The 57,671-nt window shown below is 38.2% G+C and carries 59 protein-coding genes (1 of these 59 running past the window's edge); 24 read left to right on the forward strand and 35 right to left on the reverse strand.

All coding sequences use genetic code 11. The features are described 5' to 3' along the window. From KNQ18_RS17450 to KNQ18_RS15685, 27 genes are all read right to left on the reverse strand, one after another. On the reverse strand, positions 1-8,136 hold an 8,136-nt coding region (locus KNQ18_RS17450), incomplete at its 3' end, for a phage tail tape measure protein (protein WP_215085370.1). A 72-nt stretch (positions 8,137-8,208) separates the two neighbouring features. Continuing rightward, positions 8,209-8,922 (reverse strand): hypothetical protein, encoded by a 714-nt coding sequence (locus tag KNQ18_RS15560; RefSeq protein WP_215085372.1) that lies wholly within the window; start codon positions 8,920-8,922, stop codon positions 8,209-8,211. A gap of 146 nt (positions 8,923-9,068) precedes the next feature. Continuing rightward, positions 9,069-9,773, reverse strand: coding sequence for a hypothetical protein (locus KNQ18_RS15565; RefSeq protein ID WP_215085374.1), 705 nt, complete (start codon positions 9,771-9,773; stop codon positions 9,069-9,071). Between the two features lie 89 nt (positions 9,774-9,862). Further along, positions 9,863-10,300: a DUF1617 family protein gene (locus KNQ18_RS15570; protein WP_215085376.1), complete on the reverse strand. Its 438-nt coding sequence runs from the start codon at positions 10,298-10,300 to the stop codon at positions 9,863-9,865. A 12-nt stretch (positions 10,301-10,312) separates the two neighbouring features. Beyond that, entirely contained in the window at positions 10,313-11,278 is a 966-nt protein-coding gene (locus KNQ18_RS15575) for a tyrosine-type recombinase/integrase (RefSeq protein WP_215085378.1), read from the reverse strand. Between the two features lie 31 nt (positions 11,279-11,309). After that, entirely contained in the window at positions 11,310-11,792 is a 483-nt protein-coding gene (locus tag KNQ18_RS15580) for a hypothetical protein (protein ID WP_215085380.1), read from the reverse strand. 25 nt (positions 11,793-11,817) lie between these two features. Beyond that, a complete protein-coding gene (locus KNQ18_RS15585) occupies positions 11,818-12,345 on the reverse strand; it encodes a hypothetical protein (protein WP_215085382.1) in 528 nt (175 codons plus the stop codon). 76 nt (positions 12,346-12,421) lie between these two features. Continuing rightward, positions 12,422-13,243, reverse strand: a complete 822-nt coding sequence (locus tag KNQ18_RS15590) for a hypothetical protein (RefSeq protein ID WP_215085384.1) — start codon at positions 13,241-13,243, stop codon at positions 12,422-12,424. 3 nt (positions 13,244-13,246) lie between these two features. Beyond that, entirely contained in the window at positions 13,247-13,984 is a 738-nt protein-coding gene (locus KNQ18_RS15595) for a hypothetical protein (protein ID WP_215085386.1), read from the reverse strand. An 8-nt stretch (positions 13,985-13,992) separates the two neighbouring features. After that, positions 13,993-14,541 (reverse strand): hypothetical protein, encoded by a 549-nt coding sequence (locus KNQ18_RS15600; protein ID WP_215085387.1) that lies wholly within the window; start codon positions 14,539-14,541, stop codon positions 13,993-13,995. A gap of 325 nt (positions 14,542-14,866) precedes the next feature. After that, positions 14,867-15,571 carry a hypothetical protein gene (locus KNQ18_RS15605; RefSeq protein WP_215085389.1) on the reverse strand — a complete coding sequence of 235 codons (705 nt, stop codon included), beginning with the start codon at positions 15,569-15,571 and terminating at the stop codon, positions 14,867-14,869. Positions 15,572-15,573: 2 nt separating this feature from the next. After that, positions 15,574-15,960, reverse strand: a complete 387-nt coding sequence (locus tag KNQ18_RS15610) for a hypothetical protein (protein ID WP_215085391.1) — start codon at positions 15,958-15,960, stop codon at positions 15,574-15,576. A 17-nt stretch (positions 15,961-15,977) separates the two neighbouring features. Next, positions 15,978-16,448, reverse strand: a complete 471-nt coding sequence (locus tag KNQ18_RS15615; RefSeq protein WP_215085393.1) for a hypothetical protein — start codon at positions 16,446-16,448, stop codon at positions 15,978-15,980. 44 nt (positions 16,449-16,492) lie between these two features. Further along, positions 16,493-17,587, reverse strand: coding sequence for a hypothetical protein (locus KNQ18_RS15620; RefSeq protein ID WP_215085395.1), 1,095 nt, complete (start codon positions 17,585-17,587; stop codon positions 16,493-16,495). 20 nt (positions 17,588-17,607) lie between these two features. Continuing rightward, complete coding sequence (locus KNQ18_RS15625; protein WP_215085397.1) at positions 17,608-18,066, reverse strand: hypothetical protein; 459 nt, start codon at positions 18,064-18,066, stop codon at positions 17,608-17,610. A gap of 17 nt (positions 18,067-18,083) precedes the next feature. Further along, positions 18,084-19,244 (reverse strand): hypothetical protein, encoded by a 1,161-nt coding sequence (locus KNQ18_RS15630; protein WP_215085399.1) that lies wholly within the window; start codon positions 19,242-19,244, stop codon positions 18,084-18,086. 22 nt (positions 19,245-19,266) lie between these two features. Further along, positions 19,267-20,829 carry a hypothetical protein gene (locus tag KNQ18_RS15635; protein WP_215085401.1) on the reverse strand — a complete coding sequence of 521 codons (1,563 nt, stop codon included), beginning with the start codon at positions 20,827-20,829 and terminating at the stop codon, positions 19,267-19,269. A 14-nt stretch (positions 20,830-20,843) separates the two neighbouring features. Next, positions 20,844-22,631 carry a terminase large subunit domain-containing protein gene (locus KNQ18_RS15640; protein WP_215085403.1) on the reverse strand — a complete coding sequence of 596 codons (1,788 nt, stop codon included), beginning with the start codon at positions 22,629-22,631 and terminating at the stop codon, positions 20,844-20,846. Beyond that, entirely contained in the window at positions 22,631-23,494 is an 864-nt protein-coding gene (locus KNQ18_RS15645; RefSeq protein WP_215085405.1) for a hypothetical protein, read from the reverse strand. The genes KNQ18_RS15640 and KNQ18_RS15645 overlap by 1 nt, the downstream gene beginning before the upstream one ends. A gap of 15 nt (positions 23,495-23,509) precedes the next feature. After that, positions 23,510-24,694, reverse strand: a complete 1,185-nt coding sequence (locus KNQ18_RS15650) for a metallophosphoesterase (RefSeq protein WP_215085407.1) — start codon at positions 24,692-24,694, stop codon at positions 23,510-23,512. A 4-nt stretch (positions 24,695-24,698) separates the two neighbouring features. Beyond that, positions 24,699-24,893 (reverse strand): YonK family protein, encoded by a 195-nt coding sequence (locus tag KNQ18_RS15655; RefSeq protein ID WP_215085410.1) that lies wholly within the window; start codon positions 24,891-24,893, stop codon positions 24,699-24,701. Further along, positions 24,893-25,096, reverse strand: coding sequence for a hypothetical protein (locus tag KNQ18_RS15660; RefSeq protein ID WP_215085411.1), 204 nt, complete (start codon positions 25,094-25,096; stop codon positions 24,893-24,895). Before KNQ18_RS15660 ends, KNQ18_RS15655 begins: the two co-directional genes overlap by 1 nt. A gap of 325 nt (positions 25,097-25,421) precedes the next feature. Continuing rightward, positions 25,422-26,633 carry a PhoH family protein gene (locus KNQ18_RS15665; RefSeq protein ID WP_215085413.1) on the reverse strand — a complete coding sequence of 404 codons (1,212 nt, stop codon included), beginning with the start codon at positions 26,631-26,633 and terminating at the stop codon, positions 25,422-25,424. After that, entirely contained in the window at positions 26,630-26,935 is a 306-nt protein-coding gene (locus tag KNQ18_RS15670; RefSeq protein WP_215085415.1) for an HU family DNA-binding protein, read from the reverse strand. The genes KNQ18_RS15665 and KNQ18_RS15670 overlap by 4 nt, the downstream gene beginning before the upstream one ends. 132 nt (positions 26,936-27,067) lie before the next feature. Further along, the gene (locus tag KNQ18_RS15675; RefSeq protein WP_215085417.1) at positions 27,068-28,627 is read right to left on the reverse strand and encodes a hypothetical protein; all 1,560 of its coding nucleotides are present in this window, start codon (positions 28,625-28,627) and stop codon (positions 27,068-27,070) included. Then, positions 28,614-28,814, reverse strand: coding sequence for a hypothetical protein (locus KNQ18_RS15680; protein WP_215085419.1), 201 nt, complete (start codon positions 28,812-28,814; stop codon positions 28,614-28,616). The genes KNQ18_RS15675 and KNQ18_RS15680 overlap by 14 nt, the downstream gene beginning before the upstream one ends. Beyond that, positions 28,811-31,003, reverse strand: a complete 2,193-nt coding sequence (locus tag KNQ18_RS15685; RefSeq protein WP_215085421.1) for an ATP-dependent DNA helicase — start codon at positions 31,001-31,003, stop codon at positions 28,811-28,813. Before KNQ18_RS15685 ends, KNQ18_RS15680 begins: the two co-directional genes overlap by 4 nt. Before the next feature lie 137 nt (positions 31,004-31,140). Between KNQ18_RS15685 and KNQ18_RS15690 the strand changes: the two genes are divergently transcribed. Next, on the forward strand, positions 31,141-32,139 hold the full coding sequence (locus KNQ18_RS15690; RefSeq protein WP_215085423.1) for a tyrosine-type recombinase/integrase: 999 nt from the start codon (positions 31,141-31,143) through the stop codon (positions 32,137-32,139). On the opposite strand, the gene KNQ18_RS15695 is transcribed toward KNQ18_RS15690, so the two are convergent. Continuing rightward, positions 32,042-33,250, reverse strand: coding sequence for a hypothetical protein (locus tag KNQ18_RS15695; RefSeq protein WP_215085425.1), 1,209 nt, complete (start codon positions 33,248-33,250; stop codon positions 32,042-32,044). The two genes, KNQ18_RS15690 and KNQ18_RS15695, sit on opposite strands and share 98 nt — an antisense overlap. A 497-nt stretch (positions 33,251-33,747) precedes the next feature. Between KNQ18_RS15695 and KNQ18_RS15700 the strand changes: the two genes are divergently transcribed. The 6 genes from KNQ18_RS15700 to KNQ18_RS15725 all read left to right on the forward strand — a co-directional run bounded on the left by KNQ18_RS15700 (position 33,748) and on the right by KNQ18_RS15725 (position 37,628). After that, a complete protein-coding gene (locus tag KNQ18_RS15700; RefSeq protein WP_215085427.1) occupies positions 33,748-34,287 on the forward strand; it encodes an AAA family ATPase in 540 nt (179 codons plus the stop codon). A gap of 2 nt (positions 34,288-34,289) precedes the next feature. Next, positions 34,290-34,481: a hypothetical protein gene (locus KNQ18_RS15705; protein ID WP_215085429.1), complete on the forward strand. Its 192-nt coding sequence runs from the start codon at positions 34,290-34,292 to the stop codon at positions 34,479-34,481. Further along, a complete protein-coding gene (locus tag KNQ18_RS15710; protein WP_215085431.1) occupies positions 34,478-34,939 on the forward strand; it encodes a hypothetical protein in 462 nt (153 codons plus the stop codon). The genes KNQ18_RS15705 and KNQ18_RS15710 overlap by 4 nt, the downstream gene beginning before the upstream one ends. Before the next feature lie 434 nt (positions 34,940-35,373). Beyond that, positions 35,374-35,604, forward strand: a complete 231-nt coding sequence (locus KNQ18_RS15715; protein ID WP_215085433.1) for a hypothetical protein — start codon at positions 35,374-35,376, stop codon at positions 35,602-35,604. A gap of 107 nt (positions 35,605-35,711) precedes the next feature. Beyond that, positions 35,712-36,143 carry a hypothetical protein gene (locus KNQ18_RS15720; RefSeq protein WP_215085435.1) on the forward strand — a complete coding sequence of 144 codons (432 nt, stop codon included), beginning with the start codon at positions 35,712-35,714 and terminating at the stop codon, positions 36,141-36,143. Positions 36,144-37,433: 1,290 nt separating this feature from the next. Beyond that, complete coding sequence (locus KNQ18_RS15725) at positions 37,434-37,628, forward strand: hypothetical protein (RefSeq protein WP_215085437.1); 195 nt, start codon at positions 37,434-37,436, stop codon at positions 37,626-37,628. Between the two features lie 138 nt (positions 37,629-37,766). Here the strand turns inward: KNQ18_RS15725 and KNQ18_RS15730 are convergent, their stop codons facing one another. After that, positions 37,767-38,219, reverse strand: coding sequence for a hypothetical protein (locus KNQ18_RS15730; RefSeq protein WP_215085439.1), 453 nt, complete (start codon positions 38,217-38,219; stop codon positions 37,767-37,769). 498 nt (positions 38,220-38,717) lie between these two features. Between KNQ18_RS15730 and KNQ18_RS15735 the strand changes: the two genes are divergently transcribed. Together KNQ18_RS15735 and KNQ18_RS15740 are read left to right on the forward strand one after the other, a co-directional pair. Beyond that, on the forward strand, positions 38,718-38,894 hold the full coding sequence (locus tag KNQ18_RS15735; RefSeq protein WP_215085441.1) for a DUF6440 family protein: 177 nt from the start codon (positions 38,718-38,720) through the stop codon (positions 38,892-38,894). A 145-nt stretch (positions 38,895-39,039) separates the two neighbouring features. Continuing rightward, on the forward strand, positions 39,040-39,393 hold the full coding sequence (locus KNQ18_RS15740; protein ID WP_215085443.1) for a hypothetical protein: 354 nt from the start codon (positions 39,040-39,042) through the stop codon (positions 39,391-39,393). 212 nt (positions 39,394-39,605) lie between these two features. On the opposite strand, the gene KNQ18_RS15745 is transcribed toward KNQ18_RS15740, so the two are convergent. The 3 genes from KNQ18_RS15745 to KNQ18_RS15755 all read right to left on the reverse strand — a co-directional run bounded on the left by KNQ18_RS15745 (position 39,606) and on the right by KNQ18_RS15755 (position 40,683). Further along, positions 39,606-39,881: a hypothetical protein gene (locus KNQ18_RS15745; RefSeq protein ID WP_215085445.1), complete on the reverse strand. Its 276-nt coding sequence runs from the start codon at positions 39,879-39,881 to the stop codon at positions 39,606-39,608. A 145-nt stretch (positions 39,882-40,026) separates the two neighbouring features. Next, positions 40,027-40,461 carry a hypothetical protein gene (locus KNQ18_RS15750; RefSeq protein WP_215085447.1) on the reverse strand — a complete coding sequence of 145 codons (435 nt, stop codon included), beginning with the start codon at positions 40,459-40,461 and terminating at the stop codon, positions 40,027-40,029. Between the two features lie 18 nt (positions 40,462-40,479). Continuing rightward, positions 40,480-40,683 (reverse strand): hypothetical protein, encoded by a 204-nt coding sequence (locus KNQ18_RS15755; RefSeq protein ID WP_215085449.1) that lies wholly within the window; start codon positions 40,681-40,683, stop codon positions 40,480-40,482. Positions 40,684-41,290: 607 nt separating this feature from the next. Here KNQ18_RS15755 and KNQ18_RS15760 point away from each other — a divergent pair. The 15 genes from KNQ18_RS15760 to KNQ18_RS15830 all read left to right on the forward strand — a co-directional run bounded on the left by KNQ18_RS15760 (position 41,291) and on the right by KNQ18_RS15830 (position 54,108). Next, entirely contained in the window at positions 41,291-42,535 is a 1,245-nt protein-coding gene (locus KNQ18_RS15760) for a DNA sulfur modification protein DndB (protein ID WP_215085451.1), read from the forward strand. Beyond that, complete coding sequence (locus KNQ18_RS15765; RefSeq protein ID WP_215085453.1) at positions 42,504-43,577, forward strand: phage lytic cycle repressor MrpR family protein; 1,074 nt, start codon at positions 42,504-42,506, stop codon at positions 43,575-43,577. Before KNQ18_RS15760 ends, KNQ18_RS15765 begins: the two co-directional genes overlap by 32 nt. Positions 43,578-43,691: 114 nt before the next feature. Next, complete coding sequence (locus KNQ18_RS15770) at positions 43,692-44,327, forward strand: hypothetical protein (protein WP_215085455.1); 636 nt, start codon at positions 43,692-43,694, stop codon at positions 44,325-44,327. Between the two features lie 107 nt (positions 44,328-44,434). Beyond that, a complete protein-coding gene (locus KNQ18_RS15775; RefSeq protein WP_215085457.1) occupies positions 44,435-45,433 on the forward strand; it encodes a hypothetical protein in 999 nt (332 codons plus the stop codon). A gap of 64 nt (positions 45,434-45,497) precedes the next feature. Beyond that, a complete protein-coding gene (locus KNQ18_RS15780; RefSeq protein ID WP_215085459.1) occupies positions 45,498-46,562 on the forward strand; it encodes an ATP-binding protein in 1,065 nt (354 codons plus the stop codon). Between the two features lie 278 nt (positions 46,563-46,840). Then, positions 46,841-47,161, forward strand: a complete 321-nt coding sequence (locus KNQ18_RS15785) for a hypothetical protein (protein ID WP_215085461.1) — start codon at positions 46,841-46,843, stop codon at positions 47,159-47,161. 60 nt (positions 47,162-47,221) lie between these two features. Further along, positions 47,222-47,554, forward strand: coding sequence for a hypothetical protein (locus KNQ18_RS15790; protein WP_215085463.1), 333 nt, complete (start codon positions 47,222-47,224; stop codon positions 47,552-47,554). Continuing rightward, positions 47,551-47,976, forward strand: coding sequence for a 3D domain-containing protein (locus KNQ18_RS15795; RefSeq protein ID WP_251133448.1), 426 nt, complete (start codon positions 47,551-47,553; stop codon positions 47,974-47,976). The genes KNQ18_RS15790 and KNQ18_RS15795 overlap by 4 nt, the downstream gene beginning before the upstream one ends. Before the next feature lie 28 nt (positions 47,977-48,004). Then, on the forward strand, positions 48,005-48,181 hold the full coding sequence (locus KNQ18_RS15800; protein WP_215085465.1) for a hypothetical protein: 177 nt from the start codon (positions 48,005-48,007) through the stop codon (positions 48,179-48,181). 1 nt (position 48,182) lies between these two features. Beyond that, positions 48,183-48,782: a hypothetical protein gene (locus KNQ18_RS15805; protein ID WP_215085467.1), complete on the forward strand. Its 600-nt coding sequence runs from the start codon at positions 48,183-48,185 to the stop codon at positions 48,780-48,782. A 10-nt stretch (positions 48,783-48,792) separates the two neighbouring features. Continuing rightward, on the forward strand, positions 48,793-50,337 hold the full coding sequence (locus KNQ18_RS15810) for a hypothetical protein (protein ID WP_215085468.1): 1,545 nt from the start codon (positions 48,793-48,795) through the stop codon (positions 50,335-50,337). Positions 50,338-50,402: 65 nt separating this feature from the next. Beyond that, entirely contained in the window at positions 50,403-51,458 is a 1,056-nt protein-coding gene (locus KNQ18_RS15815) for a hypothetical protein (RefSeq protein ID WP_215085470.1), read from the forward strand. A 13-nt stretch (positions 51,459-51,471) separates the two neighbouring features. Beyond that, entirely contained in the window at positions 51,472-51,807 is a 336-nt protein-coding gene (locus KNQ18_RS15820) for a hypothetical protein (protein ID WP_215085472.1), read from the forward strand. Next, entirely contained in the window at positions 51,798-53,372 is a 1,575-nt protein-coding gene (locus tag KNQ18_RS15825) for a DHH family phosphoesterase (RefSeq protein WP_215085474.1), read from the forward strand. The genes KNQ18_RS15820 and KNQ18_RS15825 overlap by 10 nt, the downstream gene beginning before the upstream one ends. 7 nt (positions 53,373-53,379) lie before the next feature. Beyond that, on the forward strand, positions 53,380-54,108 hold the full coding sequence (locus tag KNQ18_RS15830; RefSeq protein WP_215085476.1) for a deaminase: 729 nt from the start codon (positions 53,380-53,382) through the stop codon (positions 54,106-54,108). Between the two features lie 14 nt (positions 54,109-54,122). On the opposite strand, the gene KNQ18_RS15835 is transcribed toward KNQ18_RS15830, so the two are convergent. The 3 genes from KNQ18_RS15835 to KNQ18_RS15845 all read right to left on the reverse strand — a co-directional run. Next, positions 54,123-54,791, reverse strand: a complete 669-nt coding sequence (locus KNQ18_RS15835) for a hypothetical protein (RefSeq protein ID WP_215085478.1) — start codon at positions 54,789-54,791, stop codon at positions 54,123-54,125. 69 nt (positions 54,792-54,860) lie between these two features. Then, the gene (locus KNQ18_RS15840; RefSeq protein WP_215085480.1) at positions 54,861-56,822 is read right to left on the reverse strand and encodes an AIPR family protein; all 1,962 of its coding nucleotides are present in this window, start codon (positions 56,820-56,822) and stop codon (positions 54,861-54,863) included. 45 nt (positions 56,823-56,867) lie between these two features. After that, a protein-coding gene (locus KNQ18_RS15845; RefSeq protein ID WP_215085482.1) for an FRG domain-containing protein crosses the window boundary here: on the reverse strand, positions 56,868-57,671 show its 3' portion. Its footprint extends 327 nt past the window's final position; only the last 804 of its 1,131 coding nucleotides appear in the window; its start codon lies off the right edge, out of view — the gene reads right to left on this strand; it ends in the stop codon at positions 56,868-56,870.

The following is a 57,671-nucleotide window of genomic DNA, read 5'->3' on the forward strand; positions in this document are numbered from 1 at the left end:
TTTTTTCTCGTCCATGTTCTTGTTATAAGCATCACGCTCATCTTCAAGAGCTTCACGTTGCTTATCACGATTGCGGTCATACAAATAGTCAGTACGTTCTTTCTCAAGGTCTTCGAGTTGTTTCAGGAGTTCTTTCCGCTTTGCTTTCGCTTCATAAGAATCATCAAGTGCTAGTCGGTTGATTTGCTTGCGAAGATCAGCTTCACTTTTAGCAAACTCGTCCATTTGTTTCTTGTTTGAATGAGAATCATCTTCCTTATCCATAGCTTTTAAGCGCTCATCTACGAACTTATTGTACTTGTCTTGCTCTTCTTCCATCTGTTTCATCTTCGCTTCATGGGCGTGTCGAGCTTTGTTTAAAGCGATATCATAAGAACGCATCCGCTTTTCTTCGACTTCTTCGATTGCTTTGATTTCAGCGTCCCGTCGTTGTTCAATTGCTTCCTTGAGCGTGTCGATGATGTGGTCAGCTTGCCCTTCGAGCATTTCGCGTTGGGCATTATTCAATTCAATAATCGATTGTTCTAATCCCATCAATTCTTCCGAGTACTTTCGAACGAGTTCGAACTGGTCTTTATACATTTGAGAAGTACGACCGTATTTCTTCCGTACTTCCTCAAGCTTCTTAACCTCGTAATCCATTGCCCGCTTCTTGATTGCAAACAGCTTACGTGTGTTCTTCTCCTGTTCTACCGTATAGCGGTATTCCTTGATCTGATCTGTATTCGACTCCCCGACGAGTGTCGATTTCTTACGGTCTAGGTAGGCATTGCGCTTCGTATACTTATTTCCTTGAACCGTTTCTAAACGAGCACGTAGGGCAGCTTTATCACGAAGTAATTCAGCAAGAGCATCCAGTTCTTCATACTTCTCTTGTTTGAGTGTATGTTTTAAGTCCTTCTTACGTTGTAATAACTCCTCACGGCGAGCAGCTGTAAGATATTTTGCACCCTTACCTGTTAAATCCTTAGTAATCTGAGAGATTTCTTGCTCAACCTTGATCCGTTGCTTCTTAGCGTTTGTAAGAATTTTTTCATCCATCTTCACGCCGCTTTCGGTTGAACCGCTCATCCGATCTCTTTTTGCTCTCAAATCTTCTTCTTCTTTATTGAATTCCTCATATGCTTTACGAACCATGTCAGCGCGGTTAGTGAACAGTTCTAAGTAGTACTGAGACCGTAGATCAACTTGCTCGGCAAGAGCGTTTTCCATCTCTTCTTCGGCTTTTTTCTGGTTGGCAAGAGCTTCTTTCTCTCTAGCTAACTGTTCCTTCTTCTTCGCTTGTTTTTTTGCTTCGCTTTCTGTCTTCGGTTTCTTCGATTTATTTGAGCTCGGCTTAGATTTTGTTCCAGCTGCAGCAAACATTTCGTTATAGAAATATGTGACGTTTTTAAGCCAATGATTATTCAGGCCGTTCGGATCATTCTTTGCACCACTAGGAGCATATTTTTTCTGAATCTGCTGAAGAGTCATGCCCTTATAGTTACGAGAGAGGTTTCGAATATGAGAATCGATACCTTGTTTTAAGTTGTCAAACTTAATATGCTTCGTCCAGTTTGTTTTTGGGTCTAGCATTCCACCAACGTTCTTATAAGTGCGGATACCATTACTTGTTCCTCGTCCAGTTTCAGCCATAGAAATAGCCATCGCAAGAACAGGATCAACACCGTACTTTTTACCAAGTTGCTCATATAGAGCTTCTTGACCTTTAAGTAACCCTCCGGGTGTTCCTCTTTTAATCTTGTTTGTAGAACGATTTAGGTAAGATAATGGCTTTTTCTTAGTCGAAACGGCCATTGCTGTAAATCCACCAGAACCACTGTAGGAAGCTTTACCACCAAGTTCAATACGTCCACCACTTCGTGAAGGAGTTGAGTTGAATGAAGAAGCTGAAGAAGCTTTTGCACCCGATTTCTTAGGAACATATTTGTAAGTAGTCTTTTTACCAGTCCGAGCAGATTTAGCAGAGTTAGTAGGATTAATATCTTCTCCCCAACGAGACCTGCGTCCATCTTTACGATTTGGGTTATACGGTCGAATTTCATAGTGAAGATGAGCTCCAGTAGAGTTCCCGGTGCTACCGATTTCACCAATCTTTTGACCGACACCGACTTTTTGTCCTGTTTTAACTGAAATTTGACTTAAGTGAGCATGGAAGTGAAGATATTTTCCTGAGAGAATAACAACACAATTTCCATACTGCCAAGGAACGCCCCATGCAGCATTGGCTCCACCAGCATGAACAACAGTACCATTGACACGCGAATCCAGACGATCACCAGTACGACCAGCCAAATCGATACCTTCATGAGTCCATGTTTTACCATTGATCGTCCGTTTAAGACCCCATGGTGAATTTGTCCCATTCCAACCAGCTAATTTCTTAGATCCAGTCTTAACGAATCCGCCTTTGCCGGAGGATTTCGTGTTCTTAGAACCGCCACCACTAGAACCTTTCCCTTTGCTGCTCTTAGGCGCTTTATAGGTATTGTCTTTAGGTTGGTATACTGCTTTAACTTTGCCGTCTTTATCGACGACATAAGTGACTTCGCCATTAGATACACCTGTAGTAGGGATAAGCTTTTTCTTCTTGTTCGCATCTTCAAGAGCTTTTTCGTATGCTTTCGTAGCAGCAATCTGCTTGTTAAGAAGAGCGATTTCTTTCTTGATCGCTTCTCCATAGGCACGAGAACCTTTTGCATATTTCTCTCGACGTTTCTGCTGTTTCTCCAAAGCGCGAGTCGCTTTATCGATCGCCTCGGTGTATTTGTTTGTTAAGTAGACTGAATTAGAGAGGGTTGTCTGCTTATCTTTCTCCGTCTTAGTAGTCGATTTATTCTGCTTCTCAGCAGCTTTATTCGCCTTGTTCAGATCTTTGATTGATGCGCCCATACCTTCTGTGATAATACCTGCGGCTGAATCAAGCGCCTTGATTTGCCCAAGAACCTGATTAATCTGATTTACGTATGTTGCATATGCGCCACCGTCAGTACGTGTGTACACATCGTAACCATGCATAATACCACGATTGTTTGGATCTGCTTTATCTAATTCTTGAAGCGCTTTGATTTGTTGACGTTTTACTTCAACCAAAAGTAATTCTGCATCGGCAACAGATTTAATGGATTTAATTTTACTCCCGGCAACCATTGCGAAGTTTTTCGACTCTGCTAAACCATTAAGAAGTTCGAGTTTTTGCTGTTGAACCTTATCTTTGAACTGGGCTAATTGAGCATTCCGAAGCGTCTCGACTGCATCGACATTCAGCTTAATTGCGCCATTTTGAACTTTAAATGCAGAAGCAAGTTCTGGCATCTTCATGACGAGGTTCATCATTTCTTCAGCGGTAATAGCATGACCATTTGCGGCTTGAAGTAAGATGTCATTATACCCTTGGATACGGTCAGTGATTGACCGGAATTCTTCATCAGAATATCCTAATTGTTCAGCTAGAGTGGCTGACCCAACAGTTGCTAGGTCGGCTGAATCAGAAACATTATCCATACCATCAGCAGCTTGATCCATCGCCGCCGCGACATTAAGAGCCGCTTTTTGGGATTCGCCCATAGAATTAGAAGTTTGAAGAAGCTTCATATCAGCAGCGCCTAAGCTATAACCCATAGAGTTGATAGTAGGGATGTATTTATTTGTTGTTTCTTGAAGCTGTTTAATCTGGTTGTCAGCAGTGTTGAATTGAGTCAATTCAGCGGTATTAAGAAAATCTTTGTTTGAAAGTTCTTCCTTAACAGCAATTAATCGCTTAATTTCATTAATAGAAGAAGTTGCGCTTTCACGAATCATCGTTAACTGTGTTGAACGATCTCCAGCCTTGAACAACTGCTCATCAAATGGCTTGATGTTCTTCATTGCATCCGCAGTATCTTGGATAAGACCTTTGATTTCTGAGATTGTCTCTAGCGACTCTTTGTTTTTCTTCCCGTAAAGCTCAGCACCATCGATTTGATCGAGAATCAGATCAATCATTGCTCGCTGTTCTTTATTCATTGAGTAATAGCCAGCTTCTTGCTTACGCTCTAGATTAAAGATTTCCTGTTTCGACTTCTTGATTTCAGCGCTCTTAAGAGCAAGTTGACTTTCTGTTTGAACTCTAGCGTTGTCAGCCTTAAGACGGTCTGCCGAACTGTCATCTTGTGATTTCTTAGGCATCGCATTTTGGTACGCTTCTCCGGTGTTGCTAAATTTATTGCCATTCTTATTTTGCTCAGCAATAAGTTCTTTAGCTGCTTTAGCCGCTTTTTTGTTCTGCTCTTCAAGTTTCTTTAATTTCTCGACTTCTTTTTCCGTTTCATCAAGACCAGTTTTCTTCTTGTTGATTTTCTCTTGAGCTTTTAATTCTTCAAGCTTCTTAAGTTCTTCAACATGTTTCTTGATTGAAATAGAAGTGGCCAAGTGAGTACGACCTTGCTCGTCAACTTTTGCAACAAGTTCTGGCATGTAGTTACCGAGTTGTTTTTGAGTTTGATAAAACAGATCAGTCTCTTCAAGTGTTCGATTTGTCTTATTTTTAAGATTTTCATATCGATCAACTAGCTCATCAATTGAATCTTTGTTGTCTTGATAAGTCTTAACTTGAGCATTGAATTTCTTTTCCGCTTCAGCGGCAACGTTTTTTGAATCCATGAATTTTTTTGCTACGAATCCAATAGCTGCTGAAATTCCTGCCAATGCAATTCCGACAACACCAGTAGTTAAAAGCATAGCCCCGAGAGATCGTGTAAACCCTCCGACTGCTACACGTAGAGCTGAGAATCCGGTCTTAGCCGTTCCTGTCCCAGCCTTTAGTCGATCCATCATCGAGATAGATTGAGTTGTTTGAGTGGTCGAAGCGACACTAGCTTCCTTGTTTCGCATGATTTCATGCGTTTGAGACTTATACTCCGCTGTTACTACAGATAGTTTTTCTTTTAAGAAATCTAATGCGCCACCTTGAGTAGCGAAGCCACGAAGAGTAGGATTCATCAGTGTCGCTAGGCCACCCATTGCAGCAGTCAGCATACCTATTCCTAAGAAAAGATTTCCTTTCGATGGATCCATACTAATCAATGCGTTCAAAGCATTTGTCATATCTTTGAGTGCGTTTACACCGAAAACGATTCCGTCCATCATAATCGATTTAGATGCTGTAAGAGCGAATTCTTGCCATGCTACTTCAAGTGAGTTGACTTTTGCTTGAGCAGATTCAAGATAACGTGCATTCTCTTGTAATGCTGATCCTTGTGAGTTTTCTGAAGCGGTTGTAGCTTTTAATGCTGTGTCATAGTTTTGCATCAAACCAACGAAACGGGTGAGTTGATGCACACCAGCTAATTGCTTACCGATGGTTTGTTGTTGAGCATTTGAAAGAGTATCCCATTTTTTAGAGAGGTCACTCATAATGTCACCGAACTTACGAGTTGATCCATCTGCTTCGTAAACAGCAACATTAATTTCTTTGAGGGCTTCTACAGAGCCACCCATTGTAATTCTGGAAAAAATTGTCTTTAATGAGTTACCTACAGTTGCGCCGCTGTCACGTGTAACTTCTTGAATTGCAGTCATATAACCGATTAACTCATCGATACTAACTCCATATAGATTTGCTGCGGCTGCAGCTTTACCCATACCTGTTGCAAGATCCTTAACTGTGGTCGGGAACTGATTGTCAACTTCGTTGAGGCGATCTACGATCTCTATTGATTTTTCAGCTTCGATGTTAAAGACACTCATACCAGTGATCATAGTAGATGACATTTCTTCAGGTGACAAATCAGATACGTTTGAAGCAATCGTAGCTGTCTTCGTTAATGCTTGTAGCTGTTGAACAGTATAGTCGCCAGATTTAGCGAGGTTTTCCATCGCATAGTTGATATCTGTAACTGTCTTACCTAGCTCTTTCGCAAGATCGATATTCCCTTGAAGAATCTCATCGAAGTTCGTGTCTGCGTTCATGACACGTTTCAAGTTTGTCATCTGCGTATCGACTTCCATGATGACTTGATACATTGATTGCAACGCTTGGATAGGCGCATAGAATGCCGTCGATGCAGCCATCCAGACAGGGAACTTCTCGAACGCTGTACGCATTGCATATCCAACAGTATCTGTTGCACCGCGAAGATCTTTGATTTCATTCTTTAAGCTAATTGCACGAGATCGGATGTCTGCTAGATGATCAGCGTAAGAGCGCAACTCTTCGTTGCCGTTCTTATCGATAACCTTAAAGACTAAAGGTTTACCATTATTAATTGCATCCTGCATTTGTCTCTTCGCTTCAGCTAGTTCTCCTTGGAGGTCATCGTATAGCTTCTTCCGACTTCCTTTGAGTCCTCGACTGAACGATTGCCGAATTTCTGCAAGAACAGACTCTTGGCTCGCGATTAAACTTTTGATCTTGTTTTTGTCTCCGACTTGTCCAGTCCCGCCAGAGTGAATCGACTCGATATCATTCTTTGTCTTTTTAACGTCACGTCGAATTTCATCTAATTCAGATAAAGTTTCAGCGTTGTTAATGCGGATTTCCAAATTATCTAAGTCGTTTAATTCCTTCTCGGTAAGATTTATCTTGTCCCGAATATCATTAAGACCGTTGACCATCTGCTGCTTTTTACTACTGAACTCTTTTTCTGTACCAGTCATTCCGCGAAGCAGTTCGCCAAACTCTTGCTTAAACTCGTTGATCCCTGTTCCTTTAGGGTCAAGAGTCAACTGTGCAAGCTGTTGTTTCATCTGTTGAATCTTAGCTGGATCGATACCAGCGTAAGCACCTTGCAGTTCTAAGTCATTGATACGACGCATATAACGCTCGACATCTTTTAGGATGCGGATATCAGCTGCCGCTGCATTGATATCAAAGAAAATAGCTGAGTTATTCTCAGGCGTGACAGACTTACGAATGCGCTCACGAAGCTTCTTGATTTCTTTGTCAGGAAGTAATCCTTGTGCTTCTAACCAATCGACACGAGCAAGCGCTGCAGGAATCTGTTGGAATGCAGCTTTCATCGCACGAATCTTCTGCTCGACTGCTTTCTTTTCGTCTACAGAAGAAGCATCACTCATCTGCTTCTCAAGGTCTTTCATCAACTTCTCTCGGTTCTTACCTAGTTTGACACCAGAGCGCTCAAGGTTAGCCATGAGACTATTAAGTTCGTCCGCTTCTTTACGGACAGTTTTCATCATTTGTTTCTGATCGAACACGTCTGCTAACTTGCGTCCTTTTTCTTCTACGCGAGTCAATGCTTCTTCGATTTTTGTGAAATCATCGGCATTATTGAAGTTGAGAGAGTCCATAAGCTTCTGTATTGTCTTCATTTCTGACTCTAATTCAGTTCGATCACCTTTGTTGTTAAAGCGAGCTTTCTTGTACTTTTCAATCTGTTCATTGATTACTTGCTGATGCTTCACCAGTTTTTCTTGCTCTTTGTTTACCTTGTCGTAGTCTTTACGAATAACTTCGTTCGACTTCTGAAGGACTTGAACAATTTCCTGACTTGATTCATCAAGCATATCCTCGAACTTATAAAATTCTTTCTTTACGTTTCCGAATACATCGGCAAACTCAACTTCAAACCCGTTCAAGAGACCGTTTCCTAGATTCTTAGATAGGGTCTTCTTAATTCGTCCTCCGGCCGCTTTGATATTTCGCTCAACTTCAGCAATGTCTCGATAGATCTTTTCTGTTTGACCAGAGATATCAATCTGTTCTTTGTTTTGAGGCTGAGCAGTCGGTTTTCGAGTAGGTGTACCGGGAGAGACAGGTTGTGTGCTCCTCAGGGTAGTATTAATTTTTACGGGTTCTTTGAAGATATTTTCGATGGTCTTACGAGATTGTTTTGCTGCTGATTCCATTTCTCGCAACATCTGTGTGACAGCTTGCCGATGTTCTCGATGAGCACCCTTAAGTGCTGACGTGTATACTGTGACGATTTTCTTTGTTTGCTTGGCAATTGCGTCCTCAATGTCCTCTGTCATCGACTTCATAATCGCCTCAAAGTTCTTCGTATCAGCGGTGAAAACGAGATTCACCTTAGCGACTTGTTTTTGAATGTCTTTGATTGCTTCAGCCACATTTTGTTTGGCTGCGGCTTTATCAACGTCGAAATTCATGACAAGTGAGTAATTGTATGGACTTTGTGCCATGTAAAAACCGCCTTTTATTCGTAAATTTTTTGATAAATAAAAAAGCGCCAACCCTAAGGTCAGCGCTCTAAATTATGATTCTGAGTAGATATAAGTTTTCTTTTTGTAGTCATATCGGAAGAAGAGAAGGTAGTCTGTCTTACCGCTGTAGCTTTTTGCTCGGTAGTAAATCCATCCTGTTTTATTAGGGAACATATTATTTTTCTTCTTATCGACATGACCGAATTTTGTTAGGTCTTCATAATATAAATGATCAAAGACACCGAAACCTTTCCCGGAGACCATCTTATCAATCTGATTGATAGTCATGCCAAACTTAGGTTTCTTACCTTTATAGAATTTTTTAGCAGATGGCTCAGAAGGAGCATAGCTTTTCCATCCTACATACAAAGACTTTGTGCCTTTCTTATTAAAAAGACCTAAGCCAAGTTTATGAGAATACATACTTTTGCTCTTCTTATCATGCACATAAAAACCGTATTCATAGTTAGTAATTGTGCTAGATACGTCTCGATAAAGCGGTGTTTTATTAAAGACTGTAGCACCATACTCTTTTTTAAGGTGCTTCTTATAGGTCTTACCGTAAATCAATTTAGCAGCTTCGGTCACTGTCATACCAGGCTTTATCTTCTTGTAGACCTCATATTCCTTTGATGCCGCACTTGCTGAATTGGGTAACATTAATGTTACTGATAATAATAATGTTAACGTTAATATTAATGCTAATGTTTTTGTTAACATTTTTGATAATGTTAATGAGTGTCTTTTGTTAGCATTGGAATTCATAAGAATATCCCCTTATCTGCAATTTATACAAATATTTTACCCTATAAATAACAACTAAAATCCGTTTTTTAGCATATAAGGGGAATATTGATTTTCTGCTCTTAAGTTATTAAGGAACAAAAAAACACTAACCCGCAGGTAAGTGTTTAGAAAATCATTGTTACGTAGTATTCTTTCTTCTTGTAGTTATATTCCAAATATACATGATAGTTTGTTTTCTTGTCGTAGCTCTTTAACAGATAACTTACTCTGGTTTTCTTATCAGGGTGAATATTTTTACCTTTATTATCTAAAAACTTTAGGAAAGTCATATTTTCATAAGTGTGATCATAATACGTGCCTAACTTCTTCCCATAAGCAATATTATCTAGTTGCTTTATACTCATTCCTAAAGTCGGCTTTTTGCCCTTATAAAGTCTAGTTTCAGAAGTGTTTTCTGGTTGATAATTTTTATAACCTACATAAAGCGTATTACCGTTTTTCTTTGAAAACAGACCGATGGAGATATTAAAAATAGAAGAGTCATCAATTTTGCGTTCGGACTCGAAAAAACCAAATTCATACACATGTCTACCGTCTCTAACATCCGCGTATGTAGGCTCGCTATTAAAAGTTGTAACTCCAAGAAACTTTTCTAGATGTTTTTTATAGCTTTTTCCATAGATAAGTTTTGAAACTTCTGTAGCCGTCATGCCTGTCTTTATCTTTTTATAAATCTCATACTCTTTTGAAGCTGCACTTGTCGGACTTGGTAACATTAACGTTATTGTTAACATTAATGTTAACGTTAACGTTACTAATAACATCTTTGTTAGTGTTAATGATTGTTTTTTGCTAATAAAATCTTTCATATCATTTCCCCTTATCTGTAAGTCATAATTCCATTTTAACCTGAAATTGGGAGTTAAAATCGGTATTTTAATAGATTAGGGTAATAATGTTAGGCTAGGGCATCGCTAATTTTTTCATAAACTAGATCGTGAATGATAGCTTCTTGACCACTAAGAACTTCTTCATTCTCGTCGATAGCTGTCAGAATGACAAATAGCTCTTCCTTATACTTTTCTGTATCAATAATGAACAATTCACTGTTGAGAGTAGCATACTCTTTCTTGAATCCTTGTTCGTCGTCAAAGTCATGGAACTCTTGCATCTCACCGTTGTATTCTTTTTTGATAAGTACAAAGTCGCCTTTGTCATCCTTAAGAGCATATTCATCAATGAGACGATGATGATCTTTTTTAAATTCGTCCATTGTTTCTTGAACTAAACGAACAATTCGCATCCGAAGACGACTAGGTTTCCCTTTTAATTTGAATGAGAGCAATAATTTATTTAATGCTTCCAGTTCGACTTTCTTAAACGTTAATTCCTTCATCGTGAGTCCTCCTTAGAATAATCCTGATACATCGTCCTTAGATTCATCTACGATGTAGATTTGTGTTGTAGAAATGTCATTGTGTCCAAGTAAAGCAGCAATCTGATTGATGTCTTTTCCTTCGTGAACCGCTGCATTCGTTGCACGACTAGAACGAAATAAGTGAGGGTGAACCCGACGACCAACGATAGGAGCAAATACATCTCGACACCAATCATTGAAAGCTGCAGGTTGAAGTGGAGCGACTTTTTGACCACGACGACTAACGAATAACTCTTCGACGTCATCTTCTCCGCGTACCTCAAGCCATTTCTTCATGTATCCCATAGCCCGTTCATCGAATGTAAACTCTCGAACCTTACCTTCTAATCCGCGACCTTTTGCACGAATCGGATGCGTCCGGTAAAAGTTTGCACCTTCTTTAGCTGGTTCGTAAGTAACGACTTCTTTCTTAACTTGAGAAGATTCAGAGCGACGGCAACCTGTAGAGTAGGTAAACCAGAGATAGGCAAGCTTTTGCCAGTCTTCTCGGCGTTCTAGCTCATTACTAAGATTTTGAAGTTCTTCAACTGTCAGGGGCTTCTTCTCATTGATCTTTGTATTCGGAACAGAAGGGATTGCGCGAGAAAAGATGTTTCGGAATGATGGATAGTCGTCTTCGTAATACAATTCGACAAATCCACACATACTTGAAACGACTGAGCGTTTAAATTTAATAGCTGCAGATCCTAGACCTTGTTTAATTAAAAAGTTCTGATATCCAAGAGCATCACGTGCTTTTAATTTATATAACGGTTTGTTCATTGCATATTTCTTAACCCACCAAAAGAACTGACGGACACCGCTTCGATACTGCTTTAATGTGTGGGGAGAAAGATGTAATTGATCTAAAAATTGTTTAGCTACTTCTTGATTAAATTCATTAACCTGTTCCCACATGTCTTCGGTAACGATAGTAAGCTTGTTTTCTTGTTTCATGACTTTGCCTTTCCGTCAAAAAAAGGAGTACCTAAGATGGGTTCTCCTGCGTGACTTTATTATCTGTGTTGTTGAAACCTCGTTGCTGAATCAGCATAGGGAAGTATTTCGTAACTTCCTTGAGGACTTCATTCATAAATGGTCGTGAGAGTTTGTTCTTATAAATCCAACTCTTCTCCCAGGTGTAGCCTTGCCCGGTCTCAATGATCGGTGTCAGGTACGTATTGTTGTTCGTGTACATATTATGAATCGCATCATAGTTACGACCCATTGCCATGTTGGTTGTCGTGATCGTTTTCTTCTGTGGATCAAAAACGACTTTGATGCTTTGTTCTGAAGCAAGTCCACCGCGACCGCCAATTACCTTTGAGTAACGACGTTCGTACTGAGTAGGAGAATAGCGTTCATAAACGTGTTCCTCGACCACTTGAGTGACGATGCGTTTGAGTACTTTGGAATACTTCTCGTGGCGAACAATTGCTTTAAATGGAGCGTTTTTTAATGCGATCAACATATCCTTTTCGTTTCGGATTTGAATATCAGTCATTGTCTAGTTGTAAGCGAGCTACCTCTTCGTTAAGAATCGGGAACTGCTGTTGAATCTCGTTGATCATTTTCTGTGCGTGACTCATTTCAGCAATCTGTTTAAATCTTCCAGTCATCCGCTCGTAGACTTTTTGGATTTCGTCTTGAGGGAAAGAAAGTGAGATTTTCTCGTAGTATTCATTACCTGTCAGGTGTTGCATGAAGTAAATCAACTTATCGACTGTGAACGCTTCGAAATCCTCTGGATAATCGAGAGTCGTAAATTCGCGGATAACGTGTGTCATGATGACATGATCCATGAACTCAGGCTCTAACATGTCCTCGATTTCTAGTTTCTGAATTTGGTCAACTACACCAAAGATTTCACTCAAAATCTTATCGATTCGTGTCGGTGCAAAAGTAGGGTAGATGTCGATAAAAATCTCATTTTCTTTCAACCAAACACGTTCCGTCTGATTGTATAGTTGATTCAGCTTATCGAAGTCTGTCATAACGACCTTAAGTGGTGCTTGCGCTGTCATATCAACCTCTCCTTTATCTCATAAGAAAGTAACGGACACCCATGATTGAGTGTCCGTCCCATATTAATTGTTTTAATTATTGATACATTGTGATTTTGATGAGTTCTTTTGAGCCAGGGCGTTTAAGCGCGCGAAGTTTGAACTCAAAGTTTACTGGATCGCCATCTGGAGCAAACGCTAAGTTAAAAGCAGAATCGAATTTCGCACGTGGGATTTCAACTTGAGCTGGAGCTTCAATTTCTTGAGAACCTGAAACGATACGAGAGAAGAAGTCACCAGTAACACGGTACGTTTTGTTAGCGAACTTGTCATCAGAGACAACGATTTGCTCTCCAACAGCGACTTCCATTTCGAAGTGTACTGTAACTTTAGCGTCAGCAGGTAGCTCAGAGTTTGGAACTTTGATTGAGCTAGTAGCGGAATCATAAGAGAATTTACCAGCGTCAGTAGATGTTACAGCAGTAGCTGTATAAGCAAGAGCTTTACGTGTGCCATTGATTGTGATGTAGGCAAGCATGTCAGCGGGAGTTTTAGGAGTTCCATTGATGGCAATAGAGAAGACACCAGATCCAGATTGCTTAGGAGCACCAAGGTTGTTTGTTTTACGAATAACACCCTTATCGCTTGCAGAGAATTGTTTTAAAGAAGTACCCATACGAGCAGCGAACAATTCAGGAAGTAAGAGAGCGTCAGTACAAGTGATGTTGACGTCACGTTGTGATTCGAAGATTGTATAGAGACCGTTACCGCGTCCACCTCGAAGGTCAGTTGCTTCAGCAGATCCTTCGATTGATGCAGATTTAAGTGAGTCGATTACGAAAGCAGGGAATTCTTTACCTTGAGCGTCTGTTTCCCAGAACGTTAAATCGACGATATCGCGTAATGCATGTTGGTTCATTGGTTATTTTCCTCCATTTGTATCGGATTTAGATTCCGACCAGTGTTTATTGTCTTTGATTTCCGCACCATGAGCAGCAAACATCATATTGAGGTCATATGCTTCGATCTCGATGAGCTTCCCAAGGTGGTCTTTCAGTTGAAATACATTCAGCGCTCCTACATTCAAGTAAGTGACACTATGGGATTTTGAACAGACTGACGAAATGATGTCACAGAGTAAATTCTCAAATGACTCGCCACCCTTGTTCTTGACTTTGTTTCGCATTTCTTCCGCTTTCTTCTGTTTCAGCCAAATCTCTTTGGCTTTCTCGTTAGTAAAAACGGGATCAACTTCACTCTCGGTATTCAGATCATTCGCTTCTAAAATCAGAAAACGTATGCTGTCCCATAACTCGTTCGTGAGAGGTTGTCCTTGGATTGATAGTCCGGCTTCACCAATAAACAGTCTATCCGTAACTTCTTGCTTGAAATACGTCTGTACGACGCGAATCGCAATCTCTTGAAACTCTCCTTCTTGTCGAAGTGCGACATCCAGGAAGTTCAACTCCTCGAGGAGTTCTTCAGGAATGCCCGACCCTTGATAGAGATCTATCATATTGGTCATAAAAACAACCATCATGGAGTTGTACGCCTCATACGTCATGGCAACAATCTCATCGATGGTTGGGAAGTGGATTTTTATATGTCCTCTTTGAAGCGGATTACCACTTAATAAACAGAGCCGATCATGAGGATTCATATGGTTACTCATCGTACAAATCGCTCTCTCGATGTTCCACGAAGGACTGAGATGAATACGAGTCGATAACCGACATACCCTTCACGAATGGATCCGATTGGTTCTCCACCGCTGAAGCTAAACCTTCCAATACCTGTCTTTTGGTCAGAAGCGCGGTCAAATCGACCTAACTGACGACCATTGAATGTTTTAATCAGATGATCTACCGCCATCTCTAACTGATAGTTAGCGGCATATTTTTCATGCATCACAACATCAAACACAACATCTTGTGTGTCGAACTGAGGATTACTCTCCATACCTGCACGTCTACCCATGAAGAAGAGCACTCGACCGATAGGCATTTCCGTTAAGTCGTCTGTCTTAGGTGTAGATTTGATGTGATTATTAATGAGCTCCCACTTAGCGTCCTGATCATCATTGTCGAGTAATGATGGCTTTTCTTCGCTTAATGGGTCGTCTCCGTCGTATTCAGGAACATAATGAAGGATGCGAATCAATTCTTCGTCTCCAGTCAATGCCTGTCCGATAGCAATTGCTAAATCTCGTGTCTCCATTAGTTGTAACTCTCCGTTCGTTTGATTAGTCTTTTGATAATCGAAAGGCATTTGAATACCTCTGACTTCATATCCTCGACTAACACATCTTCGAAAAGCGAGATATCATAGACGGACTCAAGAATAGCAATGATACTGACGACTTCTTGCTTGTCTGACGAACTCTCAACATAATAAAGGACTCCTTCGATCTCTAGGATCAAAGAAGCCACATAGTTAGGAAGTCCATCGTTTTTCTCTTCGTAAAGAGGGAGAATCTTATATGTCTTTGGAATTAAAGTCTTTATGTAGATTTCATAAACCTTACTGTGCATCGTCAATCACCTCACGCTTTTCGTTTGGCTTCTACAGTAACGATTCCACGTTGTCCAAATTCCGTATTCGTATGATCGAGATATGTGACGACATATGTGACGCTCATAAACTTAAATTCACTGAGATTCTTTGTAATGCCAGCGCCCTGCATGAACTGAATCATGAAGCGTAGCTGACTCTCAGGACTATTGATTGGGGCGTACATTGACGTGTCTTCACCGGATTCTTTGTCATATGCGTGAAAAGCAATCGGGATAGATTTCATGACCCTCTCTTCAATATAGATAGGTGCTCCCATCGATGTTTTCTTACCTGTATCTACCTTTGTGATCGTTTCGACCTCAATCGTTGCAGTTACTAGTCTTGCGAAATGCGCTTCATAGAAAATGTTTTCTCTCGCGGGAGAGGTTACAAGATATTGCTTGCCATTGCATGATAGTAAGTCGCCGATATAAATCTGACCCAAAACAGATAAGATATTTTTGTCATACATAGTTTTTTGTGACTGAATGATGACCTGTGTCGTAAAGTTAGTCGGAATCCCATTCTCGTAACGCTGAACGGAGACCGACTTGGTTTCAGGCGACATGGCGATCACTTCGGCCATTGTTTGCTGTGTATGACTCATAATCACATCGTGCTCGAATCCTGATAGCTGATCATAACTGTCATTGTTTTGGTTGCTGAACCAAGACTTTTCGTTTACTTCGAACATGATTAATAATCCTCAAAAGAGGTAGGAAGTAATCTAACCATTAGCTCTTCAACGTCAGCTTTGACAGATTCATACTGTTGTTGGACAACTCGTTTTGTATCGCCCATAGATGTGAGTGAGATGTCTTTACCGATGACGTTACTGATTTTGTTAATTCGATCTCGTTCCTTACCTAAATACTCCAGGTACATTAAGCGACCAAGTATATAAATCTCTTGTTTACTAATCTCGTCAAGAAACTCACCTGTATCCGAAATGCTTAATGAATACAGATTTGTCTCAAATCGAGCAAGCGCATTGTTGAAATACTGTTCGCGTAATGCCAGATCAATAGGGGAGCGAGTATCGAATTGAGAGTGAAATACTTCGACAACGTTTTGGTAGTTCACATTCACTCACTCCTTTATCATTTGATTTTTAATTCATAGCTCTTTTCAGTGAACTCTTCGAGGAATTGAATCTTCTCATAATCATTAAGCTTCGTCTTCTGGGCGACTTGCATAAGCTTCACCTTTTCAGCTTCTGTCTTAATGTTCTCTTTGATTTTTTCCTCAAACTTATCTTGTGTTTTAAGAACTAAGATTGCCTTAATTTCTTTTTCGGTCATGACTTTTTGCTGCTCATCCTTTGTTTCGAAATCCAAGAATTGCCGTACTTCAGCATCCTGAACATATAGGCGAGCATTTGTCCCAGAACCATCAATACCAGTAAACAATGTGTTCCCGCCAAATACTTGCGCTTGGATCTCTTCGACAGTCAGAAGGGCGACGCCGTTATTAGGAATCTTGACGTCACCGCTTCCGATTTGTCGTGCGAAATAGACAGGCCATGCACACAGGTTTTCTACTTTGACTTTCTTATCCATAGCGATTTCCATATAAAACTCTCCTTTTGCTCAAAAGATATTATTTATTAGTTAACTTATTTGATTCCTTCAAGGTTTGTATCAGCAATGACACCAACAGTTTGGATAGCATAGGGGTCAACAAGGGCACCGATTTCGAGATCGAAACGAGCAAATTCTTGACCAGTAGCAACATCGTTTCCAGACATCGAAGTTACTTCGCCACGACGGACGACGTGGAAAGGAACTGATTGGCCTTGTGGGATGGCGAACAACAAGTTCTCTGGTAGATACAAGTCGAAGTTTGATCCATCAGGAAGCAATTTAGTGAGGTTGTAAGCGTTCGGGATTTCAACGACTCCAGCACCTTTGTAAGTAGAAACAAGACCAGTACGGTTGATTTCGTCAAGCGTAGCATCAGAGATACGAGCAGAAGTAGCAGTACCGACAGCTTGGACGATACCGACGTAATCAGCAACTTGAGAAACCATTGCGTAGTCACCAAGAAGGTTAACTTTACCGAAACGTTTTACGTCTTTGATTGTTTCATCAAGAGCAGCTTTAGTAAGACCAGCTGTTTCTTTGAAATATTTAACTCCGCCAAGTGCTTTGAACTGTTTGTACCATTCGCGCATAACATAACCAGTAGCAGCGTTCATGAGGTCAGTGACAACTTGATCAACGTGCTCATTGATTTTGTCGAGGTTTCCGTTCTGCATTTCGCGATAGTTGATAGCGAAACCAGTTGAGAGGGTGACCGTACCAACGAGGCTGTCTTTTTTCTCAAGCGTACCGAACGCTACATCACCTTGTGAAGCTTGTTTACGAGCTTCAGCGATTGAGTGTTTGTAAGTTTGAACGACTGGGATATCTTCATAACCGATTTTCTTGTATTGACCTAAGAAGTTGAACAACTCAAGGCGCTCAAGCAAACGAGGTTGGACGACCCAACGAAGCAATTCGCTAAATTCAGCGCGAGCTTGGATGTCTCCAGAAGCAGCAGATGCGCAAAGTTCTTTGATTTGTGTTTCAGCCAATTCAGCTTTAGCGCCATAAGCGTCAAGCGAACCACCTTTAAGCATAGAGTTGAATACTTCAACGATTACTGCTTTGTCTTTTTTCTTAAATTTGTCAGCAGCAATACGGCTGTTGATTTCATGAGTGAGTTTCATCTAAAAAATTCCTCCTATTATTACGCGACGCGAACGATTGCGACTACGCCTTTTCCTGCTAATGTATTAATTGCTGTAACTTCGAGATAGAGAGCATAACCAGTGACGTCAGCAGCTTTTTTCCAAACGCCAGTAATATCAGCAACAAGTTTGTCGCCTTTTGCGCGAGCTTCATCGGCAAGTGCTTTTCCACCGAGTTCGACTTCAAGACCTTGGAGATCAGCTAAACGGAATGCACGAACGTGAGAATCCTTAGCAACAGCTACGTCTTCTTTAGCGAAGAGTGAAGGTTGATCATCGATGTTTGCGACAACGTGAAGTTCTTTTCCTTTTGCTTCAGCGAGAACTGGAAGTTTCGATTTACCTGCTTGTTTGTCGAGAATGACTGGTTGACCTTGGATAAGTGCTACGTCCGCAACAGTAGTTGGGTCGTTTTTGACTGCTTTGAAGCCGCCAATTGTGTGTAGCTTGAACGCCATAGTGTGTTTCCTCCTGATTAATAAAGTGATTCGACTGTAACTTCGCCTGTGTGGACGATTGTTTCATCGATACCTTGTGATTTAGATTTTTTTGAGTTCAATTCAGTTGTACGAGCAGCCAAGATAGCTTGAGCAACAGTAGAATCTAGTTTATGAATAGCTGCAGACATCAACTCAACAGATGGAGCTTCTACAAAAGCGTTAATTTCAGCTTCAGCAGTTGCTTTCTCTTCTTCCGAGTAGATAGCTGTTTTAGAGTTGAATTCAGCTTTGAGTTCTTCGAGTTGTTGAGCAGCTTCCGCTTCTTTGTAAGTGTTGAGCTCAGCTTCGACAACTTCCTTAGCAGTGTTCAACTCAGTAGCAGTTCCTTCTAACTCTTTGACTTTGAGAACGAGGGCATTCATTTCTTCCTCTTTCTCCTTGTCCTTAGCTTCCGCTTGCGCGTCTTTTTCTTTGAGCTCGTCGTCCTTAGCGGCGACTTTCTCATCTGCTTCTTTGACCTTTGCTTGAAGTTCGTTAATCTCTAGGAGACGTTCGTCAGCAAGTTTCTGAAGCGCTTCGATTTGTTCTTTCATCAACAAATCTCCTTTCTTTTGAGAGTTCAATTCTAGTAAAACGGCATTGTCATCGGCAGGTGTAATACCTAAGATAGCGTGGCCGATATACTCATAATCAACAGGGATTCGTCCAGTTTCCTTATAGCCATCACGATAGGTGACATAAGTGTTTCCAGGACTCTTTGCAATCTCGACTGACGATTCAATCAGGCGTCCCTGAGCTTGCTGTTGTTCGATCCATGAGACGAAGTGTGGGTAGCGGTTCGCATAAAGAACACCTTCAGCGACAGCAGCTAGAATGGATTTGCCATTCACATCGACTCGTTCGACATAAGCGTCGTTAATAAGACCGACAACGGTTGAATTCTCGAATAGCAAATTGCCATCAACGATTAATTGCTTTCCATGTCCTACGGGCATGTCTTGCTCTGAATCAAAAAACTCCGCTACAAACGGAGTTCCGATAGCTGTTTTAATTTGCTGTTCGACGTAAGGATTGAGCCATGTAATCCCGTTCTTGTTCCAAAGGGATTCAGACTCGTAAATCTCGTGCAACACGATCTTAATCTTGCGTTGCCCTGTTCTAATGTCTTCAGCTGACAATTCGAGGATTTGTTTCAAGTATTTTCACCTCCCTTCAGAATCACTCTTGGCCAGAGCCATTCGTCTTATTCTTGAGGGTAGAAGGATTCGTTGTGTCTTCCTCTTCAGGACGACCACCTTTATCTTCTCCATCTGTTGATTCAGATGTAACGGTGAAAGCTGTCTGGTGTACCGGATACTTATTCTCGAAATCGTTCTCTAACTCGTAATCCATCAGTGCCATGTAGACATCTGGATTCATACCAGTAGCAGCGACCCAAGCAATCAAGGATCCGCGACCTAGCGTATACAATTCTTTAGCGTTCTGAACTTGGTCTTTTCGGTTCAAGTGAGTCGTAGGTAAGTAGTTGACCTTAACTGCCATACGTTCGTCAGTGACGACATTCGCGTTGATCAACTTGTTTAGCTCATACTCAGCTTGTTCAATAGTTTGGAAAACCTGTGCAGCGACTAACGAACTGTTGCCTTGTTGTGACGAATAGTTTCCGTCTTTACCATTCAGTAAAGAAGAAGCAAAACCTAAGTCTGCTGAAACCATTCCGGTGTGATCCTCATTGATTTTTAAGATGTCCGTATTCGCAGCCATCCGTTCAATCTTTGTTCCTGCAGCAACCGAGATAACTCGCGTACCAGTAGTCGTTCGTTTAGATCCGACTGCATCTCGCACAAAAGCATGCTGTTTCTGTTGCTGTGCTTGAGAGAGAGAAGATTGACCTTTTTTCTCACCTTCCGGGAATGTCTGAATCAAGAGTTCACCGTTTACTTCGTCTAGGGTGCGTTGTTTCGTTTCGAGTACCGTATCTTGGTACGTCATATTCTTGAACGCTGCTAGACCAATAGGACGACCATGTGGTTCAGAAATCTTTGCCCGGAGTTTAATCGTGAATGTCTTATTGATATCAAGTACCATCCACTTGCCGTCTGACTTACGAGCGCGACGATATTCGTTATAACCGGCCATAAACTCTTTCGGATAAGTCTTTAAAACCTGTGTTTTATTCTCCATTAACCCATCAAAGTAGGCTAAATCGAATGCGACGACATACGAACTATTTCTTCGTCCAACGATTCGGCAATAGTCAGTAGGAAGTGGCATAAGAGAAGCGCTGAAGTCTAAGTCCGCGTCGTTGATCTCTGAAATACGGTTGACGTCCATATCGGACATCGTTTTCCCGATGATCTGATTGTTTTCCATGCGGAGGTAAGCGAAGTATTCACCTTCGATGTTTCCGCCATGTATGACATCGCGCATAAATGCTTTGTCTCGAATCTGATCCAAGAACTGCTCTGTTCGTTGTTTGTTTAACTTCTTTTTTGATTTAGGAGCTTTCTTAGCGCCGATATCTTTTGGATAAACCACACGATCAAGAGTAGCAAGAGCTGTCATGTAATCGACGACGTTCGTATAGACACCGTTTGAAGAGTAAAGTTTGCGCGAGATGCGTCGAAGCTCTTTGTAATGTGTCATAGGGTCTTTGATGTATCGTTTGACCGTATCAGGATTTTCGTCGTAACTAAAAAAACCTTGGTTCGAAAATGAATAATCGAACAAAGAGCTTACTTCGTGACTATTCAATTTTTCTGATGCATTTTCTTCTGACATATATTCACCTCATTTCAGTTGAAGAATAATCCGAAGTCATAGTCGGATTCAGTGTCTTTTAGTTCTTCTTCTAGCTTGGAAGCAAGTAAGTTTCCGTAGGCAAGAGAAGAGTACCTATCCTTACGCATCTTCCCACGCTCTTTGAGTCGGATCTTCCCATTGAGAAGGTCGTACTCAAGGTTAACCATCTCATTGATGAGAGCTGAAGTTTGTAAGAATGGCGCTAACATACGAGCTTGCATATCAGTTGATGAGCTCTTGCTGTCAAAATCAAATTTGTCTTCCATGTAATCCCGACCTTCAATGTCGTTGATCAGAAGCTCGATTTTTCCGTTTTCAATAGCAGTTCGCATTTTGATAGCAATCTCATGGTTGAGTTCTAAGTTACCTTTGATTGCAAAGATGATAGGCAATGCATTTGAAGGAGCACGATCAGCCAAAGCGTCGTCGTTATAGACTTTCCAAGGCTCATACTCAATATCTCGCTCATCGTCACGAGTAACCTTGATCAGTTCATCGTGGACAGCGATACCAACACCGAGACAGTCAAGTGCGACATAATCTGCTTCAAAGTCATAGAATAAGCGCTTGATAGTTAATGCTTGGCTAGCACCCGTACCACCATTCATAGAGATGATATTAACGACTTGTCGCTTATATTCTTCTCCGTCAGGTATGAGACGAGTCATAGTGAAGATTGAGTTATCGTTTGCGTCTCCGCCACTAACAGCAATATCAGCGCTCAAGATACGTCTTTCACCAGTCATCTTAGGGATTTTAAATTTATTCAGTTTTGTCTTATTACCGCTGCTTAATGTACCTTCGTCAAAAATAACAAACGGTTTCTTTGTGACACGGCATTTTTGTAAATCTTCAAGTTTAAAATATGCTTTTTCAGATGATCCATAAAACATAGCTTCATATTCCATAGAGAAGCCAATGGGGTCAAAATCATCTTCAGCCATAACTTGCTTAATGAATTTCTCAGGGAGAAGACCTTCTTCCATTGAGAGCTCATAACCAAGGTTTACAGCGAAGTAATCTTCATTTCCTTTGAACATCTGATTAGCTGATGACTTCCACTTCTCATACACCCAGTTACTTTTGTAGTGGGCAGACGTAAGAATAACCTCAACGTTCGGTTCGACTGGGTAGTCCTTGTATTCTGGTTTGTTTTTGAATCCAGGCATACGCGAAACGTTAAGGAAGGGGCGGAAGATTTTCTCGTAGTTTTCTGCTTTCAAAAGAATCGCTTCATCGGCAATCAGTAGATTTGCACGAATACCACGAGCATTATCATTGTTAGGGACGACTGTAATAGTTGAGCCATTATGGAAGAATACGTCCGTATTTCCGCCACTGGTCTTGATGTCTCTTATCTCCCTGGCAACGTTAGGATAAAGCATCAATTCTTTTTGTATCTTTTCGGTGACGATCATCTTTGCCTGGTTCCTGGTGGCACTGATAATCGCCGTCTTTGTTCTTGGATAAAGAACAGATCGAGTAATACAATAAACTGCAGTTAGATAGGATTTTCCGAGCCCCCTGGATGCGATAAAGTAAACAATGTTGCTATGAAACATCATGTAGATCAAGATGACCTGGAACAATTTGAGCTCCAAACCGAAATAATCTCGAATAAAGCGATGTGGATTAGCTCTATAGAAAGAAGTCCAAGCTAATACTCCTTCGTTCAGTCTTTCGGACTTACTCTTAGGAGCATCTTTTCGTTGCTTCTTTTCTCTGGTGTAAATGTTTCCGCCGCTTTTGTTCTTATTTCGGTTTACCTGAAACGCACCCATTAGGCATCACCATCTTTAATCTTGTCATCGAGGTCATCATTTTTAGATCGAATATCAAGTGCTCGCTGCATTTGTTTCGTGAACCATTTATCGATGTATTTCTTGATCCCATCAACGTCTTTAAACCGTCCTGTTGCTTCAGGGATAGGGCGTTCGCTCTCAACCTTTTCAATGAACTGTCCGAATGTGGCGGTAGACCCCTCATCAAAGCCTGTCTCTTGGACGGGTTTGATTTTCGCATCGTTCATTAGACTACTAATGATTTTCCGGTATCGTTCGAAGTCAGTTGCGTTGTTTTGAGAAATTGCAACGTTTGACTTAAGTCGAGCTACACAGATGTTCTTGTAGATATCCCGTTGAATCGGAGTGTTCGCTTCATATGTACTCAGCATCTCCTGATACATATCTTCGAGCATTACCTTGTCTGTATAGCTAAACCCTGACCATCGACGATTCAATTCAGTAACGTTCTCTGAATCTTCGTCGTCTGGGAACATACTGTCTTCCCAAGTGAGAACCAATTGAGTAGCGCTAGAGATGGTTTTCAAGTAAAGACCAAACAGAGAGTCTGATTCAGAATTCTTGTTCTTGGTTTCTTCCCATTTCTCAATCAAAAAAGGACGATCCATTCGTCGAAGCATGTCATAGACAGACAAAGAAGAGTCAGTATCGACTAACTTCTTAATGCATGTCTTGCATGTCGGGAATAAATCATCTTTAAAGAGAGGGGAGTAAACCTTGTAATATTCATTTTGTTTTTTGTCTTCCTCACAACAAGTACACCTTTTTAGTGTAGACAAGGTAGGAGACTTAGCGCCTAACGACTGTTTCAAGTCGGTGAAGCGATTTGCTTTTCGAGCCATATGTATTCACCTATTTCAATTTAGAACAATGTTGTATGTACTGAGACGACCAATACCTTTTTCGAAAACGATGAACTTCTGATGTGCCTTGCTGGTAGTACGAATATCTTTCGCAAATTCTTCGACGCCACCTAAGCAACCATTCTGAATGATGTCTACTCCATGAACTTCTTTCTCGAAGTGATGGTGACGGTGTGCCATTAGAATTGCTGAAGGTTTTACGCCAGTCATTAACGTTAAGTTTTCGACTACGCTTTGAGGACGATCTTTATGTCCATGTACTCCATAGATGAGTTGATCGTGGATACGAAGCGTACAAATCTCTTCGTCGATTTCATTCTCGTGAAATATGACCTTTTTATTTACTGCTAAGCGATGTTGAACGAACCAATGAATGATATCCATGAAACTCTCAGACGCCAAAGAAAGATTTTTCTTAGGAGTGATACGATCATGGTTTCCTCGAACGTTGTAGTATTCGATTTCAAAGTACTCGCTTAAAGCATGTACAAACTCGGATAGAACTTCAGCTACGCGCATGGTTTGAACAGCTGTATTTTCAGCGTTCTCGATACGAATAGTCTCATGAATGAATCCTGATACCATATCACCCAATACTGCGATGTGAAGCGTCTTGATGTTATTCTCTAATCCATATTGGATAGTCTTTTCTTTTAAGTAGGAGACACGCTCATAGAATACTTCTGGATTGAATTTGTTCCAGTAGTTATCAGCGGTCATACCAAAATGCCAGTCAGATAGGACAACCAGACCTTCACGGTCATTCTGCTTGCTTGGGGTCCAGTCTCGTAACATTGGCTTAGATTCTGCTAGAACTAGAATCTCTGCACGTAGGTCTTCTTTAATCTTCTCTACGCGAGCTACATCACAAATGCTTTTTTTATATTCGCGGCGTTGATCTCGTAGACGAACTGTTGCTTTTTCTGCTTCTACTCGTTTCTGCTCTAATTCAAATAGAGCTTCGTCTGTGCTTGTTGCTTGATTCTGAACATAATCCATACCGGCCTTAAATGCGGAATGCTCTTTGCGATACTTAGATTCACCAAAGTTTTGATCGAACTCTTTATTAAGTACCTCTGCAACTTCTACCCAGTTCAAACCATACTTCTCGCGGTTATCACAAATACGAAGTTGATACTGTTGTACTGATTCTTCGTTTAGTCGTTTTAAGTCGAACATGTACTCACTCCTCTTCTTCATCGATAGGGTCAAGAGCAGCCTTTTCTACGATAGATAGAGTCGCGTTTTGACCATCGAATCGTTGTAAAACTTCTAACAAGTTATATGTCTTTTCTTCATCTTTTACGATCTCAGTGATGGTCATTTCTTCGACATCAATGACACCCTTAAGTGAAATACTATGTTTGATCTCTGCCATTAAATTTCTTCCTCATACTCTTCTTCGTCGAATTCAGGGTTTTCATCGTGGAAATCAGCAATCTCTACTTCTACTTCTTTTAGAGTTGTTTTGACTGCTTCAATGAGTTCTTTAATTTCTGTATTGCATTTATGCCCTGATTGATTGACCTTTGCAAGTACCTCAAGTACAGCTAATTGTTGGTGGAGTAATTCTTGTTTCATGATATTCGTTCGTCCTTTTCACAAGTGAATTTGTTTGTATTTTTTCATAAAAAAAGACCGAATTGAACGGTCTGAAATTTAAAGATATATAAATAAAAACCTTATTTAAATGGATTTATTTAATGTTAACGTTAATGTTAACATTATTGTTAATGATAATATTAACGTTATTATTAACGTGAATATTAATGGTAATATCAACATCTTTATGAGTCTGCTGGAGCAGCCCCTCTTTTTTTCTCTACAGTGTTTACAATCTTATACTGAGCGCAAGGTATAGTGACGCAGTTTCACGGCTTGCACTGCTTAGAATAAAAGAACTGTTTTACAAACTATTAGCAAATACACGACAAGTAGGGGAGCGATGATCTTCTGTTAATACGATGACAGCGACACCTTCCTTGCCTTTAAGACGATCAACTGAATCAAGCAACCCAGACGACTTAACGAATGAGTCGTTTGTTTGAGCGTAGTCGCCAGTAAAGACAACTTTCGATTTTTCGCCGACGCGAGTTCCACAGTTTTTAATCTCTTTGACTGTTAAGTCAGAGCACTCATCTACCAATAAAAGAGTGTGGTTCATACTAAGACCCTTCGTAAACCCAACCTCGTGTTTTGTAAGCTGTCCGTTAGCAACCATGTGTTCCATGTCTTTCTGAGGATTATTAAGATGTTGAGCGAATGGTTCAAAGAACACATCCATCTTTTCATCATGACCACCAGGCAAGAAACCAACGTTAGAAAAGTCTGCCTTACGAATAAATGCTGCTTTCGCATATGTACCTTTATCAAAAATTTTATGTTGTGCCATCTTAACTGACATCATTGTCTTACCTGAGCCAGCAAGACCAAGTACGAATACAGCTGTTAAGCTATCATCGTTTAATGCGTCTAACACACACGCTTGTTCTGCATTGAGCGGACTCATAATTGAGCGATGGGGGAGAGCGATTGGATTTAAGATTTCGCCATCAAATCGGAAGACCGTTTTCTCAAACGATTTCTTTTGATCATCTACAATGACGTATTCGTTGAGTACCACTCCTAAGTCTGCAGCTACCGACTCGTCACCTTCGTAGATACGAGCGATAACATCAGCATCTTCGTTAGGATCTAACTTACGGTATCCTTTGTAGTTGTAAATATCAGTCTTAACTGATTTCATACTTTTCACCATTGCACCGAATGCTTCGGCTTGTTGTGCTAAGTTGAGGTCTTCAGAGATTAGGCCGTATTCTTTGTTTTGTAATAGACACTCTAAAAAGTGATTGTCGATATAACGCGGATCATAGCCTTTGTTTTTCTTGAGAAGTTTTTTCATGTTGCTATACGGTTGGAAGTCGAACGTGAGATTCTTTTTATTCGATTGAATCCAACGCTGTGCAACGCGAGCACGATATGCTAAATCAGGGTTGTTGCTCGACTTATGCTTATCGATTTCTTGCATCAACATGATCGTGATGACTACTTCATTTGGGTTAAGTGCTGAGATGTTGTTCAACAATACATTGGTATCTACGACAAAAAGTTTTTTCATGCGTTTACACCTTTTGCCTTGTTGATACGTTCATTGACGCGTTTCTTAACAGTGCGAGACGTCTTAAACGCAATGTTGTAGCGTTCTGGTACAACAACTGGTTCTCCAGTGTTAGGGTTTTTCCGAACGGTCGGCTTACGCGTCTTCAACTCGAATGAGCCAAAGTTGGAGAGAGTAACTTTTCCTTCGGTCAATACTTCTTTAATCAGTCGTTCGAAAACAATATCAATCAATGAGATTGCTTCCTGCTTATCTAGTCCAAGATCTTTTGCAAGTTCCCCGGCAAATTCTGAGCGGTTCATCTTCTTCATCTCCTCTGGAATCAAAATAGGGTGTAGACACAATATCTGTTGGCCGACAGATATCGTATTTACACCCCTACACTATATATAGTGATAAAAGAGAACTTTTACGCACTTTTTGTTTTAAAGGAATCAAGATTTAGATTTTGAGCGACATTTACGACAAGAAGCGTTCTTTCCGTCAGGAGATTGTTTGTTTGTTCCAAAGTGACGATCATTTGAAATCAGCTTTACCTCTTCGCAAGATGAACATGTCTTAAATTGTCCTTTAATCTTCTCTGTGTAAATCCATTCCTCAATCAAATCAAGATATGTCTCACATAACTTCTTAGGGATACTGCTTGTGAGCAACCGTGAAACATACTGCTGTTTCAAGTTGAGATGTTCCGCAACATTCTGCTGCGTATGCTTCATCGTTGTGATTAACTTGATGATTTGTGTTTCTTCTTCCGTGAAGTCCGTCTTCTCAATCAGACGATCTACTTCGTACAAGAGCCAGTACCAGTCTGATGTGTACTTGCCCTCATATTTATCCTTGAAGTCAGCATAGAGAGGGAGGATCGCTTTGTAGAGATTTACGTCAGCCATTCGAAGCTGATTCTTAGAAAGCTCTACAATCTCACCGTCAGACGTTTCGTACCAAGTGTCAGAATTGATATCGATTACTGCTCGTCCGGTCTCTGGAGAGAGTGTGACAGGCTTACAGAGCAATCGCTTCATGACTTCAAAACTCCCTTTGTACTCACTGTATGTCTTGCGTAAGAGGGTGTACTGGCGATTTACATCGAATGACTTCGGGAGATTCTTTCCTTCACCATTCTTACGAAGGATTTCTTTGATCTCGATCTCGCGCTTCTGAATATCTTCTTTCGTTCCACCTAATCCTAAATAGTTCTTCATATACTCGACACCGCTTTTAAATGACTCGTATGTATCGCGGTTGATGTTCATTGGAGACTCATTGTAGTGAGGGATAGGATTACCCTTTACCGTCCGATCCCAGTAGTCAGTGTCAAAACGTTTGTCATCAAATTTGTAGTTGAAGTTCGAACGTTTAAGTAGCGCTTTCTTTTCTTCTGAAGCGAAAGCTCCTTGAGACTCTAGATTTGTCATCGAATCGGTTAAGATTTGACGAGTATCTTTACTGAAGTCTTTCAGGAACTTGTATTCCTTGTCATATGTATGCTTCCCGTATACCGAGCTCTCAAGCGATTTGTTCTCCTCGTCAAGTTCATGCTTCTGATCATCGTATTTCGTAAAGAGGATGTAGTCAGCAATGGAGTCGAGTGTCTTGTCTAGTGCGCTGTTTTCAGCGAGTGGGGAAGTAGACTTCTTTTGTTCCTTTTGAATGATCCGTGTCGTTGACATCAGATCAGGAAGGAAGTCTACTTGAGCCAGAAGTTCTTTAACAAGCGCTGTACGCTCAGCTCCATACTTTAAATCATAGTCAAAGTTCTTATTGACCTGCTTGCGAATCTCTTGGATATCGATTTCGCATTCGTATGGATTATCGATGGACTGGATGCCGTCGAACCGAGCCACCTCGTATGTATACTCATCATGTTTAATGGCTGGCGTTTCATCTTTAAGCATGAACCGTTCACCAGGATAAATCTCTTCGAAAGTGACAAGTGTAGTCCGATTGTTCTCTGTGTAAGCTAAGACTGTTTCCTCTCGATTAAGCTGCGGCATTTACGACACCTCCTGTCTTGTATTGTGCTGACCATGCCGTAAGAGCGGATTCAAACCGCTCACTACGAATAAATAGGCTAATTGGCATTTTGGTATGTAAGTCTCGTGCGACGAGTTCAGGTGCGAAGCCTTGTGTTTTTAGGAAGTCGAATAAGCGTTTTGAGCGGCATGTGTATGTAGATTTCATTTTAATTTCTCCTTTTTATGTACTAATTTTTTTAAATAAGTAGCTAACATGGTATTTCGTTTGGCTGATCCATCTTTTCGAACTGCTGTGTTGATTGTATAAGGATCCCCCAGAAGAATAAGTCGTTTTTGTGGTCGAGTAAGCCCAGTATAGATAAGCTGACGATTTAACATATATGTACTCGACTTATCAGCGATCATAATGATCACTTTATTTGAAGACCCTTGCATCTTATGAATACTAATAGCATAGCCTAAGTTAAGGTCTTTGAATTTCGATTGCTCCCAGTCTACGGTGTGTTCGCCAAAATCAATTGTAAGGCAAAGTGCCTCTCTAGGTTCTTCTTTGCCCATAAGCATTTTTGTTCCAATATCTTTAATAATCCCAAGTTCGCCATTGTTTACTTGACGACCACCTACGCTTGAGTTTTTAGTGCAAAGAACAGTATCTCCGACGCGGAATATATTGTTCTTATGTTCGACTTCTTTTTTAGAAGGTGATTTTGGGTTGAATCTAGATTGAATAAGCTGATTTAGTTTTTCAGTACCACTTACACCTACATTTTTAGGTGTAATGATTGTAATATCTTCTAAAGACACTTTTTTTAGAAGTGAATTCATGTAATGAATCAAAGCTTGTTCTAGGTTATCCTTATCAACCTCATGGAAAATTGCATCTTTCCCCATCTTAACCGCCTTGTTCTTGATCGAAGGAACAATATTCTTTCCTTGTCGGGCTTTCGTTGCCATGTCGAGAATGCCACCCTCTGATTGCCGGAATACATCAGTGAGCTCAACGTGAGGGACGCCGCCATCAATAATATCTTGCAGGAAGCGCCCTGCGCCAACGGAGGGTAGTTGTTCTGGGTCTCCTACAATAACCAGGCGTTTAACTATCTCAGCACCCTTAGTTAAGTATTCTCCTGTAACAATATCAATCATAGATCCTTCATCGACTAGTAGCACATCTGCATGAACCCTGTACATTCCAGGGTCACAATCTTTACTATTGATATTGAACTGTTTATGTAAAGTGGATGATCTGATTCCTGTATATTCTTTCATGACTTGCGCAGCGCGACCTGTAGGAGCTGATTGATTAATGCTCCAACCAGCTAGCTTACAAAGTTCAGATGTTGCTTTTTGCATCGCTGATTTACCTGTACCTGCATATCCCAATAGGCAAACAACGCTATTATTAGTAAACAGATGTAAAAAATCCTTTTGTTTATCAGTAAAAATAAAATTATTTTTGACTTGATATTCTTCTAGAAATTCATTAATTTGAGATTTATTTAATGGGAATGGAATCTCATTTTTTAGTTTTTTATAAACGTCATGAGCGATTCTTCCCTCTAGTTCTACTGATGTTCGTTTTGCAATGATAGAGTCATCGACATAGAACTCTTGATTTCCCTTCAGATGATCGATGGGCACATTCTCTACTTTCATCTTCTCAGAAATTGTTTTTTGAATTCCTTTGACGTTAACGAATGTTGATCCATTATTCGCAGCATCTTCGATTATCTTAAGAGCGGCGGCAGTTACTCGCTTTTCGATGGGCATATCTTGATCTGAATGAACAGCAATCTTGTCAGCAATAGAGAATCCGATATTACTAATTTCTTGCAATTTGTAAGGATCATTTTTGATGATATCGATACAATTTTCTAAGCTAGGAAAATGAGACAAAATTTTAGATGCCATGTTTTCCGTCACCCCATATTCACTAGTAAGAGAATATAGAATAATGACGTCCAGTTTATCGATAACTTTTTTCTGGATTCTCTTTGCAGTTGTATCTCCGACTCCGTTAAGAGAAGTTAGGTCGTATTCGTTATTGATGATTTTATAATATGTATCAAGATTCCGAGGCTCTTTACTAAATAAGTCTCTAGTTGAGATTTTCCCTAAAAGATTTGTCAACACTGTTTCCATTTCGTGCTCGTCTACGTGATAATCAATTACTGTGTTGAGTGAGTATTGATCACCATATGTTTCGTCTGCAACTAACGTAAAGTATCCCGTAATGTCTTCTGATGTATTTAACTCATTAATAAAAGCTTTGATTTTCCATTCACGATTTTCTTCTTTTTCTGTTCCTACAAATATCTTAAAGTTACTATTTTTTTTAGGAGTGGAAAAAATCATTTTCATATTTTTAAACGTTATTCTTTTTCGAATTGTCATACATTCCATCCTTTCAAATTGTTTCTTTCGATAAATCAATTATAACTTTTTTAAATCAAAAAGTATAACAATGTGCTTGTATTTGGATTTAAATTTGCTATAATAAAATTATAGAAAATAACGAGAGGGTGTTTCACGTGAAACAATCAGCAGTTGTCCTACTTAACCAATCATCAGTTATGAGTCATATTCAAATGTTCCTTGATCGAAAAGGAAGTAAGTCTGCATCAACTAGAATGGCATACGAAAAAGACGCTGCTGATTTCTTCATGGCGACACGGAATAAGCATATGAATGAATTGACGGTAGAGGATCTTGTATATACGGTTGCTGAAGTAGACCGCTATAACCTCATGTTGAATGATCAATTCAAGGGCGGGACAGTGAACCGTAAGATGTCTGCTATCCGTTCTTTGATGAAATATTTGAATCGCGCTGGATCTTATCAGTTAGACCTCATTGTATTCGATGCTGAGTCGTCGTATGTGACGTCTGAGTCTTATGGGGTACTTACGTATCCTGAATCACAAGAGATGGCTAGATTGGCTAAATATCACCGTAATGGGGATAAGAAAAGTGCGCTGATTCAATTAGCAGTCGTGACATCGTTCCGTGTGGATACTTTGACTAGGCTGACAAAGAACAGCTTCAAGCAAGTAGATGGGATTTGGACTGTCGTAACAGTAGGAAAGGGAGGAAAGTTTGATCGTAAAGCCATCTCTCACGAAGTCTATGAAGTGGTAAAGAACGTCATGCCATTCGATCCGAATACTCCAATCTTTGATATAACTCCTCAGACTTGCCGAAACATGATGGCTAAGCTGTGTGAGGAAATGAATATCCCGGAGAATCGTAATATCAAGTTTCATAGCTTAAAAAAGTGTGGAGTCAATGAAGTCTATATGCTTACTGGTCATGATACTCTCAAAGCGCAAAAGCAAGGAGCTCACCAGAATATCGCAACGACTGAGCGTTACCTGGAGAAGAATGAAGACTTAAAAAATGCCCCCTCCCTTATGATCGGGAAGGAGCTAGACTTTACTGTGCTAGAGGATATGACGAAGGATGATCTTGTTGCTGTGCTAAAGGGGATGGATCGTGCTTTTCAAATTCAATTGATGAATCGACTGAAGTGAAAGTGTCTGTATCAGTCCACTCATCTTTTTCTTTGAATAAAACACTCATCATCTCATTTATTCGATTTTCCGCGACTCCTGAAATCACCAAATCGTAGTATTGATCAAGGATGTCATTAGAAATACTTCTAAAACCATACATCTCTTCTCCATCTTCGTTGACAGGATTCCTGTGTTCTCCTTTTATCTTTGCTAGCTTTTTATTGATTTTCGCCAATAGATACTGTTTTCGAGAAGATTCGAAATCGGACTGTAGCTCATTAAAACTTCGATTTTCCACAGGTAGATTGAGTGCTCTTGAATAATAATTAAGTTTATCAGAGAGACGATTTTTTTTAATCTCTACGACGTAGTGCTTATATATGTAAGAGGCATAGAATCCTTTTTTAGCGAGCTCGGAAATCTTATTTCGAACTAAATCTGTATGTAGATAATGATATGATGACGACTTCTCATTTGATGGTAGATTGTTTGCGAACCACAGTGATATGTTCTCTTGCTCCAAGATTTCTTTTTGTTTTCTAATGTAAAATTTAGCCAATTCATCATCTAGGTCTACAAATTCAGAGGTAGCACTTACAGCCCGATAGGTGACAGTTAGATCGATTAAGCCCAGTTTGTTTAGGCGGACTAAAGACCTGAGTGTTTCTTGTTCTAATGATTTAATATTTTCAGAAACAAGATCGACGATGTATGGATTGATATTCTCAAACAATTCAATACTACTTTTTGTCTTAAAGGTTCTAGTTACAAGATATTGATCAATGGTTGAGTACAGAGATAGTTTCTCGCAAAACGAACCAAGAGATCCTTCGACAGGTGTGTTATCGACTAAAGATAATATCACCTTATCTAGATCATGAGTATACGGAATACTCCAGCTACCATTGCGAGAGTTTTTAGATGGGCGAGGAGATAACTCTTTCTTCTTGTTTAATACCTCGTATTCAAATCCTCTACCTTTCTGAATACGAGTGACAGTCTCGAAATTCTGTTGCAGCGTTTTAAAAAGAGATTCTTCGAGATTCTTATTTACGAATCGGTTGTATTTCTGAAAGTGAGCAAGTTGCTTGGAACTCCCATATAGATGAACTGCATCTGATTTTGACAAAATAATTTTGACCGTCTCCTTTTAAGTTAAATAATATAAGGTAAATTTATCACGAGAACTACGCTGAGTAAACAAACTTGCTTAAAGGGGAGAAAATAAGAGACAACTGTCTATGTAAACAAAGTTGCTCGTAATATATTATATATATAATAAATACTTATACACCGACTATGTTTACATAGCGTAGCTTGTACAAAATCAAAGACTGAAAAAATATAAATCAGCCGTTGAGCGTTAGCTCATAAGGCAGGGGATATTCACGTAGTGAATAGACCAATTCTTTTTAGAATAAATAAGATGAATTGAATTTACCTGATCATTCAATATGATTAGTATGGGTATACGTCAACGTACTGCGTCCGTTTCCGCTAGTCCACATCAGCAAGCTGACGTGTCCTTGATTATTCTTTTCTTGAATTATTAATTAAGATGAATAATTGACAATCATTAAATTAAAAAGTAAACTATTTTTGATAAATGATGAAAGGTTGATGTGAATGGAAGAAGAACTGAAGGTAGCATTTATCGGTAAGATGAGAAGTGGTAAGAGTACATTAGCTAGTTTGTTTGAAAAGTACCTGGATCTACATAAGATGTCGTTTGGTCATCGCCTGAAAGAATATGCTCATGAAGTATTTCAACCAGAAGGTGATGTAAAGGCTAGAGAGCTATATCAAGGGTTTGGTCAGAAAATGCGAGAGATTGATCCAGAGGTATGGGTCAAGCAAGTCGAGAAGGATATCCGAGAAGGTGGATACTCGAAGGTAGTCATTGATGATCTTCGTCAGCTGAATGAGTATAAGTGGGCTAAAGAAAATGGATTCGTTCTCATCAAAGTAGTCACAAGTGATGAAGTTCGAAAAGAACGAATGGAGTCTAAAGGTGAGTTAGTCACTGATGAGATTTTGAATCATGAGACGGAACAGCATATTGATGAATATCAGTGTGACTATACGGTTAGTGGTGAAGCGGATCCACTGCAGGTTTATCTCACGATCAGTAAGCATCTAAAATTTAAAGCAAAAGGAGTTGTATAAGAATGCCGAATACAATCGGGTTAGCTGCAGAAGAAGATAAGTTATTGTTCTGGTTAGGGAATGACGAAGTAAAGCAATTACATACCCTATTGAACACACGTCCATTAGGATTTCTAGAAGAGTTTCGAAAAGAAATCGAGAAAGCCTATGACGACATCAATTCTAAGGCGTCACAGAAGGGACAAGAAGCATGACTCTAGAGCTTGTACTGTTTACCCTAGTCTGGGTATTATTTTTACTACTAACGTCTGTAGTGCTTATCGTAGTTTGGAAAAGTCGAGATAAAAACGATGTTGAAGAACAGATGGATCAGCGGGACGAAGAATGGTCGGAAATCGTTAAGACAATGACAGATGCATTGAATATGGCCAATGAGAAGACTGATGAACTAGAAGAGGAATTGAATGCGGCCGGGAACGAGATTGAGCATCTGACAAACGAGAACATTGAGTTCCGCGAAGGCAAAGAGGTAGATATGGCTAAGCATTACAAAGCAGTCATCTTCCTAGATAAGAAAGGTGAGCATGTTGTCTACAACAACGGTGAGTTGGTAATCGATGAGCAAGTAACGTTCTTCCAGCACATCAAAGGAAATGAAGCCCAGTTCTTCGTGACTCATGTGGACGCGGTAAATACTCAGATGGGAATGTGAGAGCAAGATTATTGATTTTTTTAAACTAAATAGTATATATTTTAGTTATAGTCGAAAGACCAAATACATAATCGAAATGCGAGTCGTCTGGTCAACGATCGTTCGTTTCGAGTAGTCTGCAAGACAGATAGGTTTCGCCGCCTGTCTGTCTTATTTTTATAGTTAGCTGTAAGGCAGATAGATATAAGGGATTCTGAGACATGTAATGTTTAAGGTAGGCTGGGTATTCGGAAAGATAGATAGGTGTTTTACATAAAATACGGAGTCATGAAATTGAGCATAAAATTGATTTAAATTAACTAATACATAGATAATCACTTAAATATTGTTTTAAGCGCCTATAGTGCTCCTGGGACTCTTAGTATTAATCAGGACGCCAGAAAGCCACAGAAGGGCATTTAAACGCATTCTAGAGCGTAGGAGGAATATTGAGAGTGTTAAAGGTGTATTTTGGAGACTTTGATCGTTTTGCGGACTTAGACAATAACGAATGGATTAGTGATCAGTGTCAGGATCCTAGATGTGAGTTATGTGATGAAATGGGTGACGGGTTGCCTGCTTTCTATGTGGAGGCAGGATTTGATTTTGATGTTCATTTTGACAGCGAGATTGAGAGGCGTGAAAAGCAGTTGCTTGCAGATAATACGAGTATAGTGAAAGAATAATAACAATTTTAAGTCATAGCTAACGCTAGGGCTTTTCTTTTCGTTTTAGAGGGAAAGCAAGCAGGAAATGGTATAATAGATCATATTTGTAAAATGGAGGCGGTATGATGATCGCTATTATTGGAGTTGCGTTATTTATAGGTCTAATTATATTGGTATTTATTAATTCCATTGTTGATGCTAAGAGAATTGTAGACCAGGAAAATACTTCTTCACAGATAGTGACTCGATCTTCTACATGGAGAGATGGAGCTCGGGCCATTGGAATGGATGTGTACAAATATGAGAAGTATGCCGGTGCTTTGATTAATAGATACCCTGTGGCCATGGATAACCTGATTAAGTTAGAGTGGTTAGCTACAGAGATGACTAGTGAAGAGAAATTCCAGGTGAGACATGAATATGAAATGAAGTTTGATGAAGTGATCAGAGAAGAAGAACGGAGACAGAGAGAAAGAATAAAAGAGGAAATTGAGAATGTGATGGATGGGTTTAAAGAAAGTGGATATTTGAATGAAACAGATAAAGAAAAGGTTTAACACAGTTTTGAATCAAAATCGTTTTATTGGGTAAGAAGGTAAAAAATAAGTGTTTTGACGATAGGAACGTTAAAAGTACTATTTTTGAAGGTATAGATCGGTGTAAAAAGGGCTGTGTAAATAATTTAGTGGTTTTACCGATAGGATCGTACAAAATAGGTGAAATTGGGTGGGTGGCGTATGCTGTCCACCTTTATTGTTTTTCTGAATTGACCAAAAAAGACCGATAGGGATGTGAAAAAGGGTTAATTTACAGTGAGTGAAAAATGCTAAAAAAGACCGATAGTATCGCCAAAGTGGATTTTGGGAGAAGTGAAATCATTTTAGTGGATTGATAGTGGTGGGTAGAACTAAAAAGGGTGATTATTTTAAAGGTGGATGAAAAATGTGGGTAGATTTTAAGTGTGAAAATGAGGGGCGAAATTTTAAAGATGGGTGTTAAAGGTGGAGATCGTGGTGTGGAAATGGAGTAGCTTAGGCCGATAGGACGACTCTTTGGTTCTTTCTTGATTTTAACCTACCCCGTCTGCTTTTTTGCATAATGTATATTATAGCAAAGTTTATTTTTGTCTTTTTTACTGAGTAAAAGCAGGTAAAATATTTGATAGGGTATTTTTCTATTTCATATAAATTTACTAGTACAGATTATTTTTTTGATTGATACAGATTTATTTTTTCTACCTTCCGCTTTGATACAGTGTTCAGCCTATAGGGTTTTGTATGGCGTTTCTCTAAGGGCTATAACATGCCGTCTGACGCCGAACGATTCCCATTTCATGCCAATGTACCACGTTCCCATTCCAAGCTCTCAACAGCTCGAAAAATAAATCGTCATTTTTAAATCAATTAGTAGATAACACTATGCAATGATTAATATGCATGGTATAATCATATTATAGAAAGGAGGTGAAAGGGCTTGAAAGTTATAATGGAGTACACAGGCTTCCTGAATAACATCTGCGGAATACTTGCTTTAATCCTTACCGTTCAACAGATGCAGAAAGCAAAAAAGAAACGTCCCAAGCGCAAGCCGACCAAAGCACAGCGCAAGAGACGTAGTAAAAGATAAGGTTCGGGGCGAAAGCCCCTCCTTATTAATACTCTAATTATAACATAAAAGCTCAAAATGTATGATCAAACTATTAAATATCACCATTATGATCACGTTCCTAGGTGCAATCCTTCAAATTGTAAATAACAGCGAGAACATTCTAACACGCCCACTTATTGGTCTATCGGTTCTATATTTCCTTTACCTTATCATCTCTAAAATGAAAGGAGAGAAATAATATGACAGTAGAAGAGAAGAAAATAAAACAAGCAGCTGCTAACAAAAGATGGGCAGCTAATAACAAGGAGAGAGCTAAGTATCTTTCCGATCGTTCGCGTACACGTTCATTTATCAATAAACAAAGTTCAACCGAAGATCTTATTGAGCTTCAATCATTGATCAACCAACGTTTAAATACGCTTAACCCTAACTAAACGTTAGGGTTTCTTTTATTATATACTCTATCATTCTTATTTTATTCCAAACAAAAAACCTTAACCATAATAGTTAAGGGTTATATATCTATTACCGTCCTAGCCTTTGTATCTATTTGCTTATTACCTCTTATACGATCAATCATATACAACATATTCATATCTCTCTTTCCCTCCTAATCTCTCACAATTTAGTCCATGATTATAGTCATATCCATTCCTCAGTAAGCCATCCAAACTATACGCTTCAATCTCTCTGTATCGTCTCTCACGTTTATAAAAGGGAATACATTCGAGATGTTCCAAATACTCATATCGTGCATACTCAATACTCATACCGCGATTAACCACCAAGATATACCCTGCACGTTTACCACCTGTCATTGCGATGTTATATGCAGCCTTAATGATAACGTCATCTGCTACAAAGCCTAATTCAATTAACTTCCTACTTACGGGCGGATACAATAACCTTGCAACCTCGCTTAACTCTTTTAATTGATGTGCAGTCAAACCCTCATTACTGTACATCTTATATAGTCTTAGATATTCAAATTCATATTCAGATAACCAGCCGATACGATCAGGCATATCAAGATACCTGCAATTCAAACAGACCGTTATCAAGAAACTTGATAGACTTAACACCGTAACCATCTAACAAGATCAGATGCTTAGTCATATTTAAACTTCTTATATCTTTAAATGTATGAGCCTTAATGTATTTAGGATTGGTTTTCTTTATGTAAGTCACCTGTTTCATTCTCCTTTATTATCTATATTAGTTGTTTTAATTTCATTTATGATGATTTGCTTTATTGTTTTTCATTATTGTTCACATCTTAAATTGTATCTTGGACATTCGTATCAATTTTCACATTTGTTGAAGGTTCATCAGCAACTGTAGCTGTCGAACTCAACAACAAAGTAGAAGATATAGTTGAGGGTATAAAAACTTTTCTTTTTCAAAAAAATCTACTTTTGATTTCTTATTTACAATATTGTAAATTTAATCTACATTTAATATCCTAACACAGTGATTTATGGTTTTACATGGAAATTGGAAAAATTGAGAGGATGTATGAGGGAATGAGAGATCGATTCGTAGTTAAATCAAAAGAGCACATAAGTGGAGGTATCATCAAAATTATTGTAGATACCCAAACGGGGGTAAATTACTTGATAACAAGTGGTCTTGGTTTGAGCGGCATGACACCATTATTAGACAAGGAAGGTAAAGTAGTTATAGATACGCCCTTAAAGTAAAGCTATTTCTGTAAGGAAGTAGCTTTTTCGTCTATCTAGACGAAAAAATGTTCTCTATTTTTTAGAGGAATAAGATTGGGGGAATATTCCATATATTAATGTTAAAATCGTTGTTATCAAAATACTTTGAAAAGAGGTTCATTCTATGAAAAAGAATAAACAATGGGTATTTCCTTTATCTTTTTTAGGCATCATTCTTACTGCAATATTAGCTTTCTATTTGTCTCTAGATTTTAGATTTACAACCGAAAAGAAATTAAATAATTTTCCGATTCCTAAAAACGCAGATCTAGTTAGTGAAAACAAGTGGTTTTCAAATTATGATACTAACTCTGTATCAGCAGAAGAAGGACCAGGTTATAGTTATTCGCTAAAACTCAAGAAAGACGGATGGGAAACAAAGAAAATAGAAGGACAAGGATATGTATACAAAAGAGGAAATACTAGAATTGAAATGGATACAGCTGATAGTCATATGTCACTAAAATTGATTAAGTAAGTAATTTTTTGCTGGCACAGAGTGTGACCTTTTCGCGAATTTGATGATATTAGGGAAACACTAGGCTCTGCCTAGGCTAGTACGTTGAGTGATAGCAGTTTACCCTTATGTTTTTTATTATTTTTCTAGTTTTTTCATTCCAAAGAATTTTATCGTTCTCGATTTTTATGAATTTTATAACAATGGATGACTACAATTAAGCGTGAGGAATTTCACGTTCTCTCCAGCTTCGAAAAGATAAAAAAAGTTTGTGAAAACGGTCGGTCCCGATCGTTTTTTTTCGTGTGTTTAAGTAAATATCTTGATAGTGTTTCTTTTGATTCTGAGTAAGCTGCAGCATACATATCATAGATTTTATCTGGAGAAAGGCAAGGAAGAATAGTACATCCATATTCCTTGATTTCACCGTAGTTAGTGGTATTAGTCTTGATCATTCTTGTAGACTCTTTAACGTCGTGGAAAATATTGATCAGAATTGCATATCCCATTTTTATATCCTCCTTATCATCAAAAAATAAAAGTGTTATCTCTATAACTAATATATTTTTTATTTTTTACAAGTAAATATTATTTAATTTAATAGAAATAAAAAATCAGCGTATACTGTTAAAAATACGCTGATCCTGTAAATAACTATTTATTTTCGTCCATATATTCGGCATTCACAGTGCTTAAAATCTTATCAATCTTATTTTCCCCGAACTCTTGGTATGCATACGAGAATAAAATATCTTTTATCAGCGTATCAATATCTTTATTTTTATGTTCCTTCTGCTTTAAAAGCTCTCGTGCCAAGGCCTCATTCCGAGGATCTAGCTTAATATTATAGTTAATAGTATCTCTTTCATATTTGAATTGATCGAAATAAGGTTTAGGTGTAGCTTCTTCATTAATGAAGACTTCGTATTTTGTTCCGTATTGATCAGATAGGTCTTCATATTCAACGGTAACGTCGTTTGCTTTCCCCATGTTCACTAGATTGACGACTCGTTGATGGTCACTTACAGTGATGCTTCCACTTCGAACCAATGAACTATAAAAACTTTCTGTCTCAGTCTGATCTCTCAAATTATTCACCTCTAATTTTTATTTAATTTCTATTCTACCGACATAATCAAACTTTGTTTTCCATTTGCTAGGTACTGTAGTAGAGTCATAGAAAAAATAAGTTAATTCTTCAGGCTTTCCAGGATAAGACGTAATGCTAGACCCTGCGATCATTTTTGTCGTCCCAGAGTTTCTATCTTTTAATATTGTGCCAATTCCAATTACAATTTGCTGGTCATTCATAACAAATTCTCCTTTCACATCAATTTTAATAGTTGGTTTTATTATACAGTAGAAAAAGTAAATATCCATGTATTTAAATTATGTTAAATTTATTATTGTATTTAAAATAGACTCTTTTCAATAGTCATAAACCCTCACTAGGTCACGATCATTTCCATTTTTCATTACATAAAGTTCTTTTGGCACTGCCTCAACATATGTGAAGGGCTACTTGCGTGATAGCCCTTTAGCGGTGTTAAAGGAGTGTAAGGGGGTAGGTCGCAACAATTTCTCTTACAGCTGTGTGATTTAACTCTCTATATACAATTTTTTTGATTTAAAGGTTAAAAAGAAATGAATTGTTTTTGAACCTATAAATTGTTTTATAAACATTGATGTTAAGCCATTAATAGAAAATTATAAAAGATTTTATTAAAATTTATTTATTTCTCTACTATCAAAAGTCTTGGTTTCCTATTGTGATAGTGTACTATTTTAGTTTATTCTTTTATTAGAAGCTGTGTCGTGTAATGCATTACACAAGTACAAATATTAATGACTTATTCTTTATCACTAAAAGAAAATATTGCATTTAAAAGTGATAACTATATATGTGGGAGTGGTAATTATGGTCAAAGAAGAATTATCTTCGAAGCTGTCTTCGTTCTTATTTTCTAACAAAAGAAATAATAAGATGATTGATTACTTATCGAATAAGATGGGTTCTCATGGATATCTTCCTGGTGACATCATGCGAATTGTTTATGACAATAACGAGAGCAAACATCTTAGTACTGTAGAGACAATCCTAATTTCTAAATATTTGACTGATGGAGGTTTTACAAAGGGTGAAATAAATCCTACTGAAGCCTTTACGGATCAAGAAATCAATGTAGCACTTCAATATTTCAATGATAAAGAAGAGAAGATAAAGCTACCCTTAACGCTCGATAATGTGTTGCAAGTAGGGTATGACGAATTCATTACTACTATCCATATTAGAGAACTCCATAAGATGAATCAAAGCGGTCTAGTAACATATAACTTTAATACTCAGCGAGATGCTAAGTATAAGAAGGGGTCAGATGGGTCCCTCGTTAAAGCTGCTAACGTAAATAAAAAAAGTGTGAATGACATTGCGGAACTGCTGTTAAAAGGGAATTATATTGCAGATGCTATTACATTAAATCTGCTATCAGGTACAGGGAATGACGGAGAAGAATTTACCTTCAATATTAAAAAGAATGAGATTGTTATTCATGAAGGTGTATCAATTGATATTCTAGATGGTTTCCATCGATTAAATGCAATAGAGAAAGCCTTAACGATGAATCCAGAATTAGATGTAGTATTCCCCCTTCAAATTAAGAACTACGATGCTCGTAAAGCCCGTCAATTCGTAGGACAAACGAACACGGTAAATGTTATGCCTAAGCAATATGTTCAACAGCTCAAAATGGATACTCATGAAGATTTTATCGTAACTGAACTGATGGCTCGCTCAGAACTGAAAGATCGTGTAAGTCAGCGCGGTAACTTAAGTGTTAAAACTGCTCGCCAAATCACATCTATTAAAAACTTAACGGATGCTATCTCATCAGTGTTCGATATTAATACGAAGCGAGAAGCGCGTAGCCTTTTGAACAAACTTACAGTTTATTTTGATGAATTAGTAGGCCTATATATTGAAGAAGATATTCCGTATGAGGATTCGATTTTCTCTATAAATAATTCAATGTTAGAAATTATGAAACATGCAAAAGAATTTGTAGACTCAGGTGAAGACGAGATTGAGTTTGATATAAACAATATCCTATTATCTGAAGGTGAGGAGAGATCTCTTGGAACAATTGAACGAAAACTTCGTAGCTAATCCGGATTGGTTCGACTATGAAGTAAAAGAAAAATATCTTAATAGTGTTTCTGAGAGTCAGAGAACTTACGTCATGTTCTTGTTGAAGAAAATGAGTATTCATGAGAAGTCTGTAGGTGAGCCTTTATACAATCAAACGACATCTAACATTGAGAGTTTTTTATACTCACTTCAACCCTTAACCCGTCAGACGAGCTATAAAGGTCTAGGTTATGTAATTAGATATATGAGGTTCGCTGCAGAATTAGGAGTTAAAGATTCTAACATTATTCTTATTGAGAGCTCATTCGATTATGCTGATAAATTTGTACCTCAAAATGCTAGAACTTTTATTACTCGTGATCAATTAGAAGCTATTATAGATAACTGTCGAAATTTCCAAGACAAAGTGATTTTTCGATTGATTTTTGAAGGTCTTAAGGGAAGCCAACTTTCTGAATTAAGATTCTTAAAACCTAATGAAGTATATAAAAAACAAGTAGATGGTAATGAACAATACTTCATAGATATTAATAGTTCAGATAAAAATAATAGAACCATACCTATTTCAGAGAATTTATATTATCTGTGCCAGTATGCGTCAGCTCAAGAAACTTATTTACTGAATAACGGAAACGAAGTTGATCCAAATATTATTATGAAACGTGGTACAGAACAAGATCTTGTAGATACAGGATACATTTTAAAACGATCAAAAATCGGCAAAAATGCAGCGGATACGGATTCGACGATTTCTTATCATGGTCTTTATTCTAGAATGAAAAGAATTATGGATTATGAAGAGTTTAATGATATCGATGCTGACTATATGAAATCAGGTACTCTATATCAATCGGGTGCATTATATGAAGCTTATAGAATTATTGATGCAGAATATGCAGATGGTTTGTTAGAGGCTTATACAAAAGAAGAAAAAGATGAACTATATAGCAAAGTAGATTTTCTTTCACTTCGAAGAAAAGTACTTGAGAAATTCATTTATGTGCAAGTTCAAAAATCTAAAAATCTGATTTCGTTAGAGAATATGATTAAATACTATTAAGAGACCTTAACTGGTCTCTTTTTTGAGCATTTTCGAACTTTGGTAAGTTTTCCAAATACTAGTAGTAGGTTAAAATAGATTAAAATTCATTAATATGAACGGGTGTGAGCGCGAATGATAACTTTCTCTAAATTTCAGTCCTTGGATAAAGAAGAGAAATTGAAATTGTTGTTAGAGTATATCGATACATATCAAATTAGTGAAATAGCTGCCCACTGGGAGATGGAGACAAAGGACATATTTGATATTCAGATGGACTTGATCAGAGAAAAAGAGGTTCAAAGAATTGAACAAAGTGAATCAAAAACACTTTCTCTAATGGGGAAAGAATTGAAAATGTTGAGCTACGATCAAATCAAAGCATTGCCTCCGCAAATGAGAGCAGAAACGATTTTAAGGTATCATCAGATGGTTGATGGTAAAACAGGTATTTTAGCGGACTATCTTGGAATTGAAAAGAAAAGAATGTATAATTTAATTTACACGAGCAAACAAAAGCTTGCGGAATTAGAAGAGAAACGAGCAGATGGCATGACAGTGAATGAAAATCATAACGAATACATAGATAACACAGAAGGACTGGATCAACTGCAGCTAGAGATGAACATGACTGATAATGATATGACTGTCGCGTTAAACGGAGAAGGTAATGGTAAAAAGATTGCTACGCTATTAAAATCCATTGCCACGGCTATAGGAGATACTGGTGGCATGATGAATGTCGAACTTAAAATCAAGAGGCCAGAATAACGGCTTCTTTTTTTAAATCAAATAATACAAAATATTATACATATAAAAGATAAAAGTGTATAGTAAAGAATGTACCAAATACATACGAAAAGGATGTGCTTCACAGCATGGCTAAGAAGAAAGAATTTAAGCAACAAAAGGTCAACTTTAAAATTCGAGGGATTATCACTCGACTAGGGGATCGGGGTTACAAAGAGGATGATAATGGCATGTGGCATCGTTTACGATTTGGAGTAAAGACAAGTAAAACTAACGAAGTTCCAGTTGAGCTATTCGGTTACAAAGGCGATGCTTACTATTGGAGCAAAAAAGAAGGAAAGACATATAAGCACGATTACGATAACCGCTATGACAAGCCTAAAGGCGTAGATGACGCCCATTTGATTGGGACGCAGATTAATACAACAGGCACTAAAGAAGGTGCTAAGAACTTACATTCATACGACGCTGTAACAGCAATCTTAGAAGACTTTGCTGACGGTGATTCGGTTCAAATTACAGGTAATATTGAATATAATACATATGAAAAAGAAGGAAAGACAGTCGTACAATCTTCGTACTCAATTGGACGTATTACAAAGTTTAGTGAGCCGATTGATTTTGATCACAAGAGCTTCAAAGAGGTGTCAGCATTCGACGCTACACTGATGTTCATGGACATTGACAAAGTAGAAGAAGATGGAGAGAAATACTTCGAGGTTACTTCTCGTATTATTACTAAGAAAGATGGAACGTATGTCGATACAGAGTTCCAGATTCCTGAGCATAAAGTGAAAATGAGCAAAGCATTTAAGAAGAATCTCAAGTGGGGCGATGAGATCAAGGTTAAGGGTTACATTCGCAATGAAGCCATTGAAGCAGAGGTTGAAGTAGAGGAAGAAGATGAGTGGGGTTCTGAAGAGGTTGCGGGATACGGTAAGCCGATTGTTGAATATAAGCGTTCGCTTGATATCGCTCAGTTCGATCAAGATTACTGGAAAGAGGGCGACAAGGAAAACGGAGTCGCTAAGGGCAAAGGTAAATATACTGAAGAAGATTTTGAAGTTGATGAATTTAATGAAGCTGATGCTATAGACTTTGATGATGAAGAAGACGACTGGGCTTAAACTTTAAATATATTTTTAAATTAATTAGTATGCTTTTTAAATGAAAATAGAAAAGAGTGGTTAGATGTCACGACTGAAAGAAATTAAACCAAATGTTTCGCGAGCAGACCTTAAGGATTACGTCATTACCCTCTTTGGAGTTCCAAAGTCAGGTAAGACAACCTTAGCTTATAATCTTGGGATTGAAATGTATGGAACGACTGAAAAATCACTTTTGATTGGGTTCGAAGATGGATATAAGGCATTGCCGGGAGTAATGGCTGAATCAATCAAAGACTGGTCTGACTTTAAAGAGCTAGTTGATGATCTAATCGAGGATAAAGAAGACAACGGTGACAAGTCACAGTTTCAATTTCTAATTCTTGATACTATCGACGAGATGTCTGAGATGGCAGCAAAAGTAGTGCTCCCACGCCTATCCAAGTTGGATGGCAAAACATACAAGAATGTTGATGACGTCGGATTTGGTCGTGGGACATCAGCTGTACGTAAAGAAATTATGCCAGTCATTAAGCAATTACATAAAGCAGGATACGGTATTTGTGCAATTACGCATGATAAAGAGAAGAAAATGGAACCGAAAGTCGGTCAAGCATATGATGTAACAACACTTTCATTATCAAAAACGCTCTCTGAAGGTATCGAAAATATGTCCGACTTTATTGTCTTTATCAATATTGAAGTCGAAAAAGTGAATGGAAAGAATCAGCCAAACCGCTATATGTATTTCCGATCAGACACTACATTTCGCGCAGGATCACGATTCAAAAGTGTCCCTGAGAAAGTGGAGTGGGGGGCAAAGAACTTCCTCGACGTCTTTAAGGAAGCGGTCGCTGAGACAAACAAAGGATATAAAGACAGTACTGTAATACGAACACCACTTCCATTAGAACACAGAGAAGAAGATTCTGATGAAGATTTTGAATCAGAAGAAGTACATACAGAAACAAACGAAAAAAATGTGGTATATGACCCAATGGCAACAAAAGAAAAAATCAAAAAGCTTGATGCAGCTGGCAAAGAAATCATTAAAAAATTTGTTAAAACAGAGTTTGGATTAACTAAGCTTCCAAATATTTCTGACACGGAGAAATATATGGCTATTCAAAACCAAATTGATAGTCTATAATAGAGAACAAGAAAAGCGAACATTTGTTCGTTAAAGAATTGGAGAAAAAATTACTTGTTTTTTAAAGCATTATGCTCTTTGAAACGTCAATTAAATGGGTATAATGTCACTGTTTGTCGAAAATTGTCGTTCTTTTTGCGCCCTTTTTCTTAATATTTTCTAAATGTGTGCTAGAAATCGGGAAAGTTATATCGTAAGATTGATGTTGTTGACAGACGGTAAATTTGGCAACTGATGCTAATTTAATTAAAAACCACATGATCGAGGAGCGAACGCTATTGAAAGACAATCATGGATTTAACAAGCTAGTTCAAGACACAGCAAGTAAAATATCAGTTATTAAAAACCTACTGGAAAATCCGGAGAAGATCGTTTCGCTCTTCAATAGTTCCTCGGTTGAAGACGTGGAAATGCTTTTTCAAGATAAATGCTCATCATTCATTTATCAGAAATTTGTCAACGAGATTAAATCCACAATGACTGAAAAAGAGTTTTTAGAGACATATATGCTACACATGGGAGATTCAAAAGGTGGATGCGGTGGAATAGGCGTATTTCCATTCTTAACGGTGGCAAAGTCTGGACTATTAAAACAATAAAAACAAAAGGGATAAGAGGTCTTACAAATAGTACGACCTCTTAATTTTAGGTGATTACAGATGAAAAAATACATTGCTAAGGGGGCTGCGGGTGTCGCTGCGCTGACTGTAATTCTTTACGGCACACACGAACTAAAGGAAAAAGACAACATGATTGAAAAACTAGACAGCAAGCAGGAGCAGACAGCCAAGACTCTAAAAAAGATTTCAATTTATCGAGAAGTTGAACGGCAAGAGTTCGGCACTTTAAGCACAGCTTACAAGCAAAAAGTAAAAGAATTAAAGAAGAGTACGACTAAACAGAAAAGTTATAAGCAAGAGGTAAGTGATTTAAAAAAGAGATTAGCATCGTTGAGCAATCAATCGCAAGAGCTGAAGAAAAAATTAGATTGAAGAATAAAGATCTGAAAAGCTCTCAATTGAGAACTAATAAATCTGATCAGATAGAACTTAACAATATGCCCTTAGGTATAAAAAAGTCCACTGTCAAAACGAATCTGGTCGGCAGTTCAGCGGTGCAGTATCAAGCAACAGCTTACACTTTACAGGATGCAGGTATGCCAAATAACGGCGGAAAGACAGCGAGTGGTAAGATTGTTCAGCAAGGAAGAACGATTGCTGCAGACACGAGTCTTCTCCCGTTGGGGACAGTGGTTAAGATTAACTGTCCAGGATACCCTTCTGTAAATGGTACATACACTGTCGAAGATACAGGCGGTGCAATTCAAGGAAACATTTTAGATATCTACTTTTTGAGTCAGTCAGAAGCGATCTCATTCGGTCGTCAGACTGTATACGTTTCCGTTATAAATTAATTAGTACAATATTTTAGGTGGTGTTAAAATGAGTTACGAATTACTACTTAAGCTAGTCGGAAATCATATAAGGTCAACTGCTGAAAACGAAAAATTGTATGTCGATGAACTGTCTAAGCGAGTCGAAAAGATGGATCAATCATACAAACCAAAAGCCGTGGATGTGTTACAGACGCTCATTTCACGACAGGAACGAGGTTGGTGAAATGGCTTTAGTTAAATGCAAATGGTGTTCAGAGAAGGTAGACAAGGAAGCAGCTTTCGTCATCGAAAAACAAACTGATAAACTCCTCAAAAACGGTCAAACAAAAGTCTTACGCACTTATCTTCATGATGAGTGTGTAGACGCTTATTTTGAAGATAAAGCCTTCAAAGAGCGCGAACAGAAGCAGCTTGATTCGCTTCGAGATACGATCCTTCAGGTTCATGGACTGCGACCAGAAGACTTGAATCGTCAATTCTACCAGCTGCTTCAAGATATCCGAAACGGCAACATGATTGGACGCAAACGAACGAACTATAAAGGTGGTACGGAATACCGAATCATCGAGAAAGCATATTTAATAGCGGAGAGTGACATCAACTGGATCAAATTAAAGAAGTCATTTGACAGCACTCTCGGAGAGTTAAAGTATGGCTTAGCTATCGTGCGAGACAAGTTAAAGGTTGCTCGTGAACGTGATCGGGCTGAGAAGCAATTGAACAAGGTTGCGAAAGCTAGTTTACAAAGCGGAATTGTACCTGGAATAAACAACTATAAAAAGCCCGAACAAGAAGAATTAGATATCACAGACTTCCTAGATTGAGGTGGAAAGCTTGGCTAAAGCAACAGTATCAAAAGAAAATATTGAAAAGATTAAAGCAAAAGCGGAGATTGAGGAAGGATATTTGGTCTCTACGCTCTTTGAAAATCCGAATCACTACGCAACATTCACGAAAGACGACCTCCATGGAGAGATGTTCTTGCATGACGCATGGCGCTTCTTCTTTGAGTTTGGACTCGATATGTTTAATGACGGAATCCAAACGTTTGATGACGTTATTATTTTAAAGAAAGTTAAAGAGTATGGCATTGATTCAAAGTTCAAAGAGTACGGCGGTTACGATCCAATTAACCAAATTGTCCGTAAGGTTAGGGTTTCTACTGACAACTTTGATGATTATAAGCGAGGTATTCGTTGGAATCATATTATCAAGCAGCTGAAGATGATGTTTGGTGAGAAGGTGTTCGTTAAAGATGGCAAGTACGACCCATACAAGATGCGAGCCGAACAGCTTACTCTTTACTGGAAAGATAAGGTGAATCAGATCCATATGGCAGCTAGCGAAAACATCTTTGAATCATCTCCCTTACTTCTGGATGCTGAGAAATATATTGAAGAGATCGAGAAGCAGTCAGAGGGAGTTATGCCATTCTTTAATGCCAAGCTTACAAATAAAGCAGTAGCAGGATGGGTTCGTGGCAATGTCTTCATGCATGGCGGCTATGGAAACACAGGTAAATCATCGATTGCAACTGAAGACGTTGTAATGGCTTGTATTGAAAACGGTGAGAAATTAGTCATTCTAGCCAACGAAGAAGATCGTAAAGCATGGCAGGATAAACTTTCGATGACCATCAAGACGCATTATCTAAAAGAGATTAAGTTCGACCGCAAGAAGCTTGTACGTAGTGGACTAACTGAAGAAGATAAGGAGACGATTCGTAAGATTGTTGCTAAAACAAACGAATTGTTAAATGGGGATGATCGACTAATTCAAGTTGTTTATCTTCAGAGCTATGTAATTGAAGATGTTAAAACAATGATTCAACACTATGTTGCGCGCGGATACATTAACTTCTTAATTGATACACACAAAGTAAGTGATTCGAAGACTGGAGAGTCTCGATATGCACAGTTCGTTGACGATACAAAGGAATACTATAAATTAGCTCGACCTGATGCAGGAGGTTACAATCTACGTATCTTCCTGAACTTCCAGCTGGCTGAACATACGAAAGGACGCAAGTTCCTGGATAACGATTGTATCGGGGAAGGAAAAGCAGCTAAAGATGAAGCGGCGGTGGTTATGATGTTCCGTAACGTGTTCGACGATGAGAAGATGGGAGGCAAGAATCCTCTCGAATGTTGGAAGTGGATGCCACCTGATGACTTTAATGACAAGCCTGTCAAAAAAGAATTTCAGCTTAAGGCAGGGAAGCAGTATTTCCTAAAGTTCATCACGAAGAATCGATTCGGATCCACAAATGACGGTGGTCAGGAAGTAATCGTAATTGAGCCTTATTTCAACGGAAACACGTTCAAAGAAATCGGTTATACATACGTTGCCAAGACAAGTGATTCTTACGCTAAAAGGTAATGTAAGTAAAGTAATCCATATATTAGGTAACATTTATTATGTTGCCATAAAGGTGGCAGCGACAGATGGATTTTAAGGAGATAAAAGCGTACATTTATCAGCATGAATTGGTACCTGATCTGCTCGAAAAGCTCCATTGCGAAGGGATTAAGCCCGAACAGGGTGGTTCTCTCTACGTGGCGCGTCTACCTGACGAGTATGAGAGCCGGAATAGACGGGCTGTACAGGTTAAGAACGTTAAAGGGTTGTACTCAAACATTCGAAATCGAGACGTGAGTGGCGATATCTTCAATCTAGTAGCTGCTCTCATCTTCGACAAATGGGATAAAGAAGGACAAGACGAGTATCTCGGAAAAAGCGCGATGTGGATTGAGGATACATTTGATCTTGAGAAGACCAAAGAGATTAAAGAGAAGGTCGTCTCAAACGATTGGCTCAAAGAGATTCAGTCGATGCGTTCTTCTGGAGAGAATGAACGTATACCTGTCTCAATCATGAATGAGTATATCTTCGCTCCATATAAAGGATGGATCGATGAGGGCATATCGATTCAGACACAACACAAGTTCGGGGTAGCAATGGATATTGAATCGAAACGAGTCGTGTTTCCGGTTCACAACAGTAATGGGGATTTAATTGGGGTCAAAGGACGACTGTTAGACAAGTGGATGGACGACGACGGATATAAATATCTGTATCTCCACCCTTGTAACAAGTCGATAGAATTATTCAACTTTCATCGTGCGTTCGGTAGCGCGAATGAGACAGGGAAGTTGTACGTAGTGGAAGGAGCAAAGTCTACGATGTTGGCCGACTCAATGGGTTACGAGAATGTGGTTTCCATAGAAGGTGATTCGATCCAGCCAGGACAGATTGCCTTGATGTTAGGTTTACCGTTAGACATAGAGATTGTCTTAGCGCTCGACGCGGACAAGGATGAGGAAGATGTACGAAAGATGGCCGAAGCGATAGGAATGCGCAGGATTAGCTATCTCATTGACAACGACAATGTGCTTGGCGATAAGTCGCATAAAAGAGCACCGTTTGATTTAGGCAAGATAGCATTTGAACAACTGTGTCAGAATAAAACAATCTATCGGAAGCGCGTACTTGCTTCGTAAAGGAGAAACCATCATGAAAACATTGGCTAAAATATACCTCGCATCTACTCTTAAAAAGGCTCAAAAGAAGGAAATCATGATCACTTGCGACCAAAATGACCTAGATTATCTGTCTGATGAAGCAGTTATTAAATTAAATAATAAATATAAATTATCAGATGTTGATAAAGATAATATGCCCGAAGAATTGATCTCTCAAACATTGAGTAAATTAGAATCTGAAATTGAACGCGAATTGACCCCCAAAAACAGTGTTGAGGCGGCATATGCAGGATTTTATGAGATGGGAGCTTTAAAGTCGGACGAAAGCCATCTCTGGAAAACGGGGGAAACAAAAGAATGGAACTAATCAAGCAAATTTTAAAGAAGCGTCGTATTGATGAAACATGGTTCGAGTATGACGAAAGCGACATTCTTGATCCTAAGACGATGCTCAACCTTGATAAAGCACATAAGCGAATTGAAAAGGCAATTAAGCAAGGTGAACAGATTGCGATTTCAGCGGACATTGACCCCGACGGAGTAACTTCGTCGGTTTCTCTATATCGTGCTCTGATCCACTTTGGAGCGAAGAAAGAAAATGTACGGATCCTTCGACATAATCGTGGTAAAGGACACGGCATCAAGTACCAGGTAGAGCAGATTGATGGAGAGAGCTTGTTAATCATTTGTGACTCATCTACGAATGATGTTGATACGTGCGAAGAGTTATCCGACTGGATGGATATCATCATTCTTGACCACCATGAAGTCGAAGAGAAGAACCCTCACGTATTACTAGTTAATCCGCAACAAAGTGGCTGTGGGTACAAGAATAAGCATATCAGCGCTGCTACGGTTGTCTATCATCTTGTTCAACTATTTGACGAAGTGCATGAGGATTGGTTCGCTGATCAGATTGTTGATTTGACGATGCTAGGAATGGTGGCCGATGTCGTAGATATGAAGAAGAAGAGTAACCGCGCCATCGTAAAGAAAGGGTTAGACAGCATTCAGAATGTCGGGTTGTCCGAGATGGTGCGGAAGAAGAATGCTATGACGAAATCGTTAAAGACTTCAGACGTTGCCTTTAATATCATTCCAGCAATCAACTCAGCTTTACGGTACGGAGAGGAAGAAAAGGTATTTGAATTATTCCTGGAAGAAGACGCTGCAGTAGCGCGGAAGATCTCGAATTCATTATTCTTACAGGCTCGTAAACGTAAGGCGGCATTAACTGATGCTCTTAAAGATGTCACTATCCTATCTAGCGAGAACGTCATTATTGGAGTAATGAGTCAAGAAGGGGAAACGAACTCATCTCTTAACGGTGTCATTGCTCAGAAACTAGCGTCGGAATACAAACGACCAGCTATCTTACTAAACGCTAACAAGAAAGGCTATGGTGGTTCATTACGCTCTTATAGTGGTTTTGATTTACGTGGATATCTATTAGAGTCAGAACTTTGTACATATGTATCAGGACACGCGGAAGCAGCTGGTATAGGCGTATTAGAAGAGAAACTAGCTGAGTTATTAGAATATATTAAGAATAATTCAATCACGCTTAAGAAGATTGTCCAGTACGACCTAGAAGTTAGTGAGTTGACCGCTGAGATGATTGCCGAGATTGCAGAGCTCAACAAAGTGACAGGTAATCGATTCGAATCAATTAAAGTGAAATTGAAGTCACCTGTACAGCAGTTTGAGTTGTTCGGATCCGATAAAAATCATGGACGTCTATCGATTAATGACTTTATTGCGGTTAAGTTCTTCGTTAGTGAAGATGATGAGATTACACAGATTAAGTCTGGTGATGTTGCAGAGATCATTGGTGAACCATCGGTGAATCGCTGGTATCACGGAGGATACAAGAAGGTCATCGTTGACCATCAAATCTTGATCGATGAGGTGAATAAGGTTGAGTTGGGATAAGACATGGATGGATTTTGCGACAAACATCGCTTTAGACCATAGCAAGTGTGCCAGTAAACAGGTGGCTTGTGTGATCGTAAAAGAAGGAAAACCAATCAGTATTGGATACAATGGAACGATGTCAGGGGCTCTGAACTGCAATGAGTTGTTCGAGAAGCTACCAGGTGGTCAATTTAAGGTACGTATGGACGTCATTGAGGATAAGAAGCTGTACGAAGAATACTTAGACATCTACCTAGAGACTCATGTTGATCTTATGGACTTATCAGCATTCATTTCTAACCTACATACACGATTAGATAAAGAAGGGTTTGATCCAAAGGAAACATTCAAACTCGCTGAACTGAACAACAAATTGATTCGACGAGTACATAAAGAAACAAACATCGGGATTGCACGTCATTTCTCGGATGCATTCAAACGAGAACGTGAGCTTGATCTAGCTAAACGAACGGTTAAGAGTTTGTTTAATATCTGGTTAACGCATCCTGATAAACTGATCCATCATGAGTGGTCAAAGCAGAACGAAGTACACGCTGAAATCAATGCGATCACAAAGCTTGCAGCGACAGCATATGTTACACTGAGTCCCTGTCGCAGCTGTGCTCTCGCATTGATCCAGTCCGGTGTAGAGCGAGTAGTCTTTAAGGATGCGTATTCTAAGAGTTTGAGTAAGGATTTGTTTATGATATCCGGTACTTCATTAAAAAAGTTAAATTTTTTTAAAGATAAATAATAGAAAATTATTTGTTAATGAATGTTTGCTCGCTTTTCAATTTTTTGTAAAAGGTTTTTAATCTCTTTATTGTTTTTATCACTTTGTTTATTAAGTAATTTATGAAGTTTTCTTCTAGATATAGGTTTTTTATAAGCGCTCCACCATAATTCATAATAATTCATGACTTCTTTTACATGATCACTCTGATTTACTCTATATAAAATTGACCAAACTCCGTAAAGATATTGTGAGCGTTCTAAGGACGAAATAAGAGATTTATATTCTCTTTTATTACTTTTCGTTAAGATTTCTATGCAATTACGGCACATGTAATAAAATAGTTTTAATTTTTGTTCTTGCTTCTCGAATCCTCTGTTATTCTCACTAAATTCTAAACTTTTTAAATCCAAAAAAGCTTTTGATACAGTAGGACTTGAAAACTCTATGTTATTTTTAAGGGTATCAAAAATCTTTTTTTGTATGTTCTCAGTATTTTCATAGTGACCATTTCTAAAGTCTATCTCTTTTTTTAGAAAAAAAATCAACGTATTTATATGGGGTACAGCAAATTTTCTAAGGGACTCCATAACTTCTTTTTTCTTTTCTCTACGTGAAGATAAATAATGATTAAGTAGTTGAATAAAAATGCCGATTATTATAGTCGTAATAGTAGAAATTAATAATTGATTTGTTATATTCATAATGATCATCCAGTTCATATTAGATAATTTATAATACCAAAAATGAATTAACCCTATTTAAGGGTTAATTCATGCATAAAATTTATTGTAGTACTTTTTAAAAGATTTAATTAAAGTAGTATATCTTTCATCTTTTTCTTTTGCTACTGGGATTCGAAAATCCTTTAAGGTGTATGCGTAAGAGTCTTGAAGATCATAGGTTTCATCCCATGCGTAAATAAATGATAAGCACATTTGAATAATAGTGTCATCCACAAAAAGAAGAGTAGCATCATTTGAAGTTTTATCCCAATTCTCATTTTTATTATCCTCTAAAATGGTTTTATAAATTGCTAAAATTAAATGATATTTACCAAATGTCAATATCCCTTTGACTTTTGCATCAAGACCCTTAAGCGTAGGTGAACGTTTAGCATGAAAATAGTTTTTTACCTTTTCCGTAAATTCAGGTAAAGACTCGTTGCTTGATAGTTTATCAAGCGAATTATTTAGAGACATTAGAAAATTTACTGGTTTATAATAAATATCAAATGCTTTTTCTTTATATTCAATAACACGATCTTCAAATTTTTTATCTGAATCTATCAAGATACTTTGTTCTTTAAATGCTTCACTTGTAAATTTCATATCTTCTTCAATCTTTTTAGTACCTATAACGCCTAAAGTAGAATTTTTAGCTTTAGAGGGAGCAAATTCCAAATATGTGACTAAAATTTTGGCGAGATCAGTAATCTTATATTTTCTTTTTAAAGTCGAACTTTGTTCTCCGCGCTTTATGATAGCGAATGAAAAAGCATTTTCTTTTTCCATCTGATTAATTTTATTAATAGCTTCTATAAAGTAAGTTGTAGAAACTAAATCTTCTTTCATTATTGGTTTTTGGCTATTAAGTGCAATAGCAACTTTATTTATCCAATCATATTTAGAAGTTACTTTATCACTATTCTCACCGCTTACTTTTATTACTCTTAGTATAACAAAAGCGTTTTCCAAAGCCTCTTTCAAGTTGTCAGTTTTCATTTTCTGAATTTCTTTATTTTTTGTTGCATCGTTTTCTATTACTCCATCAGCTTTATGAGCTTTTATATTAAAAAAGTATTCGGCAGCAGCATTTAGAGTTTGTGCACCATTGATGACTGATAAATTATAGTTTCCGGATCTTAAAATTTCATCATCAAGAGTAAATGTCAAATGCTCAGAGTGATTTAAACTTAGTAAATTTTCATCTACTAATAAAGATATTCCATTATTCAAATACCAAAACTCTTGTGGATATTTTTTTAGAGTATGTTGAATTTCTTTATCTACATTTACAGTATTTGGTTTATCGCTTACTTTAAAACGTAGGTTATCTTTAAAAAGATCGTTTCCAATATCTCCAAATAAGGTTACTAAACTATATAAACTGGCGGAATATACTTCCGCTGAGGTATAACGATCTTTTAAATCTTCTACCGTTGCGCTTTTAACTCTACTGTTGATTTTGACTTCCATAATTTTTTTCTTCTTATAGATGTTATAAGAATTAAAAGCGACTTTAACTTTATTTGTCGATGATCTAGAAATTTTATTTTCTTTATTTCTTTTTTCATTTAGTTTATCAATAATAAACTTAGACCAGCTATCAACAGATTTGGCATCATTTAAGTTATTGTATTGCTGAACCTGTATTGTTTTTCCATGATGATTATTTAGGAAATAAATACAAAAATCTTTTTCTGAATTAACTTGATCTTCTATATGAGTTATAATCTGATCAAGCGCACTATTTACATATTTCCCGACACTTTCTACATTGTTTTTAAGATAAGCATCATTAAAATCAAAGAATAATATTAAATTTTTTTCTTTACTATTACTTATCTTAAAATCCTTAGTAGAAGAGAAGATAAAATTCTCGTAATCATTTCCTCTTTTTTTCCGAATCTCATTTATTAATTCTTTTTTATTTTCTAATTGAATATCCCATTCATCTTCAATACTATGATTTATATCATCTACCAGTTCTATCAGCTCATCTATAGTATTCATAAATTTTCGCACCTTTATTTGATATTTTGTACAATAAATAAAAATTTAAATTTCTAAAAGAAAGCTTTTTTCACTTGTTACTTTTATATTAGTTTCGCTTAAATCATAATTTAGAGTGAGTAAGTGCTCTTTTACAATATTATTAAAGAGACTGCTCACCTCTGGTTTTATTTTATCATTGAGCTCTGGGTACATTTTTTTTTCAATAAAATCATCAATTTGTTTTAAAGATAATTCTAAATCATAGCGAAAAGCTAATAAACTTTCTTCAATTATATTTAATTCTTTTACTATAGCTCTTTCGTCTGAGATGCTAAGATTGCCTGAACACTTATCAAGAAGTTTCTGTACAAAATCATTAAATTTAATTTGTCGATTATCATTTATTTTTTTAAACATTTTAAGAGCAATTTTAAATTCATTATCTACACTATGATTTTGAGAGTTGATGTAACCATTTTTATTTTTAATGATTTCTATTTGGTTGTGGGGTTCAGGATAGATTTTTGAGATATTTAAGCCAAAGATTTGATCAAGATCCTTTTGTATTTGTCTAACAGCAGCACTATTAATTTGTATTTTTTTATACATAATATCAGGGATTTTTTTATACTCTCTTCCTTGAAAAAGAATAAAAGCTCCTTGTTGTGCTCTTATTCTTTCATTTTTATTCATATGATCTAGTAATTTATGATTAAAAGAACAAATATGGAGATCTTTTAAAACAGATTTTTCGGCTACTAACTGATCGAAGATTTCTTCGGAATTATGTGAACCAGGAATATAAATCTCGTCTATAAACAAGATAGTAACTATTGGATTTTTCTTAATAATCTCATCTTCTTTAAA

It is taken from the genome of Exiguobacterium sp. s78 (assembly GCF_018618985.1).
Lineage (GTDB): Bacteria > Bacillota > Bacilli > Exiguobacteriales > Exiguobacteriaceae > Exiguobacterium_A > Exiguobacterium_A abrahamii.

What these genes read in the sequence shown, in the direction of transcription:
- KNQ18_RS15560 (WP_215085372.1), bottom strand. Translation starts at nt 8,922, where the DNA reads ATGAATTCCAATGCTAACAAAAGACACTCATTAACATTATCAAAAATG.
- KNQ18_RS15565 (WP_215085374.1), bottom strand. Translation starts at nt 9,773, where the DNA reads ATGAAAGATTTTATTAGCAAAAAACAATCATTAACACTAACAAAGATG.
- KNQ18_RS15570 (WP_215085376.1), bottom strand. Translation starts at nt 10,300, where the DNA reads ATGAAGGAATTAACGTTTAAGAAAGTCGAACTGGAAGCATTAAATAAA.
- KNQ18_RS15575 (WP_215085378.1), bottom strand. Translation starts at nt 11,278, where the DNA reads ATGAAACAAGAAAACAAGCTTACTATCGTTACCGAAGACATGTGGGAA.
- KNQ18_RS15580 (WP_215085380.1), bottom strand. Translation starts at nt 11,792, where the DNA reads ATGTTGATCGCATTAAAAAACGCTCCATTTAAAGCAATTGTTCGCCAC.
- KNQ18_RS15585 (WP_215085382.1), bottom strand. Translation starts at nt 12,345, where the DNA reads ATGACAGCGCAAGCACCACTTAAGGTCGTTATGACAGACTTCGATAAG.
- KNQ18_RS15590 (WP_215085384.1), bottom strand. Translation starts at nt 13,243, where the DNA reads ATGAACCAACATGCATTACGCGATATCGTCGATTTAACGTTCTGGGAA.
- KNQ18_RS15595 (WP_215085386.1), bottom strand. Translation starts at nt 13,984, where the DNA reads ATGAATCCTCATGATCGGCTCTGTTTATTAAGTGGTAATCCGCTTCAA.
- KNQ18_RS15600 (WP_215085387.1), bottom strand. Translation starts at nt 14,541, where the DNA reads ATGGAGACACGAGATTTAGCAATTGCTATCGGACAGGCATTGACTGGA.
- KNQ18_RS15605 (WP_215085389.1), bottom strand. Translation starts at nt 15,571, where the DNA reads ATGTTCGAAGTAAACGAAAAGTCTTGGTTCAGCAACCAAAACAATGAC.
- KNQ18_RS15615 (WP_215085393.1), bottom strand. Translation starts at nt 16,448, where the DNA reads ATGGAAATCGCTATGGATAAGAAAGTCAAAGTAGAAAACCTGTGTGCA.
- KNQ18_RS15620 (WP_215085395.1), bottom strand. Translation starts at nt 17,587, where the DNA reads ATGAAACTCACTCATGAAATCAACAGCCGTATTGCTGCTGACAAATTT.
- KNQ18_RS15625 (WP_215085397.1), bottom strand. Translation starts at nt 18,066, where the DNA reads ATGGCGTTCAAGCTACACACAATTGGCGGCTTCAAAGCAGTCAAAAAC.
- KNQ18_RS15635 (WP_215085401.1), bottom strand. Translation starts at nt 20,829, where the DNA reads ATGTCAGAAGAAAATGCATCAGAAAAATTGAATAGTCACGAAGTAAGC.
- KNQ18_RS15640 (WP_215085403.1), bottom strand. Translation starts at nt 22,631, where the DNA reads ATGGGTGCGTTTCAGGTAAACCGAAATAAGAACAAAAGCGGCGGAAAC.
- KNQ18_RS15645 (WP_215085405.1), bottom strand. Translation starts at nt 23,494, where the DNA reads ATGGCTCGAAAAGCAAATCGCTTCACCGACTTGAAACAGTCGTTAGGC.
- KNQ18_RS15650 (WP_215085407.1), bottom strand. Translation starts at nt 24,694, where the DNA reads ATGTTCGACTTAAAACGACTAAACGAAGAATCAGTACAACAGTATCAA.
- KNQ18_RS15655 (WP_215085410.1), bottom strand. Translation starts at nt 24,893, where the DNA reads ATGGCAGAGATCAAACATAGTATTTCACTTAAGGGTGTCATTGATGTC.
- KNQ18_RS15660 (WP_215085411.1), bottom strand. Translation starts at nt 25,096, where the DNA reads ATGAAACAAGAATTACTCCACCAACAATTAGCTGTACTTGAGGTACTT.
- KNQ18_RS15665 (WP_215085413.1), bottom strand. Translation starts at nt 26,633, where the DNA reads ATGAAAAAACTTTTTGTCGTAGATACCAATGTATTGTTGAACAACATC.
- KNQ18_RS15670 (WP_215085415.1), bottom strand. Translation starts at nt 26,935, where the DNA reads ATGAACCGCTCAGAATTTGCCGGGGAACTTGCAAAAGATCTTGGACTA.
- KNQ18_RS15675 (WP_215085417.1), bottom strand. Translation starts at nt 28,627, where the DNA reads ATGCCGCAGCTTAATCGAGAGGAAACAGTCTTAGCTTACACAGAGAAC.
- KNQ18_RS15680 (WP_215085419.1), bottom strand. Translation starts at nt 28,814, where the DNA reads ATGAAATCTACATACACATGCCGCTCAAAACGCTTATTCGACTTCCTA.
- KNQ18_RS15685 (WP_215085421.1), bottom strand. Translation starts at nt 31,003, where the DNA reads ATGACAATTCGAAAAAGAATAACGTTTAAAAATATGAAAATGATTTTT.
- KNQ18_RS15700 (WP_215085427.1), top strand. Translation starts at nt 33,748, where the DNA reads ATGGAAGAAGAACTGAAGGTAGCATTTATCGGTAAGATGAGAAGTGGT.
- KNQ18_RS15705 (WP_215085429.1), top strand. Translation starts at nt 34,290, where the DNA reads ATGCCGAATACAATCGGGTTAGCTGCAGAAGAAGATAAGTTATTGTTC.
- KNQ18_RS15710 (WP_215085431.1), top strand. Translation starts at nt 34,478, where the DNA reads ATGACTCTAGAGCTTGTACTGTTTACCCTAGTCTGGGTATTATTTTTA.
- KNQ18_RS15720 (WP_215085435.1), top strand. Translation starts at nt 35,712, where the DNA reads ATGATCGCTATTATTGGAGTTGCGTTATTTATAGGTCTAATTATATTG.
- KNQ18_RS15725 (WP_215085437.1), top strand. Translation starts at nt 37,434, where the DNA reads ATGACAGTAGAAGAGAAGAAAATAAAACAAGCAGCTGCTAACAAAAGA.
- KNQ18_RS15730 (WP_215085439.1), bottom strand. Translation starts at nt 38,219, where the DNA reads ATGCCTGATCGTATCGGCTGGTTATCTGAATATGAATTTGAATATCTA.
- KNQ18_RS15735 (WP_215085441.1), top strand. Translation starts at nt 38,718, where the DNA reads ATGAGAGATCGATTCGTAGTTAAATCAAAAGAGCACATAAGTGGAGGT.
- KNQ18_RS15740 (WP_215085443.1), top strand. Translation starts at nt 39,040, where the DNA reads ATGAAAAAGAATAAACAATGGGTATTTCCTTTATCTTTTTTAGGCATC.
- KNQ18_RS15745 (WP_215085445.1), bottom strand. Translation starts at nt 39,881, where the DNA reads ATGGGATATGCAATTCTGATCAATATTTTCCACGACGTTAAAGAGTCT.
- KNQ18_RS15755 (WP_215085449.1), bottom strand. Translation starts at nt 40,683, where the DNA reads ATGAATGACCAGCAAATTGTAATTGGAATTGGCACAATATTAAAAGAT.
- KNQ18_RS15760 (WP_215085451.1), top strand. Translation starts at nt 41,291, where the DNA reads ATGGTCAAAGAAGAATTATCTTCGAAGCTGTCTTCGTTCTTATTTTCT.
- KNQ18_RS15770 (WP_215085455.1), top strand. Translation starts at nt 43,692, where the DNA reads ATGATAACTTTCTCTAAATTTCAGTCCTTGGATAAAGAAGAGAAATTG.
- KNQ18_RS15775 (WP_215085457.1), top strand. Translation starts at nt 44,435, where the DNA reads ATGGCTAAGAAGAAAGAATTTAAGCAACAAAAGGTCAACTTTAAAATT.
- KNQ18_RS15780 (WP_215085459.1), top strand. Translation starts at nt 45,498, where the DNA reads ATGTCACGACTGAAAGAAATTAAACCAAATGTTTCGCGAGCAGACCTT.
- KNQ18_RS15790 (WP_215085463.1), top strand. Translation starts at nt 47,222, where the DNA reads ATGAAAAAATACATTGCTAAGGGGGCTGCGGGTGTCGCTGCGCTGACT.
- KNQ18_RS15800 (WP_215085465.1), top strand. Translation starts at nt 48,005, where the DNA reads ATGAGTTACGAATTACTACTTAAGCTAGTCGGAAATCATATAAGGTCA.
- KNQ18_RS15805 (WP_215085467.1), top strand. Translation starts at nt 48,183, where the DNA reads ATGGCTTTAGTTAAATGCAAATGGTGTTCAGAGAAGGTAGACAAGGAA.
- KNQ18_RS15815 (WP_215085470.1), top strand. Translation starts at nt 50,403, where the DNA reads ATGGATTTTAAGGAGATAAAAGCGTACATTTATCAGCATGAATTGGTA.
- KNQ18_RS15820 (WP_215085472.1), top strand. Translation starts at nt 51,472, where the DNA reads ATGAAAACATTGGCTAAAATATACCTCGCATCTACTCTTAAAAAGGCT.
- KNQ18_RS15825 (WP_215085474.1), top strand. Translation starts at nt 51,798, where the DNA reads ATGGAACTAATCAAGCAAATTTTAAAGAAGCGTCGTATTGATGAAACA.
- KNQ18_RS15830 (WP_215085476.1), top strand. Translation starts at nt 53,380, where the DNA reads ATGGATTTTGCGACAAACATCGCTTTAGACCATAGCAAGTGTGCCAGT.
- KNQ18_RS15835 (WP_215085478.1), bottom strand. Translation starts at nt 54,791, where the DNA reads ATGAATATAACAAATCAATTATTAATTTCTACTATTACGACTATAATA.
- KNQ18_RS15840 (WP_215085480.1), bottom strand. Translation starts at nt 56,822, where the DNA reads ATGAATACTATAGATGAGCTGATAGAACTGGTAGATGATATAAATCAT.